Here is a 55,131-nt window from a genome sequence, read left to right as displayed (position 1 = left end):
GGGGCTATGATAGCGAGAAGATACGAGAGCAGATCCGAGAGAAAAAGGGCGTCCCTAACATACCGCGCAAGCGTAATTCGAAGATTGGGAATGGCGATATTGACTGGTGTCTGTACAAATATCGCCATCTGGTTGAGAACGTGTTTGCCAGGCTAAAACATTACCGCTCAGTAGCAACAAGGTATGATAAATTAGCCCGGAATTATGCAAGTACACTGGCCTTGGCTTGCTGCCTTATATGGCTGCCAATGTGGGTTGGCTGAATTATGAACAGCAAAGATCAACAGGCCCTAGTTTTAATATTAAATAATATTAATTTCCTGCTTGAGCGTACTGGCGTTCCAGTGATACTGCCTGTGCCTGCAAGCCGCGCAACGTTGCGCGCTCTGTGCTAATCCGCTCGGCGTAACGTTGTTCGGTCCGTTCAATTTTCTGCGCAATCGCAGCAACTTCCTCTGCCCGGGGAAAACTGCGCCGAAGTTTATATTGCTCGGCTTTCAACTCTTCAAGTAGCAGCGTTTTTTCCTGCTCAAGTTTGGCTATCTGAAATTCAACAAAACGACTTTTCCGTTTTACTGCATCGACTTGCTGCCGAAACTCACCAGGGGTTCCTGATAAAGCAGTTCCTACCGGCCGCATATCTACTGCTTCGGCATCCTTGGCACATGGAAACTGGCTGAATTCAACAGCGCCATTCGTTTCGCACTTATACACCGTCGCCTGCGCTGAAAACGCCCCAAAAAACAATAACGACAAGTATCTCATATTACTTCACCCTTGTTATGAGCAATTAATGTACAAAAGGCTTGCCAATTAAGCAAGCATTGTTTGCTATTAATTTTTCACCTTCAGCTGGCATTAAGACACTTTATCTACATCAAACCTTTATTCAGTTAGCTTGCAGCGCTTTTTTCATAAAGTTTGGCAGAGCACTGGCCGCTTTATGGATTTCAACATTGTAGTATTCAGTGGCGAAAGATGCCTGCTGAGCATCGGCTTCACGAAAGCCATTAAAGGCTGCGCCTTTGCGGGCCAGAGTGCAGGTCCACCAGCCTGATGGATAGACCATTTGCGGGAAATTAAGCGTTTGCAGCGCGGCAAAACCAGCATCACTCATAGCCTGGCGCATCGCTGATAGCAGCGGCATGTGAATTAACGGCGATTCGCTTTGCTGCACTAAAATACCACCAGAGCGCAGTGCCTGCAGACAGCTGGCATAAAACGCCCGGTTAAATAAGCCTTCACCCGGGCCAATAGGGTCGGTTGAGTCAACAATAATCACATCGACAGACTCAGCCTGCGCTTCGCGCATAAACTTGATGCCATCGGCAAACTGCAAGGTTGCCCGCGGGTCATTATTCGACGCACATAGCTCTGGGAAGTACTTTTCGGCCATCCGGGTAACCTGCTCATCGATATCAATCTGGGTTACTGTCTCTACCCCGGGATGTTTTAAGACTTCGCGCAAAGTACCGCAGTCACCGCCACCAATAATCACCACATTTTTCGGGTTAGGATGAGTGAATAACACCGGATGGCTCAGCATTTCATGATACAAAAAGTTATCGCGGCTACTGAGCATAATCACGTCGTCAATCACCATTAAATTACCGAAGTGGCTGGTTTCATACATCGCAATTTTCTGGAACGGCGACTGCACTTCATCCAGTTTTTTGGTAATGGCTAGCCCAAACACACTGCCGCTGTCGGCAAAAACTTCAGTTAGCCACTTTTTGTCATCAAATACTGACATCTTTATTCCCCTTATACGTATAGGTCGCATATTTTGCCTGTATGGGCGGCAACAAACAAATTTTTATCGTTTTTTGCTGCAGCTTACCGGCATAGGCTTTACACTATCTGGCAGAGAAATTTTTAAGGAATCGTAATGGCTGATTGGGGTATTGAAAAAGCACGTTCTATTTATAACGTTGCCGTATGGAGTGAGGGCTATTTTGATGTGAACCAGGATGGCAATTTAATTGCTTATCCGGACCAGGATCACAGTAAGGCGGGCATCAGCTTTCCTGAACTGACCAACCGTTTTAAAGAAGAAGGCCTGACCTTACCGGTCCTGGTGCGCTTTACCGATATATTACAGCACCGGGTTGATACCCTGATTAAGTCATTCAGAAATGCCAAAGCAGAAAAAGACTATCAAGGCCAGTATACCGCCGTTTACCCAATTAAGGTTAACCAGCAGTTCTCGGTAGTTAAACGGTTAATCAGCCACGAAAGCGGTAAAGTGGGCCTGGAAGCAGGCAGTAAGCCCGAGCTGATGGCCATTTTAGGCGTGACTGAAAAGCCACTGCAAATTGTCTGCAACGGTTATAAAGACAGCGAGTTTTTGCGCTTAGCGACTATTGGCCAGATGATGGGCCATACTGTGTATGTGGTGGTAGAAAAATTATCTGAGCTGAAAACCCTGTTGCGGGAAATTGATAATTTAGGCGCCGCGCCACGTATCGGCATTCGCATTCGCTTAAACTCAGTCGGTAAAGGTAAGTGGCAGAATACCGGTGGCGAAAAAGGTAAATTTGGCTTAACTGCCACCCAGGTATTGCAGGCAATTGATGTACTGCGTGCCGCAGGCAAGCTCGATTTACTGCAGTTAGTCCATTTTCATATCGGTTCGCAAATTGCCAATATCCGCGATATTCATAATGCTATTCGCGAATGTGCCCGCCACTATGCCGAGCTGCGTACCTTAGGTGTGCCTATTACCACAGTTGATGTTGGCGGTGGTTTAGGAGTCGACTATGAAGGCTCGAAATCGCGTTCAGCCTGCTCGATGAACTACACCATGATGGAATATGCCCGTAATGTGGTTAATGGGTTAAAAGAAGTCTGCGACGAATACGACTTACCGCACCCGGATATTATTACCGAATCGGGCCGGGCCATGACTGCGCACCATGCCGTGCTGGTGACTGATGCCATTGATATTGAACGGGCGCCGGGCTTAGTAAATCTGCCTGAGCCAAGCGAAGATGCGCCTACTGTGATCCTGGGTCTTTGGGAAGCCTATCAGAACGTAACCCCACGCTCGGCAGTTGAGGCCTACCATGATGCCATCCACTATTTTACCGATGCTCATGCCCAGTATGTGCATGGCCTGCTGACGCTGCAGGACTGGTCACTGCTGGAGCAAATTTACTTTGCCACCATTAATAAAGTGCGGGCTAACTTAGATTTGTCCGCCCGCTCACACCGGGCTATTCATGATGAACTGAATGAAAAACTGGCCGATAAGCTATTCGTTAATTTCTCATTGTTTCAATCGATGCCCGATGCCTGGGGTATCGACCAGCTGTTTCCGGTAATGCCACTGGAACGGATGCTGGAACCACTGGATCACCGGGCAATTATTCAGGACATAACCTGCGACTCGGACGGCCAGCTGAAAAGCTATGCCGACGGTAACGGTATTGAATCCAGCCTGCCACTGCCGGTTTATAAAGAAGACGAGCAATACTTACTGGGCATGTTTATGGTCGGCGCCTATCAGGAAATTTTAGGTGACTTACATAACCTGTTTGGCGATACCGACTCAGTGCACGTTGAACTGACCGATGATGGCGGTTACAAGCTGACGAATATCATTAAAGGGGATACGGTAGCCGATGTGCTGCGCTATGTGCAGTTTGATGCTACTAAACTACTGATGTCATACAGTAAACAGCTGGCAAAGCTGGACATGAACGCCGAACAGAAAGATGCCTTACTGGATGAGCTTAAATCCGGCGTTTATGGTTATACCTATTTCGAAGATTAAGCTAGAATAGCCACTGATCGGACTAGTACAGAGCAGCCATTGGCTGCTCTGTTTGTCTTAAACTTATTTCCTGTTGCCAGCCAGGCAGCACTAAATAATCAGGTGCGCTATGTTATCGTTTCTTCCAAAGCCCGTAGTTGGCGTATTGTCAGTGTTATTGTACTTTTTTAACACGCTGTTCTGGTTTGTTCCGGTAGTCATTCTGGCAATATTAAAACTGCCACCTGTTAGCCGCTGGCAAAGCTGGATGACATACCTGCTGGATGCCTGTGCCGTGGCCTGGATCAGCGTCAATAACTTCACTACCGCACTGTTTACCCGTATCCGCTGGAATGTACAGGGGCTGGAGCAGCTGTCACGCAAAGACTGGTACCTGATTCTGGCCAACCATCAGTCATGGGCTGATATTCTGGTGTTGCAGAATATTTTTAACCACAAAATTCCATTTATAAAATTTTTTCTGAAAAAAGAACTGATTTATGTGCCATTACTGGGTATTTGCTGGTGGGCGCTCGATTTCCCGTTTATGAAACGCTATAGCAAGAGTTTTTTGCAGAAGAATCCTCATTTACAGGGTAAGGATATTGAAACTACCCGCAAAGCCTGTCGCAAGTTTCAGTTTAAACCGACCACTATTATGAATTTTGTCGAGGGCACCCGCTTCACTAAGGAGAAGCATGACCGTCAGCAATCGCCTTTTCGCCATCTATTAAAACCTAAAGCCGGTGGTGTCGCATTTGTATTGGGTGCAATGGGCACGCAGCTGCATAAAATGCTGGATGTAACCATTCATTACCCGCAGGGGATCCCCAGTTTCTGGGATTATATTTCCGGTAAAGTTCGTGATATAACAGTAAACATTAACGTATTACCAATCACCAACGATTTGATCGGCGACTATAACGACCCGGTTTACCGCGAACGGTTTCAGCAGTGGGTTAACCAGTTATGGCAGCAAAAAGATCAGGATTTGGCCGGATTGGTGCAGAAAGGAGCAGGCTGATGTTAAGCTTTTTACCGGGCTGGCTGCTGTTACCTGTCAGCTTTAGTTGTTTTGCCCTGAATCTGGCGTTCTGGGGTATCGTGGTTACTCCTATTGGCATTATTAAGCTGTTATTGCCTTTTAAAGGCGTGCACCGGATGCTGGCAATGGCAGGCCGTGGCTGTTTCCGCGGCTGGACCATCGTTAACACCGGCCTGATAAATTTGTTTAACAATGTCGACTGGCAGATTAGCGGCGAGCAAACTCTGGACCGGGAAAGCTGGTACTTATTGATAGCTAATCATAAAAGCTGGCTGGATATTCCGGTTGTCAGTGGCTTCGCCCATAAGCTGATTCCTGAGCCAAAGTTTTTTTTAAAAGATCAGCTAAAGTGGGTGCCTTTTTTAGGAACGGGCTGCTGGGCGCTCGATATGCCTTATATGAAACGCTATAGCGCGGCAACCCTGGCCAAATATCCGCATTTAAAAGGTAAAGATATTGCCACCACGCGTAAATCTTGCGCCAAATTTTTAACAGTACCCACTACCATTATTAATTTTGTTGAGGGCAGCCGCTGTACCGAGCAAAAACGCCTGGCGAAAAAAAGCCCGTTTCAGTATTTATTACCACCGAAAGCCGGTGGTATCGCCTTTACCCTGGCCAGCATGGGCGAGCAATTTAATGCCATTCTGGATTTGACCTTAATTTACCCCGATAACCAACAGCATGTCGCGTTAGATATGCTGATGGGACGCTTAAAACGGATTGTAATTAAAGCCGATGTGCTGGCAGTAGATGAGCAGGTAATTGGCGATTACTTTAATGATCCGGTCTTTCGCGAGCGGTTTCAGCAATGGTTAAACCAGCGCTGGCAGGCTAAAGATCTGCAAATTCAAGCATTTTATCAGCAAGAGCAACTGGCCGGCACCGAACAGCAACTAGCTTGCTAAGCTTGGCTGTGTTGTCGCTTTAAGGGAGGCCTGGATCAGCAGATTGCGCGGTGTAACCTGATAATCACAAAACGCAGCTAACCGCACCTGATAGCCATGTTGTTCCAGGTACAAGGCGCGATCCAGCACCAGCCAGAGCTCCAGTGGCCGCCGGAACAGATGCCTGACCAGTTCAATCCGGCGCACCAGCGCAGCATGCTCTGCTCCTTTGTTCAGATAGAACTGCCAATCCGGCGCTGCCGGCAGGCTTAGCTGATGCTGCGCGGCCGCCCAACGGCAAAAATCGGCAAAGTCACCGCTAAACCAATGCTTGGCAACCGAGGACAGCGGCCGGTAGTGACTGTCACCGCTGAGCTCTGCCCGCAGCGCCTGATAGGCCAGACGCCACTGCACTTCGGTATAGCGCAGCTTTTCAACGCGGGCACCAGCGGTAACCTGGCCCTGCACGGCCAGTTTTAAGTCATGCTGGCTTAGCGCTACATCATGTTGCCGGGCAAGTTTCGATAACGGCAGATAGTGCTCGTCAGGAATTAAATGATAACAACAGGGCACAAGGTGCAATTCTTCAGAGCCAATGGCTACCGCTTGCTGCAGCAACTGAATATGCAACTGACCACAGGCATGCAGCGCCAGCACCTGCTGCTGCGGCGCCAATATGGCGCTGCCCGCTGCGGTCAGCACATCAGCATGGACAAAGTGTTGCGGAATATCAAACTGAGCGGCTAATGCGCTGCCATCAACACAAAGCTGTTGTTGCCATTCAATACTGGTTACCGGCCGCTGAAACTGCCAGGCCAGTAACCGGCCCAGGTGGCCTTTACCAGCGCACCATTCCAACATCGGTCGGGCGCTTGGCGGCAATTGCCTGGCGAACGCGTCAATTTGCTCAAGTTTACGCCCGCCAATACCATTGGCCAGCCAGAACGGCACTTTTTTAAGTCCGCGAGCAGATAGCCCGGAATTCGCTTCGGCCACATAGTCATTTAAGGCAAATAAGCCTGCAAATAACTCACCAAAATGCTGTTGCTGCAACACCAGACTCTGGTCAATAGCACTCAGGTCCTGCTCCGACAGACTTAATATCTTTTGCTCAAGCACCGGGTTTTGCCATGGCAATTGCTGGCAGGCAAAAGGCACCAGCTGCCAGTACTGCCGGTATTGGGTAAGCAGTGTGCTACATGCTACAAAAGCTTGCTGCAGTGCCGACGTTTCAGTCACCAGCGGCCACTAATACAACAGGCTATACAGTTTACGCCGGTACTGGCTGGCCACGGCATCCCCTTTAGGCAGGGCCGCCAGGATATCCAGAAACAATTTTTTACTGTCGCCGTAGTTGAGATCCAGTTGCAAAATACCCAGTAACAAGGCCAGTGCTTCTTCACTACGCTGCGCTGCCTGATACTGCACTGCTAATTGCTCTTTAATGCTGTTGTCATCGGGGTTGGCCCCCAGTTGCTGTTCCAACGCCCTGATTTCCGGGGTATCGGCGGCTTCCTGTGCCAGCTCCAATTTGGCAACCACGGCCTTATATACACTGTCCTGATCGGCCAGTTTTACTTCGGCTAACAGTGCCTGTGCCTGCGACAACTGGCCGAGGCTAACTGCAGTATCGGCCAGCCAGACTTTCAGCTCAGCGCGTTCTGGCGCGATATCTACAGCTTGCTTAAATAACGGGTAAGCTTCAGCCGGGTTTTGCTCGGCCAGAAACTGCTGCGCCCGGGCAATCAGTTCATCTTCAGGCTTAGGTAAATAAGACTGTAAGCGGGCCATAATGGCTTGCTCGGTTTCTACCCCGGCAAAGCCATCTACCGGCCGGCCACCTTTAATCAACATCACAGTAGGCAGCGACTGCACGCCAAACTGCATGGCTAAATCCTGTTGCTGGTCGCAATCTACCCGGGCCAGCAGCAGTTGCTGTGGGTAACGCTGCACTATCGCCGTTAAAATGGGCGTCAGCTGCTGGCAACCTTCACTGCGAGCCGAATGAAACTGAAACAGTACCAGCTGCTTATTCGATTGCTCCAGCACCTCACGGGCATTTTGGATATTGACTTCAACAATGGGGCTTTGCATAACTAACAGGTCCTGTATTTCGCCGTAATGGCTTTACTATGTGGCCGGAGGCAGTATTTTACAAGCGCAGAGCAGCTTGCCGCAAATCTGAAAAAACCATCGACATTGCGTCCGACATCCCGTAAATTATCAGAGCGTTCAGATAATACGACTTCATAAGAAGCAACAACAAGAACGCCATAGTTACCAACCCGTCCACGTAGCAAACAGGCAGCGTCATTTCGCGCGCTGCAGATTATTGAGCTAATGCTGAATACCCAGCGTTGGCCGTACGCTTTTGCTATAAAAAACTATGAGACAACACCATGACAAGCCAAACTAAACAAACCGAGATGTTATCGGGTGCCGCTATGGTTATCCGGGCGCTGGCCGATGAGGGGGTAGAGTACCTTTATGGCTATCCTGGTGGCGCAGTGCTGCATATTTACGATGCACTATTTCAGCAATCCAAAGTGAAACACGTACTGGTGCGCCATGAGCAGGCGGCCACTCACATGGCCGACGCCTATGCCAGGGCTACCGGTAAAGCCGGCGTTGTGCTGGTCACCTCGGGTCCCGGCGCAACCAATGCGGTTACCGGCATTGCTACCGCTTATATGGATTCAATTCCGATGGTGGTGCTTACCGGCCAGGTAATGAGCCATTTAATTGGTGACGATGCCTTTCAGGAAACCGATATGTTGGGCATTTCGCGGCCGATTTGTAAGCACAATATGTCGGTGCGCCGGCCGGAAGATATTCCGGCGATTATTAAAAAGGCCTTTTATATCGCACAAAGCGGCCGGCCCGGCCCGGTGGTGATCGATATCCCGAAAGATATGACCATTCCGAGCCAGACGTTTCCATACCACTACCCCAGTGAAGTGAAGCTACGCTCGTATCAGCCAAAATTAAAAGGTCACAGTGGCCAGATCAAAAAGGCTATTACTGCGTTATTGGCCGCAAAAAAACCCATTCTGTATGCCGGTGGCGGCGTGATTATGGGCGGCGCATCTGACGAGCTGACTGAACTGGCGCAACTGCTGAATTTACCGGTTACCAACACTCTGATGGGCCTGGGCTGTTACCCGGCCAGCGACAAACAATTTATTGGCATGCTGGGCATGCATGGCAGCTATGAAGCTAACCAGACCATGCACCACGCCGATCTCATTCTGGCAGTCGGTGCCCGCTTTGACGACCGGGTAACCAATAACACCAAAAAATTCTGCCCCGATGCCACTATTATCCATATCGACATCGACCCGGCCAGTATCAGTAAAACCATCAATGCCCATATTCCGATCGTGGGCCTGGTAAAACCGGTACTTTCTGAAATGCTGGAATTGTTACAGCAGAAGAAGAAGAAACTGGACAGTGCCGCCTTAAAAAAATGGTGGCAGCAAATTGATGAGTGGCGCGCCGTACACGGTGGCCGCTATGACAGCGACTCGCCCTTACTAAAACCGCAATATGTGATTGAACAGGTTAGCAAAATTACCAAAGGCAATGCTTTCATCTGTAGCGATGTTGGCCAGCACCAGATGTATGCCGCCCAGTACTACGGCTTTAATAAACCAAACCGCTGGATCAACTCTGGCGGCCTCGGCACTATGGGCTTTGGCCTGCCGGCAGCAATGGGGGTAAAACTGAATTTCCCTGACGATGATGTGGTATGTGTTACCGGCGAGGGCTCTATCCAGATGAATATTCAGGAGTTATCAACCTGCAAACAATATGGCCTCGGGGTAAAAATCATCAACCTGAATAACGGCTATCTGGGCATGGTTAAGCAATGGCAGGATATGAACTATGAGTCACGCTATGCCAGCTCCTATATGGATTCACTACCCGACTTTGTCAAACTGGCCGAAGCCTATGGCCATGTTGGCATTCGGGTAACCGAACCGGAGCAGCTTATGCCGGCGCTGGAACGGGCGTTTGCCCTGAAAGATCAGCTGGTATTCCTCGACATTCATATTGACCCGAAAGAACACGTTTACCCGATGCAAATTCCGGGTGGGGCGATGAATGAGATGTTTTTAAGCAAAACAGAGAGGACTTAACATGCGACATATAATTTCTGTGCTGCTGGAAAACGAATCAGGCGCCCTGGCGCGGCTGGTAGGCTTGTTTGCCCAGCGTGGTTACAACATTGACTCGCTAACCGTGGCCCCCACGGAAGACGCCACCTTGTCGCGACTAACCCTGGTAACCCATGGTAATGATCAGGTGATTGAGCAAATAACCAAGCAGCTGCACAAACTGATTGAAGTGGTAAAACTAACCGACTTAAACGACGCGCCGCATCTGGAACGCGAGCTGATGCTGGTTAAAGTAAAAGCCAGCGGCGCCCAGCGCGATGAAGTTAAACGCTGCGCCGATATTTTCCGCGGCCAGATTATCGACGTTACCGCCAGCACCTACACCGTGCAGCTAGTGGGTACCAGCGATAAACTGGATGCCTTTATTCAGGCATTAACCGGCACGCCGATCCTGGAAGTGGTGCGCAGTGGCGTCTCGGGCATTGCCCGCGGTGAGAAAACTCTGGCACTTTAAGTAGGTTATAGAAAACCACCAAACCAGGCCAGAAACAATAAAGCAAAGCCGGTCAGATACACCAGGCCGGCCCAGCTTAGTAATTTGAGCGGCCAGTTCAGGCCGTCAGCCCCTTTGCCCGCCCCAGCCATCAGGCTGTAATTTAGCCAGGCGAATACCGGCGTAGTTAAAAACGCCAGAGTCATGGCAAAAGTAAGTAACGGGCCCAGGGCTGAACTAAAGAATAAAATTAACGCCATGCCACTGGCTGCCTGAACCAACAGCCAAATTTTCAGGCTATGTCGGTTGCCTGGCTGTTGCCAACCAAGCAGGGTAAAAGATTCATTTAAGGTACGGGCGTAGCCATCCAGCACGGTAATAGTGGTGCCAAACATACATAAAAAGGCAATTAATGCCACCAGCGGCCGGGCCCAGTCGCCAATAGTACTGGCGTACATGCCAATCAGCTGCTGGGCAAAGGCCGCTCCGGCCAGCGCTATCTCCTGCTCCGAGCCATACTGCACCAGGGCACCCAGACTAACAAACACCAGCGCCAACGCCGCTGTTAACCAGTAGCCAAGATTAAAGTCAAATAAGCCTTGTTGCCGGCTGATCGCCTGCTGGCGCAACTTGGCTTTCAGCCATAGCGAGCTGATGGCTGAAATTTCAATCGGGGCTGGCATCCAGCCCATTAACGCTACCAAAAAACCCAGGGTAACCAGTTGCCAGGGTGACGGGCCAACAAAGTCGGCCGGGGCATTAGCGCCATTACTGGCAGCGATAATAGCAGCTGCCAGGGTAGTTACCGTCAGCAGTAACATGATCAGCTTGGCAACCTTATCCAACGCCCGGTAATGGCCCAGCAGCAAAATAGCCAGACAGACCACCAGGATCAGGGCGCATAACAGTGGCACCGCCACCGGCCACGGCAGGGCATAATGCAGCAGACTGGCTGTCAGCAATAACACCCCGGCAGTGTTAACCACAGCGGCAATAATATTTAAACCAATAAAACTGTAAAAGTACGCCTTACCCTTACGCTGATAGCCCTGCAGCAAACTCTCATTGTGCTCGAGGGTATACTGTACACCAAACCGGAAGAATGGGTATTTCAGGATATTCACCAGCAGAATCAGCCAGATAAGCTGCCAGCCAAATAACGCACCAGCCTGGGTAGAGGCCACCAGATGCGATCCACCAATAGCGGCTGTCGCCATTAAAATACCCGGGCCTAACGCCTGCAAACGGCCTCGCCACCCTTGTTGCTGAGCTTGCATAGTCTACACTGCATATTGTTATTTGTTGGTGGCTAGCTTAGCCTAAGCAAATTAATGATGCAGCAACAGTTTTACTGCGCTGACCAACAACAAAAGGTAGCACCATGCAGGATGAGCAGCTCGACCAGGCCATGTTGTTTGAAGTGGTTGAAAACCAACTGGCGGATAACTACCCCACCGAAGTAAAGGCTACCCTGATGCGGCTGCGGATGACAGGCAACAGCTATGAGGACGCTATCGCTCTGATCGCCTGTGCGCTGGCGCCGGAAATGGTAGATGTGATAGAGCATCAGCAAAGTTTTAATTTAACGCGCTACGTCAGCCATTTAAACCTGCTGCCGCAAACCCCCTGGCTTGAGGAATAAGCAACATGACGGCTGACGAAATTATTCATCAGGCCTGGCAGCAGCGGTTTGTGCTGGCCGGAGACGGCGAGCAGGCGCAGCTGGACTATCAGCTTGCCGGCAACACCATTAATTTTACCAATACCTTTGTGCCACCGGAGCTGCGCGGTAAAGGCCTGGCTGAAAAACTGGTATGCCATGGTCTGGCCTGGGCCAGAAGCCAGAACTTAACGATTTATGCCAGCTGCTGGTATGTAAAAAAGTTTTTAGACTCATAAAAAGGAAAACTTATGTTATCTCGCCTCACTCTTACTATAGCGGCACTGTTAAGCAGTGTGCTGCTAACGGCTTGCGACAATACGGCGAAACCCGTTGCTGCGCCTGATAAAAACAGCACAGCCCTCAGCAGCCCGGTTAAGATACCGCAATACAGCGCAGAACAGTTTTTTGCAACCAAAACCTATTTTGGTAATGATATTAACCAGGATGCCAGCGCCATGCTGGTTGCCTCTGATGAAAGCGGGGTGTTTAACCTGTATCGGGTCAGCATCGACGGCAGCAACTGGCAACCGTTAACCCAGTCAACCACAGATCCGGCCTTTCCGGTCAGCTGGTTCCCAAATGACGACCGGCTATTGTATACCGCTGATCAGGGAGGGAATGAACTAAACCATGTTTACCTGCGGGAAGTCGATGGTACGGTGCGCGACCTGACCCCCGGTGACAAACTTAAAGCTTACTTTGCCGGCTGGCATAACGATGGCAGCTTTTATATTGCCAGCAACGAGCGTGACCCGCGCTTTTTTGACCTGTACCATTACCACAGTGAGGACTACAAGCGCCAACTTGTTTTCAGCAACAATGATGGTTATGGGATCAGCGCAGTCAGTAAAGATGGCCGCTATCTGGCACTGACCAAAGAGCGGAATAACGCCGACAATAATTTATTTCTGGTTGACCTGGCCAGTGACACGCCCAGCCCGCTTTTAATTACGGAGCATCAGGGCAATATTTCGCACCAGATTTACGGTTTTACCCCCGACAGTCAGTCGCTGTTATTCGGCGCGAATGGTGACAGCGAATTTGTTGCGGCCTACAGCTATAACCTGCAAAGCGGGGCAACTTCGCCCTACAGCAAAGCAGATTGGGATATCAGTTTTATTTACTTCAGTGAAGATAAACAGTACCGGGTGCAGGGCGTTAACGCTGATGCGTCAACCGTGATAACTATTACCGACCTGCAAAGCGGCAAAGCCCTGCAATTACCCGAGTTGCCAGCGGGTGATTTGCGCGGTGTCACTTTTTCAGATGACAGTAAATACCTGAGCTTTTACTTAAATGCCGACAATAGCCCGTCAAACCTGTATGTCTGGCAACTGGGCAGCCCACAAGTGAAACGCCTTACCCAGGCGTTGGATAGCAGCATTGAGGAGCAACACCTGGTGCAAAGTGAGGTTGTTCGCTTTAACAGCTTTGACGATTTGACCATTCCGGCATTACTGTACAAGCCTCATCAGGCTAACCCCAACGCCAAAGTACCGGCATTAATCTGGATCCACGGTGGCCCGGGCGGTCAATCACGAACCGGTTACAGCCCGATGATCCAACATCTGGTCAATCATGGTTATGCAGTGTTATCGGTGAACAACCGTGGCTCCTCGGGGTATGGCAAAACCTTTTATCATCTGGATGATTTGCGCCACGGCGAAGATGATTTACAGGACATTGTTTACGGCAAAAAATATCTGCAAACCCTCGACTGGGTGGCAAGCGAGCGGATTGGTGTGATTGGCGGCAGTTACGGCGGCTATCTGACCATGGCCGCAATGGCCTTTACTGATGAGTTTGAAGCAGGCATTAATATTTTCGGGGTTACCAACTGGGTTCGTACTCTGGAAAGTATTCCACCATGGTGGGAAGCCTTCCGTGAGTCACTGTATGCAGAGCTGGGTGACCCGGCAGTGGATGGCGAACGCCTACGCCGGATCTCACCGGTATTTCATGGCGATAAAGTGAAAAAACCGGTATTGGTGGTGCAGGGTGCGAACGATCCACGGGTACTGCAGGTAGAAAGCGATGAAATGGTTGCAGCCATTCGCGCCAACAATGTACCGGTTGAATATGTATTGTTTGATGATGAAGGCCATGGTTTTCTGAAAAAGGCTAACCGGATAACAGCGCAACAAGCCTATCTTGCGTTTTTAGAGAAATATTTATAATAACGGTAATAAGGTGACTAAATAAGGCCAGCGCTTGCTGGCCTTATTTTCTGAATGATACACATGTTAGATCTCACATTACGCTGATATTTTTCGCTGGCATCAGACCCGCCGGCCCCGTATCAATCTCACGGCAAAAACCAGCATCGTCCGTGCGTTACCGCGGACAGGGTGCATAACGCGCGGTTTCACTTTATAGTGTCGTGTTGCTAACCACGGATAACCCTTTATGTCTGAAGTGAAAATGGCTGAGCCTGCCGGCACGTTGCCCCGCCATCTGGGTTTGTTCGGCCTGTGGCTGCTGGTAGTGAACGGCTTAATTGGCGCCGGTATTTTTGGCCTGCCGGGTGGCGCGACAAAATTAGCCGGCGAATACAGCCCGCTGATCTACTTATTTTGTGCGCTGCTGATCTTACCTATTCTGCTGTGTATGGCCGAACTGGCCAGCTATTTCAGAGGCAGCGGTGGGCCGGTACGCTACGGCACGGCCGCTTTTGGGCCCTTTATTGGCTTCCAGGCCGGTTGGCTGTATTACATTGCCCGCTTAGTCTCTTTTGCCGCCAATACCGTGTTGCTGGTCGACAGTATCGGCTATTTCTGGCCGGCAGCAACCGCCGGTATCAATCGCAGCATGCTGCTGACCGCCATTATTGTCAGCCTTACCTTCATTAATGTTGTTGGCTCGGTGCGCGCCATGCGCTCGTTGGCTCTGTTAACCTTTATCAAATTTGCCGTGTTATTGCTGCTGGTGATATGCGGAATGGCTTATTTGGGTGGTCAGGTACTGCCAGCCTTTAATCCGGCAAATGTGTTTAGCAGCCCATACGATATTGGCGCCGCCACCTTATTGCTGATTTATGCCTTTGTTGGCTTTGAGTCGGTCATCGTGCCGGCCGGTGAAGCTAAAAACCCGGCACGGGATATGCCGCGGGCGCTGATCCTGGGGCTGTTGCTGGTTACCCTACTGTATATTGGTATTCAGCTGGTCAGTGTAGCCGCGGTGCCTGATATTGCTAATTCCAGCAGCCCGCTATTAGATGTCGCCGCCAGTTTATTTGGCCCGGTGGGCGCCATAATACTGATGCTCGGCGTGGTGGCATCGGTGGCGGCTAACTTACTCGGCGCGATATTCTCTACCCCCCGCGCCAGCTTCGCGCTGGCCGATGATGGCAGCCTGCCCGCCTGGTTTGGCAAGGTACACCGCCGCTTTTTAACGCCGGCTAATTCCATTGTGTTTTTTGGTGCATTAGCACTGCTGCTAACCTTATATGGCTCATTTTTATGGCTGGCGGCCGCAACCGTAGTATCGCGCATTCTGCTGTACGCTCTTACCTGCGCTGCGGTACCGGTGCTGCGCCCAAAACTGGCCAGTAATGACAGCTTTGTGCTACCACTTGGCTACAGCATACCATTGCTGGGCCTGGCCGCCTGTGGCTGGCTGGCACTGCAGGTAAGTTTATCGTCTGTACTGGCCACTGCCTTATTTGTGTTGCTGGGGACTGCATTGTATTTTCTGGCCCGCTGGCAGGCGGAAAAATAAAGGCGCCATAAAAAAATCTACAAACTGGTAACCTTAAGATATAGTAACCGGCAGTATTACCAGAGCAACAGGAGTGCGGTGTTGCAAACCAGTCAGCTATTAATTCAGCTTATGTTGTATGTGTTTTTACCATTGTGGGGAATCGCTGGCTTTGTTGACTGGTGCTGCCACCGCGCTACCCGGATTGAGTACACTTCAGGTTTGCGTGAATCACTTATTCACTCGTTAATGGGTATTCAGATGGCAGTGCCGATTTTGCTCTGCCTGCTGTTTCAGGTGAATGTACTGATTATGCTGATTTGCATTGTTGCCTGGCTGGCGCATGAGGCTGTGGCTCACTATGACGTGCACTATGCTGCACCGAAACGCCATATCAGCGTGTGGGAAATGCATGCCCATAATTATCTGGCCACCTTACCTTTGTATATGCTGCTGTTGATTATCGTGATTAACTACCCGGTATTTATTAAGCTGATTAGCTTGAACTGGCAGGGCGAGTTCTATCTGCAGCGCATGCCGTATGCTCATGGCGGCGATACCTATTTACCGTATTACCTGAGCTTTATGGCGGTGGTTTGCGTGCTGCCTTACCTGGAAGAAAACCTGCGCTGTTTATTTACCGCCTTAAAACACCCGCAGGTAAAATTATGAGCGTGTTTATTACCAGCAGTGGCCACTTTTTACCGGGGCCACCGATCAGCAATGCTGAAATGGAGCCATTGTTAGGCTTAGTACACGGCAAACCCAGCCGTTTAAAACGGCGCATTTTACAGTCGAATGGTATTCATACCCGCCATTACGCTATCGATGCTAACCACAACACCACTATTTCCAATGCTGGCATGGCAGCGGGGGCCGCCGAACACTGTTTAAAAGACAGCTTTCTGGGTAAGCGGCAGATTAAAATGCTAAGCGCCGCCACCAGCCAGGGCGATATTGTGCTTCCAGGCTTTGGTTCCATGCTGCAGGCTGAGCTTGGCCTGAGCGATATTGAACTGCACAGCAGCCACGGTATTTGCTCCAGCAGCATGATGGCGTTAAAAGCCGCCTTTACTAATCTGTTAGCCGGCGAGCAACCCAATGCGTTGGTGGTGGCCAGCGAGCTAACCTCGCGCCTGTTTAAAGCCAGTCGCTATGAGGCTGCCGGCAGTGCGCTTGATTTTAATGCGGAATTTTTGCGCTGGATGTTATCTGACGGCGCCGGTGCACTGCTGCTGGAAGCCCAGCCGCGCGGCCGCTGTTTCCGGATTGACTGGCTGCGCAGCTTTTCTCATACCGACGCCTACCCGGTGTGCATGAGCGTCGGCTACCCGGGCGACAACCCGCAAAACCGCAGCTGGCAGGATTATGCCACCTATGCCGAAGCTGAAGCCGCCGGTGCCCTGCTTATTCGCCAGGATGTGCGGCTACTGGAAAACATCGTTAAACTGGGGGTTGATGGCTATTTGCGGTTAATCAGCGAAGGCCGGGTGCAGCCTGCCAAAGTCGACCATGTACTCTGTCATTATTCGTCGCATTATTTTCGCGGCAAAATTTTCGACATGATGCAGCGCGCCGGCGTGGGGATCGCCGAACACAAGTGGTACAGCAATCTGTATAGCCGCGGCAATACCGGCTGTGCCTCAATTTTTATTATGCTGGACGAATTCCGGCGCAGCCAACACTATCAAAACGGTGACACCATTTTATGCATGGTGCCAGAAAGTGGCCGCTTTAATAATGCCTATATGCAACTGACTGTAGTGGAGGCCTGAATGACAGAACAAGTATTAAGCCCGCAGGGCCAGCAGTGTTTACAGGCGCTGATGCGAGTTTGGTTTGAATTTGAGCGCCAGCTTGGCCGGGTGCCTTTGCTGCAGCGGTTAGAGCGGGGCCAGTTCAGTAAGGCGGATTATTCAGTTACTGCTGAACTGGCGCCAGCAGGTGATAGAAGGCTCACGCTGGATCAGCCGCTGCGCCTCGAGTTTCGACCGTGACTACAGCGACGTGCGCTCGGTCATTATCGGCCACGCCCGGGAAGAGCACCGCGACTACGAAATGCTGGAACAAGACTATGTTGCCGCCGGTGGCAGCCTGGCCGATATTCAACATGCAGCACGTAATATTGGTACTGAAGCACTGCACGGCTTTTTAATGTACCGGGCCAGCCAGAGCAACCCGGTGGATTTAGTTGGCGCGATGTGGATTATTGAGGGGTTAGGCCAGAAAATGGCCAGTGACTGGGCGGCGCAAATAGACAAAACCACCGGTGGTGATGGCAGCTACAGCCGTTTTATGCGCTACCACGGTGCCAATGATGATGACCATCTGCAAAAGCTGTATCAGTTACTGGACCGGCTGTGCCAGAGCCCAAGCCAACTTGATGCTATAGTGCGCACCGCCCGGGTAACCGCCAGGCTGTATTGCCTGCAACTGGAAGAGGTGGATAATGAGTACTAGCAAAAAAACGCAGCCCAGCGCCTACCTTAAAGCCATTGCCAACGATAACTCGCTGCCGATCGAACAAGCGGCGCTTAATTTATGGTTAAAAGACCTGCAGAACCCGCTGCGCTGGGGCGTACGGCCACTGCTACAGTTTATTTTCGCCATTTTGCTGCACCTGATCTGGTTTTTTAAACGGCTACCGTTACCGCAGTTCAGCGCCCATAACGCTTTACAGAAACTGATCTGCTGGTTTTGCCGCCATTTTGTCAGCCGTGAGGCCAACTTACTGATCCTGCGTCATTATGCTACCGAATCTAATATTTTAAATTTTCTGGCCGCCAATAGCCCCAACAGTGATTACCAACCGGTGCAACTGTATCCCAAATGCATTGCTGATATGCAGCAGGCCAGCTTTGTTGAGCATGATCAGGAGCTGTTCCGGTTATTTGGCGAACTGGGCAGCTGGCACCATCCGGCGCAGCCACTAAAAGCAAGTGAACTGAACTGGCAGCACTGGCAAAGTATTAAAATGGACGAGTTTCAGCTACCTGAAAAACGCTCCCAGTGGCTGGATTTTGAAAGCGCCCATGCCCTGTTTATGTGTTTATTCTGTTTGCTGCTGACCCGCGAACAATACCGTGATGCCATTAACGGTTTTAATCTCGATCAATCGATTGCTATCCGGATTGGTGATTTAGTCGGTGACAGCAGTCTGCGTGAAATGGCCTATAACAAGTACCCGCATTATTTAGTAGGGCAGTGGAATTTAGGCCAGCGTTTTTTAATGCACGGCTTTTTTACCGAGCAGCTATATGCTTACCTGGAAAAACGCAGATTAAGCAACCCGCAACCGGCGGCAAGCTCTGATAGCAGCTAAACATCATACTTCCATCCAGCTCCCGCGGCACATCAAAACCGCTCCGGGTTTAAAAACGGGATCAGCGCCAGAGTCAGCGCTTGCTGATACACGCTGGCCCGGCTTAACTGGTTATGGGTTAATAAACCAATAGCACCACCCGCTTGCTTGATATTGGTGGTGCCGAACAGCTGGTCCATGGCATCGCCCAGCTGCTGGCCTTCAGCCAGTAGCTGCAACGCCGCTGGCGGCAACATCAGGCTGGCCGAACGGGCTTTGCCCAGCTTGCCGCTATGCTCAATCAGCATCCAGGCAAAGGTCATATCGTTATCCAGGCCCGCTTCTATCGCTACATAATAATCAGCTTGGGTTTGCTGTTTCAGTGCCTGTAAGCGGTTCTGCGCCCCGAGCAGGGTTTCAGCACTGCTTAGCGGTTGCTCTGCCACCCCGGAGGGCACCGCAATGCCAATGACAGTTAAAGTTTGCTCAGGAAAGTTAGTATGAAAACACTGACTAACAGCATTAATTTTGGCCGGGTTAGCTGAAGCAACAGCAATGGTCCACATGATAAAAACACATATTGGTTAAGGTAGCCGTTATGTAGCATGGCAGGGCGGCTAACTCAACTTATAGTCAACACGCTTAGTTAGCAAGCGCTTAAGCAGGTCTTGCAATTTATCACTATTGGCATTAATACTTGATTGAGCACGGAAACACGTAACAAACTAAACTATAGATGAGCTAATGTTTGAAGGGACCTGCAATGCTTGAAAGGACGTATACAGAGCATCAAAGTTTTCGCTTTACCTGGAGTTATTGGCTTTGTCTGGCTCTAACCCTGCTTTTTTTCTATGTCTGCTTCCAACAAATTATATTGCAACAGCCTTTTGGTCATAACCCGGCACCAAACAGTATATTGGTTTTATGCTGCCTGCTAATGTTGAGCTTATGCGCTTTACTACACTGCTCAAGTTTACAATTACAGTTAGATAAGCAGGGCTTAGCTGTTCGATTTGTGCCATTTATTAACAACTGGCGCAAGCATGCATGGCAAGAAATCAAAGATATCCGGGTTGTCAGCTACAACCCGATAGGCGATTACGGAGGTTGGGGTATTCGCGGCGCAAAAAATCGTCGGTGCTATAACATTTCAGGCAAGCAGGGTCTTGAAGTACTATTACAAGATGGCAAACATATACTGATCGGCACTCAGCAAAAGGAGCAGCTCAGCCTTTGGCTTGCAGCGACTAAAACACTAAGGGCGTAATCTTTTGAATTACGCCCTTTTCGGTTGTAGGAATCTTTACCTTTATGCCTTGATCAAGCTCGGCTAAAGCGTTAGCAGACCAGAGTACTTTCATTTAGCGCGTTTACTCAGCCAAACCATATTTTTGGCGAATTTCCTGCACAGTTTGTAGCTTACCCTGTTCGCTGTCGCGTAAACCATTCTCTATCGCCTGACGCACGTATATCTGCTCCATCAGGTCGTCCCAGGTAGCATTAGCAGGGAGTTGATCTATCAGTTTATGCGCGTCATCTTTTTTAAGCGGGCTTGGCATAGGAATATCTCCGTTAACTCAGTAATTGTTAGCCGGATACAGGTGAAAAGCAATAAGGGCGTGATTTGTTCATTAAACGATTTCGTTCATTACGAATGAACAATATAAAATATTGAACACATTACTTGCCAACTTGTTCACTTTAATCTAGTGTTCATTATTAATGTACATAGAGAAAAAATGAACGCATGGACAATTTACTTCTTCAGGCAGCTGAGGTTTTAGCCAAAAATACCCAACTGAACGTTATAACACGGCAGGGAAAAGCTGAGGTTGATGGCTGGCTAACTATTGTCTGTGCTGAGCAGAGATATGAATGGGTAGTAGAGACAAAAAGCCGGTTAACCCGCCCGATACTCGCTAAGCTCATGTTTCAGGACCAAGTATTGGGGAATGGTAAAAGCTTAATAGTGGCACCTTACATCAACGATAACCTTGCCGGGTTTTGCAGAGAAAAGCAGGTCAACTTTATCGACCTTGCGGGAAATGCCTACCTATGTCGCCCGCCATTGTTTATTGACATACGCGGTCAGAAACCTCTGCCAGAACATCAAAGCCAACTTACCCGCCAATTAACGGGTAAAGCATTTCAGCCAAAAGGGATGAAACTGGTGATGATGTTGCTGCTAAAGCCTGAGCTGGTTACTCAACCGATGCGGGTTATGGCAGAAGAAGCAGAGATTGCGCTGGGCACCGTTAAACAGGTGCTGGATGATCTTAAACAACACAGCTTTATCTTAAATAAAGGCAGAACAACCTTAGCAGAACCAGATTTACTGCTAACACGCTGGCTTGACGCCTACCCTCATAATTTGGCAGCGAAACTCAAGCAAACTTTGTATGTTGCAGATGATTTAACCGCCATCAGGAAAGCTGATTTAACACAATACGGCGCACTATGGGGTGGCGAAGTAGCAGCCGATGCTTATACCCATTACCTGCAGCCTAAAACACTCTTTATCTACGCCGAGCAACATACTCAGAAAACCTTGTTAAAAACCTTCAGGTTGCGCCGACTACGTGCAGGTGAGAGCGAGGAGCATGCGATCAACATGGTAGAGCCACCCGTTGCCATATCAAAAATTAAGGGAACAAAGCCCGGAATGACCGCTCCACTATTAGTTTATGCTGAATTATTGATTAGCAACGATCCGCGTAATTTGGAAACAGCAAAAAGGTTATATCGTGACTACCTCACTTAATGTGACAAACAAACTGCCTGCCGGAATTGTTGAAGTCTATAACCGATTACACTGCATCGCAGTAAAGCTGGATATACCTGTGCTAATTGTTGGGGCTACTGCAAGGGACATCATTCTTGTGCACGGATATGGCGCTGCTATTGAGCGCGGTACCCGGGATGTAGACTTCGGCCTAGAAGTAGAAAGTTGGGCGCATTATCAGGCGCTGCGGGAAGCTCTTATACAGACTGGTTTTACTGTGCACCCGCACAAAACTCATCAGCTTAACACTCAAGACGGTGACGGCATGCCTTGGGAAATTGATCTTATCCCTTTTGGCAGTGTTAGTGACAGCACCGGTCAGATCACATGGCCGCCTGAACATGATTTTGCCATGACTGTACTGGGATTTGCGGAGGTCTATACTAATGCGTGGAACGTCACCCTGTCGGATAATCCCCAACTTTGCGTAAAGGTCGCTTCACCCGCCGGTATTTTATTACTCAAACTCATTGCGTGGACTGAACGGGGACGGGAGCTCCAGGGTAAAGATGCTACTGATATCTATTATGTGATCCGGCACTATGCCAGGATCCCTCATGTTGTCCACTCACTGCATGACGATGGTTATATGGAAGCGCAGGGCTATGACGACATAAAAGCCTGTACGATGAAGTTAGCTGATGAGGTGCTAGCTATGGCTCATCCTTTAACACTTAAGCACTTACATGCGCAATTGTTAGATGATGGATCGACACTCGACAGGCTTGCGGCTGATATAGCAAAATACTCACGCGCAGGATATGAAGAGGCTGAGGCATTAGTGGATATCATTAGGAAGAGACTATATCAAGATAAAAATTAGTGTTGCACAACAGAAACACTAAGGGCGTAATCTTTTGAATTACGCCCTTTGCGGTTGTAGGACCCTTTGCCTTTTTTCGCCTTTACCACCCTGGTTTGAAACACCTTGCTGGTGACTAAGGCCTTAATCGCATTATCGCGGATTTCGCCGCGGCCATGCTCGGTTGCCGCTGGTTTACTCATCTGTCTTCTCCTGTTTAAAAAACGCGCAAAGTTTAACTTCATGCCGCAAAAAATACCAGCGGTTGTTGTTGCTGCGCTTCCACTCTACAATAAGCCCAGCACCATCATCAGGATACTGCATGAATACCGATATTCGCTGGCAACAACGGCTGGCAAACTTCACTAAAGCACTGGCTGAACTGAGTGAGGCTATCACGCTGACACAGCAGCGGCCGCTTACTAAGCTGGAGCAACAGGGTTTAATTCAGGCTTTTGAGTACAATTACGAATTGGCGTGGAACTGCATTAAAGATTTTTATCAGTTTCAGGGTGAAACCGATATTCAGGGTTCGCGCGATGCTATCAGGTTGGCCTTTAGCCGTGGTTTAATCAGCGATGGTGAGCTGTGGATGAATATGATTAAAAGCCGGGCATTAACCTCCCATACTTATAATCAGGATACGGCAAATGCGGTGGCCGATGATGTATTGAAGCGATACTATCCTGCCTTTATCGAACTACATCAGGTGTTAAATGAACAGCACAATGCCGGCTGACGTTTACGGGCTCAGTCAGAAGGCATTGCAACAAATTAAGCAGTGTCTGGCATCGTTTTCAACCATTGAACAAGCCTTATTGTATGGATCACGGGCTCTTGGTACTTTTCGCCCCGGTTCCGATATTGATATGGTTATTGTTGGCCAGCAGTTTAGCCACCAAAATCTGTTGCAGCTACTGACAGCGCTGGATGATTTGTTACTGCCTTACAGCTTCGATATCAGCCGGATGCAAGACATCGAAAACAAAGATTTACTGGCGCATATAGCACGGGTTGGTAAAGTCATTTATCAACCCGCCGTTAAAAACGTCTGATAACTGCGATTATTGCTGACTTGTTGATACTGATAACCCAGTTTATCTAAATGGCCGGCGATATCACTGTGCTGCGCCACTTCAAAGCCGGCCAGTACATCGCCGGTGGCGGCACCGTGGTTGCGGTAGTGAAACAAGGTAATATTCCAGTGTTCGCCGAGGGTATTGAGAAAATTCATTAACGCACCCGGGTATTCCGGAAAATTAAACTGATACACCTGCTCGGTTAACTGGCGTGGTGGCATGCCGCCGACCATATGCCGCACATGCAGCTTGGCCAGTTCGTCATCGGACAAATCCTGATAGTCATAACCAGCCTCGCTTAGTAGCTTGGTTACCGTGTCCAGCTCCTGCTGGCCGTGACGCAGTTTAATACCAACAAAAATATGAGCTTTGTTATCGCTGGCATAACGATAATTAAATTCAGTAATGGCGCGGCCTCCCAGGGTTTGGCAAAAGCGGCGGAAACTGCCCTTTTCTTCCGGGATAGTTACCGCAAATACCGCTTCTTTTTTCTCGCCCAACTCACAACGCTCTGATACATAGCGCAGCGTATCAAAGTTTAAATTGGCACCGCTTAATACTGCCGCAAACTGCTGTGGTTTGCTTAAGGTGCTGTTTTGCAGCTGCTGGCTGTATTTTTTTAAACCAGCCAGCGCCAGCGCACCGGCAGGTTCGGCTACTGCCCGCAAGTCGTCAAAAATATCTTTTATGGCGGCGCAAATTTCATCGCTGGTTACCGTTACTACTTCATCGCAAAAGCGTTTCGCCAGGTTAAAATTCTCAGTGCCAATCCGTTTCACTGCCACGCCATCAGCAAACAACCCCACCCGTTCTAAAGTCACCGGCGTTCCTGCGTTCATGGCCGCTTTTAAGCAGGCGGCATCTTCCGGCTCTACCCCTATTACCCGCACATTGGGCTGAATGGCTTTGATATACACCGCCATCCCAGCCAGAATGCCGCCGCCACCGACCGGAATAAACACCGCATTTAACTGGTTATGCTGGCTTAGCAGTTCTTTGCCGATTGTGCCCTGGCCGGCGATCACATCGCTATCATCAAACGGCGGGATATAAATCGCGCCTTCGGTATTTGCCAGTTTAATGGCATAGCTGTTGGCTTCATCAAAGGCAGTGCCGTGCAATAACACATTGCCACCCAGAGCCCTTACGGCGGCAATTTTTATTTCCGGGGTGGTGATGGGCATAACGATGGTAGCTTTTAGTTGCAGCTTACTGGCCGATAGCGCCACGCCCTGGGCGTGGTTGCCGGCCGAAGCACAGACCACGCTGGCATCAGGGCTTTGCAGTTTTACTTTGTGCAGCTTATGAAATGCACCACGTAGTTTAAATGAGTAAACCGGCTGTTTGTCTTCTCGCTTTAGCAACACATTGTGGCCCAGCCGTTGGCTTAATTTTGGCATCGCATCCAAAGGCGTTTCTACCGCGGCCTGATAAACCGGCGACAGCAGAATTTCACGCAGATACTGCTGCATTACATCGCTATCTGTCTGCTCTGGTTGGACTGTTGCCAGGTTGTTCATTGTTGCTCCACTGCTATATTTTTTTGCCTGTGCCAGCCGACACTGTTAAGTTTCAAGCGAAGACAGGTAACAGCTAAGCGGGGCGTCTCCAGCAAGGATGCTGGAGAGGAGTTTACATGGACGTATTTACAACGTCCCCGCTTGTTGTTACCTGTCGTAGCCTGCAGCTCAGGTTTTAATCTTCCAGTTTACTTAAATCTCTTACCGCACCTTTATCTGCGCTACTGGCAAGTAAGGCATAGGCTTTTAATGCAGTACTGACCACCCGTTGCCGGTTCTCCGGCTTCCAGCCCAGCTTACCTTTGGTATCCATTTCGGCATGGCGTTTTGCCAGCTCTTCATCACTGATGGCTATGCCAATTTTACGCTGCGGAATATCAATTTCTATTTTGTCGCCTTCCTGCACCAGCGCAATAGCACCGCCACTGGCCGCTTCCGGTGATACATGGCCTATCGATAAGCCCGAAGTACCGCCTGAAAAGCGGCCGTCGGTGATCAAGGCGCAGGCTTTACCTAAGCCCATCGATTTCAAGTAACTGGTCGGGTACAGCATTTCCTGCATACCCGGGCCGCCTTTCGGGCCCTCATAGCGAATAATCACCGCATCGCCAGCCACTACCTTGCCTTTTAATATCGCATCTACTGCATCATCCTGGCTTTCAAATACCCGGGCGCGGCCGGTAAATACCAGATTTTCCGGCTCTACCCCGGCGGTTTTCACAATACAGCCCTGCGGTGCCAGGTTACCAAACAGCACTGCTAAGCCGCCGTCTTGCGAATAGGCATGCTCTTTACTGCGAATACAGCCTTCTACCCGGTCATCGTCGACGCCAGGGTAACGGCAGCTTTGCGAAAACGCCTGGGTGGTGCGAATACCAGCCGGGCCGGCTGCATAAAATTGTTGCACCTCAGCGGAGGGGTTAGCTTTCAAATCCCATTTTTCCAACACCGCGCCCAGTGAACTACCGGCAACATGCGGCGTATCAGGATTTAACAAACCCGCGCGATTCAGCTCGGCTAAAATACCGATAACGCCGCCGGCGCGATGCACATCTTCCATATGGTATTTCTGAGTTGACGGCGCCACTTTGCATAAATGCGGCACAATCCGCGATAAGCGGTCAATGTCGGCCATAGTAAAATCGACTTCAGCTTCAATAGCAGCGGCCAGTAAATGCAGCACCGTATTGGTGGAACCGCCCATCGCAATATCCAGCATCATAGCGTTTTCAAAGGCGGTTTTATTGCCGATACTTCGCGGTAAGGCACTGGCATCGTCTTCCTTGTACCAACGATTACACAGCTCCATAATCCTGAAACCAGCCTGCACAAACAACTCTTTGCGATCAGCATGGGTGGCCAGCAAAGAGCCGTTGCCAGGCTGGCCTAACCCTAAAGCTTCCACTAAACAGTTCATCGAATTGGCGGTAAACATCCCCGAGCAACTGCCACAAGTCGGGCAGGCACTGCGTTCTATTTGCTCACTGTCGCTGTCAGAAACATTAGGATCGGCTGCCGACACCATGGCATCGACTAAATCCAGCTTGATAATTTGATCCGACAGTTTGGTTTTACCTGCTTCCATTGGCCCACCGGAAATAAAAATCGCCGGCACATTTAAGCGCATCGCTGCCATTAACATGCCCGGGGTAATTTTGTCGCAGTTGGAAATACAGACCATCGCATCAGCGCAGTGCGCGTTGATCATATATTCTACCGAGTCGGCAATCAGCTCGCGTGACGGCAGGCTGTACAGCATGCCACCATGACCCATGGCGATCCCATCATCTACCGCTATGGTATTGAATTCTTTGGCGATACCGCCGGCTTCTTCAATACTTTTTGCCACCAGCTTGCCCAAATCACGCAGATGAACGTGGCCTGGCACAAACTCACAAAACGAGTTCACGACCGCAATAATGGGTTTTCCAAAATCGGTATCTTTAACTCCTGTGGCTCGCCACAGCGCGCGGGCGCCGGCCATATTACGACCTTCGGTAACAGTGGCGGATCTTAACTTTGGCATTGTGGTACTCCGTTATTCAAAAATAGGTTTTCAATCAAAATAGTTAATCAGCATAGCTAACCAGCGCCGCTAACTGTAAATGCTTATGCGCGCAGCGCGGCAATATCAGCACTAGCCAGCTGTAAATCACGTACGTCATACAATTTATGCAACTGACTGGTCAGTAAATGGATAGGTTTGTCACTGCTGACCGTTAAGGTGATCGACAGTCCTGCTTTCTCTGCCATTGGGGTAAGCTCCAGCCCGGCCAGCTGATAGCCACGATAGCGGGTTACCTGCAATAAACGTTCAACTACGCTGGCTTCATTATTGGCAGTGATATTCAGGGTATGGTTCATCAGTTAGTCTCCATGATCATATCTTCATTAGCGGCACCCGGCGGTACTAATGGCCAGACGTTATCTTTTTCATCAATTCTTACATGCAGTAAATAAGGGCCGGGCCAGGTAAACATGGCCTCCAGTGCACTTTCTACTTCGTCTTTGCGGGTAACACTGTGGCCAGGGATGGCAAAGGCGGCTGCCAACGCCACAAAATCCGGGTTGTCGGATAAATCAGTTTCACTGTAGCGCTCGTTAAAAAACAGCTGCTGCCACTGCTTCACCATGCCCAGCCGTTGATTATCGATAATGACGATTTTTACCGGCAGTCGGAAACGCTTTATAGTGCCCAGCTCCTGCACGTTCATCATAAAAGAGCCATCGCCTGACACCGCGATGACCGTGTCCTGCGGCCGGGCCAGTTTGGCGCCTATCGCCGCCGGCAAGCCAAAGCCCATGGTGCCCAGCCCGCCGCTGGATAAATGGTTGCGCGGATGGCTGAAGCGCATATGCTGCGCTACCCACATCTGGTGCTGGCCGACGTCGCAGCACACCACACTGTTATCGGGCATCCGCTCGCTTAACTGCTTTAACATCAGTGGCGCATAAATCCGCTCGCCCGGATGGTCATAACGCCAGCCGTGTTGCTGTTTTAAGCTGCTGCAATGGGCTAGCCAGTCGCTGCAGTCAGTAGTGCTGGCGATGGCTGGCAAAATTTGCCGCATATCACCTAAAAACGAGACCTCGGCAAAGCGCACTTTATTAATTTCAGCCGGGTCGATATCGACATGAATCACCTTAGCGTTAGGCGCAAACTTTTTCAGATTGCCGGTTACCCGGTCATCAAAGCGGGCGCCTAAACAAATTAATAAATCGCACTGCTGCACCGCAAGATTGGCAGCCTGGGTACCGTGCATACCCAGCATGCCTAAGTAATTAGGGTTATCTTTGGCCACCGAACCCATACCCTTTAAGGTGGTAACAGAGGGCATCTGGCACTGGGCTAAAAAATCCTGCAGCTGTGGCATAGCGCCGGCCATATGCACCCCACCGCCAATATAGGCCATCGGTTTTTTGGCATTAGCAATTAACTGACGGGCCTGGGCGCTTTGCGCCAGTGAAGTATTCAGAGCGCGGCTTTGTGGCTCTGCTGCAACGTCCAGCTTGCCCGCCACGGCCAATTGCACATCTTTCGGGATATCAACCAGCACCGGGCCAGGCCGGCCAGAGCGGGCAATTGCAAAAGCTTGGTTTAAGGTCGCGGCCAGTTCATCGGCGCTGCGCACCATAAAGCTGTGTTTGGTAACACTTAAACTTAAACCCAGCACATCGATTTCCTGAAAGGCATCGGTGCCCATCACCGCCTGCGACACCTGGCCGGTAATGGCTACCAGCGGCACAGAATCCAGCATAGCATCGGCCAGCGAGGTAATTAAATTAGTGGCTCCCGGGCCGGATGTTGCCAGGCACACCCCCACCTTGCCGGAGCTGCGGGCATAACCAATCGCCGAAAACGCGCCGCCCTGTTCATGCCGGCACAGGTAATGCTTGACCGGGCTTTGGTAGATCGCATCGTAAATGGGCATAATAGCGCCGCCGGGATAACCAAAAATGGTATCCACCCCCTGCTGCTGCAACACCTTTAATACCAACTCTGCGCCATTCATCCTAAACCTCTTGCTGCTAATTAATTTTCACATGCCCTGAAACGACAAAACCCCCGGTCCTTGCGGAGCGGGGGTTTTGTTGGATTTCGCCTTAAGCTACTTTATTTTTCCAAAACACCGCCCCCGCGGAGATTAATAATCACCACGACCACGAGGACAATAATGTTCAGAACAGCAGCTAAACGCATAATTTGATTCTTACTTATTTACTTGGTTGAATTCGTTTTTATATTTTAGCTCTGTTTTACAGAGCAATTGCCTACTACAAATAGCCGTCTATCAGTCTGAAGTCAACCAATTTTTGTGATCTATTAAAAAATAATCAGTTGCGGCTGTGTAGGCTTTAAACCAGTTTGCCCACGACAACACGCCGTGAATACATCCCTGTAGGCTCGTTTCCGCCCGTCCAGGGCTTCAACGGTTGTCTTAGGGCAAACTGGTTTACGCTTGATTATTAATATGCAGTCCCAGTTATTTGCACCGAGAGCCTGCCACAACGTACACTTAGCTTATTCATCAGCCTGCGCGGTAGCCTTGTGGATCAGCTAGAGCTATTCGACATACCTAACCCCTGCATAGGGGTCTGTGAGAGTAACAACCGGGGCTATTGCCTGGGCTGTCTGCGCTCGCGCGACGAACGCTTTAACTGGCACCAGAAACCCGCGGCAGAGCGCAGCCATATTCTTAAACTGCTGGTGCAACGCCGGGCCAGGCTGAATGCCAAAGTGAAAAAAGAACAGGACTTGCCAGAGCAAGGGGAATCTTTGGATTTATTCTGAATTAACTTCTTTTAATTAAACCAACCAGATAAATCAGCACTACCGCACCCACCGTCGCCATAACCAGTGAGCCAATAAAACCACCTGCCGACAACCCAAGCAACGTGAATAAAAAACCGCCTAAAAAGGCACCGACAATGCCAACAACAATATTGCCTAACAAGCCAAAGCCTTTACCTTTCATAATATTGCCGGCTATCCAGCCAGCGAGTGCGCCGATGATTAAAAAAGCGATAAAGTTCATAGTAATCCCTTCACAATAATATGCTGATTGAGCACCTGCTGAGCATAGTGCAAAACGTTAACGTAAAAAAGCTTAAATATGTTGGTGCTCACTGATTTGACTCCATTTAACCGTCAAAATACTCGTCTGTTTACACAAAAAATATTTTTTTAAAAGGCTGGATTTACGAATTCGGAAACTGTATAAACTACGCGCCTCGATTAGGCGAGGTGTTTAATTTATATAATAATAAACCAAAGGAATTGAAATGAAATATAGCGCTATCGCAGCACTTACTATGTCTCTGGCTTTATGTGCATCTGCTTACGCGGATAAAGCTCCAGGTTCAGGCCCTAATCCATTTTCGGATTGTGGTATTGGTGCAGCTTTATTTCCAGAACATAAAGTTTTGGCAGTAACTTCAAATATTATCTGGGATATCGGCACCACTGCGGTAACTTCTGCTACTGCCAGCCCTGAAACCTGCTCAGGAAAAAATGTTGACGCTGCAGCGTTTATCTTAAATTCATACGACAGCCTGATCGAAGAAACGGCCCGTGGAGAAGGTGAACATTTATCAGCATTAATGAATATCCTTGAAGTAACTCCTGAGCAACATGCCAAAGTCATTGGCAGCCTGCGCACTGAAATGAGTCTGCATATTGCTGATGATTCATACCTTGCTGCTGACAAGCTCGAAAAATCCCAGCATTATTACACCACTGTGATCAGTGCTGTAACTTCTGTTTAATGTTGCATCAGAATAGGAAGCTCGCTTCCTATTCTGGCTTGAGTCTCCCAATGAATCTATCGCTTATTCTTTGCAGCTTTTTGCTGCTTATTCCTTTTGCTCAGGCGAGCAACAGAGCCGTGTCGCCTGAACTACAAAGCATTGCGTTATCATCTACCTGGCAAAAATTGCTGGTTTATGGCGATAACGGTAAAAGTTACATTCAATCAGACAATTTCTTTTTCTCAGAACATGGCGCTACGGATCCTCTGGCAGAATTACTAGCGACACTTTCCGCCTTCGCTGCACCCGTTGATCCTAGTAATCCAGACACACATGCCCAGTGTAAATTTCCTGCTCGATATCAATGGTTAAGACAACAGATCGCTATTAATAACTTTGGCATTGAAGAGCTAAAATGCCCGGAATTCAACCAGTTCAATCAGCAGCAAAATGTCAGTTCAATTAGTGTGATTTTTGCCACAGGGTTTTTAGCAAATCCGGCATCATACTATGGTCACCTGCTGCTTAAACTTAATACCGAACATGTTCAAAAAAAGCACAGTGATCTACAAGATACCGCCATTAACTTTGGTGCAGATGTCCCGTCAGATGAGAATATGGCACTTTATGTTATTAAAGGCATAATCGGTCAATATGATGCATCATTTACCCAACAAAAGTATTTTTACCATGCGGGCAATTACAGAGAATCTGAACTGCGTGATTTATGGGAATACGAACTGACTTTAGAGCAACAAGATATCAACCTTGTAATTGGACATATCTGGGAGCTGCTTGATGCTGATTACAGATATTACTTCTTTAACCGAAACTGTGCCTTCCACATGGCTGAGTTACTGCAATTAGTATTGACGGCCAAACTTGCTGAAAGTAAGCGGTTATGGATGACGCCGCAATCGATAATGCAAAATCTATCAGCTGTTGAATACAACGGACAGCCGCTGGTCAAAACTATTACGTATCACCCTTCCAGACAAAGCAGGTTGTATCAACGATTCTCATTTCTGAATAAACAACAAAAAGAGGCCCTGCATAGCATAGTGAGTAAACCCGGGGAGCTTGCAGAGGTTGATTTGGCAGCGTTTGAAATTACAGAACAACATGAAATAGTCGATACCCTGATTGATTATTTTCAGTTCTTACGTAAAGAAAGTGCTAGTGTCAGTGACGTAAACAACACCTACTACAAACAGGCAGTTTTATTACGTTATCAACTGCCTCCAGGCCCAGCTGTAGTCAATTTTGATTCAGCTTCTCAACCCCACCTGGGCAGAAAGCCCAGTTATACCTCAGTGCAAATTGTCCATAACTCTGGTCTCGAGTCTTATGGTCAAATTCAACTTCGTCCTGCCTACTATGATGCACTTGATGCTACAGAAGGACATGTCAGATTTTCCGCTCTCAGCATGGGCGAGGTGATGCTTGGTTTTTCCGATAGTAGGTTATTTCTAAAAGATTTATCACTGTTAAAGATAGAAAGCATCAGATCAAACCTGACAGGTCTTCCTGGCGATCGTAATTACTCATGGTACCTTGACGTTGGTGCAGCTCAACGCCAAACAGGCTGTGTTACCTGCGAGGCAATTAAAGTTAATGCAGGATTTGGTTATGGCTTTGAAGCAGCATCAGAGCTTAATGTTACTGGTTTTATCGGAGCAGGTTATTTGGGCGAAACGCTTGACAGCATGCATAGCTATTTAGCCACCAAGCTAATTGCAACCTGGTACGTAACGCAGCACCTGTCTTCGAGGCTAGAGTTTGAGCAGCGGTTTTATCATGATGGCCGCACAGACTTATTAGCAAAAGTTAATAGTCGTTATGCCCTTGCTAAAGATTTGGATTTTCGTATCGCAGTAGCCAAGGATAACACTGCAACAGAATTTAGCTTAGGCCTTGGCTGGTATTGGTGAATAGTGATAAATCTAATTACCAATACTACTAATCAGCTACTAGCTACTGGATTATTTACATTTTAATGATTTCTGGCGGCTTCTCGCTACCAGCCAGCAAGCAACTCCCCGCTGGCTGATGCAAAGTAAAGGTGCAACTGGCTCAGAGCTGATAGTCCGGCAACACTTGCCGCAACTGGGTAAAAGTGCTCAATAATGATTTTAACGCGACTTTATCACCAATAAAGCGCGGTAGTTTGCCAGCTGGGTCGGCCTGGCCCTGATATTGCAAATGCGTTTTACCGTCTGCCAACGGAGTTAACGTCCACACACCTGTTACCTGTTGCATCCGGACATAGCCCTTAACAGGTGGGATAGTCTCGCCCATATCAGTGATCTGCAGGGTCAATACGCCGTCGCCATCCTGCGACCAGACAGATTGGGTTACCATATCACGCTTCGATACCGGCCAGATGGCGCTGAAATAAGTATGAACTATATGAGTATTGGCGTCAGGCTGAGCCAGCAGTTCAGCTTTCTCAGTATTCGCCGCCCATGCTGCGATATTGGCCGTGTCTTCCAGCAAGCGCAAAAAAGCCGCAGCAGTTGCCCTGACTTCAGTTTGTGCCCTGATCTCAAGTAGTTGAGCCTCGTTATGGCGATACTCTACTTTGGTTGCGCCATTGGTTTTGTGCACACGCCAGTTATCTGGCTGCGCTGCAACAACAGCGCTGAATAATAAAACGCAAAAAAGCAGTAGCGCCCGCATGCCACTATCCTATAAGTAACGCCAGTTCGGCAGTGGTCAGCGGACGATACCCGCCTTCGGCTAAATCGGCAGGCAGTTGCAGGCCGCCGATTTTTTCCCGGTGCAGTTGCTCTACTTTGTTGCCAATTGCCGCAAACATCCGCTTTACCTGATGATAACGGCCTTCATGAATGGTCAGCAGGGCTTCGCACTCGCCAACAATTTCCAGCTCGGCCGGTAACGTTGGGTCTTTTTCGCCGCGTAGCATTACGCCCTCAGCAAACTGGCTGGCGGCATCGTCGCTGATAGGGTCGGCAGTCCATACCCGGTAGGTTTTAGCAATATGATGTTTGGGTGAACTGATCCGGTGCGACCACTGACCATCATCGGTTAGCAACAATAAACCGGTGGTGTCTAAATCAAGCCGGCCAACCGTGTGCAGGCGTTCAACTAAGGGCTCATCCAATAAACTGAATACTATCGGGTGATCCGGGTCATCATTGGCGCATAAATAACCCGCCGGTTTATGCAGCATAAGGTAGCGCAGGCCAATTATCGCCAGCGGCTTGCCATCAAAAACAACGTTATCGTCGCTGCTTACCTGACGCGCAGCCTGTTTAACAATTTCGCCGTTAATCGTTACCAGTTTCTGGCGGATAACTTTGCCAGCCTGGCTTCGGGTAAGGCCGGTACAATCACAAATAAATTTATCTAAACGCATAACACTAGCCACCTGTAAAATAAGGTGACTAGTGTAGCTAAAATCCAGAGTAGAGTCGCGGTTTTAGTCGCGCAGTGCCGATACCATAAAATTCGGGTTCAGCAGCTGCTCGCGCTGATAAACCTTACTGCTGATACCGTCGAAGCTGACGGTGGCGCCGGCTTCAGTCGCCACAATATGGCCGGCGCCGGTGTCCCAGGCCATGGTCGGGCCAAAGCGCGGGTATACATCTGCCGTGCCATCAGCCACTAAACAAAACTTTAATGAACTGCCAACCGCTACCATTTCATGCTCGCTAAACTGGGCCAGATAACCGGCTAAATCCGGGCTGGGGTGGCTGCGACTGCCCACTACTTTTACCAATTGCCGGTGGCTGGCCTGATTTGCCTGGATCGACCTGACAGCACCGTCTTGCTTTAAAAAAGCACCGTTACCCTTAGCCGCGTAATAGGTTTTGGCCAGCACCGGTGCATGTACCACCCCCAGAACTGGCTCGCCCTGATCAATCAACGCGATATTAACGGTGAATTCGCCGTTGCGTTTAATAAACTCTTTGGTGCCATCTAACGGGTCAACTAACCAGTAACGTTGCCAGTTTTGGCGGATATCCCAGCTGATATCGGCCGCTTCTTCAGACAAAATCGGTAAATCCGGCGTTAGTTTTGCCAGTTCAGCGACAATAAGCCGGTGTGCTGCCATATCAGCTGCGGTCAGCGGTGAGTCGTCGCTCTTGGCACTGATCTTAAAATCAGCCTGGTCACGGCCGTAAATGGCTAAAATGGCCTCACCGGCCTGTTCGGCAATCTTAATAATCGCCGGCAGTAAAGTTACTGTCATATCATCGTCCTTGCAGGATACTGTTGAAATAAGGTTTGCAGGCAAGCTTACCAGAATTAGCCTAACCGGGTTAGTGGCTGGGCAAAGACCGCGCTGTTTGGCCTGGCGCCAAACCAATGCAGCTGACGTTGCAAACTGACGACTTCACCAATAATCAGCAGCGCCGGCGATTGCACCTGCTCACTACTGACCCGTTCAGCCAGCTCACTTAGCTCTGTGGTAATAATCCGCTGCTGCAGTCGGGTACCGTTTTCAATAATGGCGACCGGCGTCTTTGCTGCCCGGCCCGCTGCCAGCAGTTGCTGCTGAATATGGGCCGCTTTCATCAGCCCCATATAAATCACCACCGTCTGGTTAGGGGTGCTCATGCTGCGCCAGTCGGGTTCGCTGCCATCTGCGCGACAATGGCCGGTAACAAACTGCACACTTTGCGCGTGATCGCGATGAGTTAGCGGAATACCAGCATAAGCAGCACAGCCGGCAGCAGCAGTCACACCCGGCACCACCTGAAAGGCGATGTCATGGGTCAGCAGTGCCTGAATTTCTTCTGCACCACGGCCAAAAATAAACGGGTCGCCGCCTTTTAAACGGCAGATTTTTTTGCCGGCCAGCGCTAAGTCGATCAATATCTGGTTGGTGTCCTGCTGGGCAACCGAGTGCGCGCCGGCTTTTTTGCCGACACAAATCAACTCAGCATCGCGCCGGACCAGCTGCATAATCTCGGGCGATACCAGATAGTCGTATACCACCACATCTGCTTGTTGCATTAATTGTAACGCTTTTAAAGTTAGCAGTTCCGGGTCGCCCGGCCCGGCGCCTACCACATACACTTCGCCAGCCAGTTGTTGCGGCTCAGCCAGCAGCGCTGCCAGCCTTTGCTCGGCTTGCGGCAATTGGTTGGCCTGGACATCACGCACTACATCAGAATTGAACACCTTTTCCCAGAACTGGCGGCGGGCGGCAAAACCTTTAATTTTAGCTTTTACCTGATCCCGGAAACGGCCCACCAGCTGCGCCAATGGCCCTAAGTGCTGGGGTAGTATGGTTTCCAGTTTTTCGCGCAAGCGCCGGGCCAGTACCGGGGCGGTACCAAAGCTGGATATAGCAATAATAATCGGGTTGCGGTCGATAATGGACGGAAAAATAAAGCCACATTTTGGCTGATCATCTACCGTATTAACCAGCATATTGCGTGCAGTTGCCGCGTCATACACCGCGCCGTTGACGCTGTCGTTATCAGTGGCTGCAATTACCAGCAACTTGCCGTCTAATAATTCAGGGCTGAAATAGCCGTGAATGAGCTCGGCTTTACCTTGCTGTTGCCAGTTAGTAAATTCCGGTGCAAATTCAGGCGATACCACATATAACTTAGCGCCCGCACTTAAAAGGGTGCCGGCTTTACGCAGCGCCACTGAGCCGCCGCCGACAATCAGCACCGGTTTACCAGTTAGTTTTACGAATAAAGGAAGATATTGCACAGCGGCTCCGCAAGCTGAAACAGTCAGCTTAATTTAACACCTAGCATAGCGCCGGCCGGGTCTTTCGCAAAATAGCTTATCGCGCTCATATATAACTAAACGGAATTAACATGCTGCCATCTATACCCTTTGCCCAGTTCCGATAGTTATGACAGCGGGTTAATTCAATTACATACTGCAGCTATGGTATCCGCCAGGCATCAGATAACTTTGTGTGACGCAGCCGCCCGAACAAGCTTTACATTAAACCTCGTCACCTAGAAAATGCCGCTGCTCATGTCACACTTTGTAATGTCAAAGCGTCTTATAGTAAAACAACACAAGGATACCCGGTGTCAGCACACGGATTTGGCAGACCTATAGCGCCTGAGATTATCAAAGCAGCCCAGCGCGGCCAGCCAGAAGCCTTAAAGCGCTTTTACAGTCACTTCGCTGATGCGGTACTCCGTTTATGTAGTGGCATGCTGGGTTCTGCCGAAGATGGCCGTGACCTGACTCAGGATATTTTCATTAAGGCATTTGCTTGCCTGTCAGATATTAAGCAGCCGTTAGCAGTAGGCGGCTGGTTAAAGCAACTTAGCGTCAGGTTAGCGCTGGATACGCTGCGGCAAAGTAACCGGCAACAGCTGCTTAGTGATGACGAGAGCGAGAACATTAGTGATCAAAGCTGGAATAGCGCCATAGATTCGCTAACCCGACTGGATGATATTGAACGCATTATGGCGGTACTGTCTGAACAGCAGCGGGTAATGGTTTGGTTGTATGCGGTAGAGGGCTACAGCCACCAGCAACTGGCCGAATTACTGCAACTATCTGAGCAAAATATCCGCCAGCAATACCGGCGGGCATTAATTAAACTAGCAACTCAACTTGAGCAGGGCAAACCATGAGTAAGCAACAACAATTCAGTGAGCTGCTGGGTCAGCGCTTAACTGCCGCTCATCAGGAAACTGCCGACGACTTAATCTGGCAGCAGCTACAGCAACGTCTCAATCAAAAAAGACGCAAAGTTGCACTCTGGTTAAGCAGTGCTGCCAGCCTGGCATTTATTGGTATCTTAAGTGGCATCCTTTATACCGGCCACACTGAACCAACCCAAATAGCACTTAACAACCCGGAGGCGAGCACAATCAACAGTTATCAACTGGAACAACTGGACGCGGCAATTCAGCACTCAATTATTCGCAACGATCACGAGCAAGTGCAACGTTTGATAGCGCAGCGCCAGCAATTGAATAAACCTCAGCCACGGACATATACCTTATGAAAGCAACAAAACTGGCCCGGCTTGGCACCATCATGACGGCACTCTGGCTTACTGGCGCCAATGCGCAACAGCCCGCCCCCTCGCAGGACATTATTGAAGCAGTTCAGGCAGCGATAATGGCGTCGGGCAATTCAGCAGAAGACGGGCCACTGGTAATTGAAGAGCCTACCCGCAATTACTACCATTTTGGCGCGGTAATGGACCGGAAACATAAGATATTGGCGGTAACACCGGGTTCAGACGCAGAAAGAGCCGGGGTAAAAGAGGGTGACAAAGTGTTACAAATTAATAATGCCGCGCTTGACTCAACCACCCTTGAGGATGTACTGGCATTGTTAAATGATTTTGAAGAGGGTAAACCGTTTAACGTTTGGGTTAACCGCGCAGGTAAGGCAATCAATTTACAAAGCACAGTAACCCGCCGTACTATTCCGGCCTGGCGTTTAGTGATTAACCCTGTACAAAGTGCAGATGGCCCACAATCAGCGCAAACTGGCGGTTGTGGCTTTATTTCAGTATTTTATAATCCGCCCAGGAGCAAAGAGTTGTTCCCCACCGCTATTCGCGCAGCCGGAGACGTTGATTTTAGGATTGAGCGCTCCCGTCGCACCGATGTGGTAAAGGTCGACACCGGATCACAGGATATTGAACTCGCCGAGCAAATCTATTTGCCCAGGGTCAGATGGAGTCGGTCAGACCTTTGGGAGCGTAAAAAACAACTTACTCAGGTGTTAACGTTAAATGTTGAACCGAATAAGGTATATCATCTTGCCAGCCGTTATATTGAAAACCCTGATGAAAGAACCGATCCGGCGCAATATTGGCAGCCTGTAGTCTGGAAGGTGACCGACCGCCAGTGCGAATAAAAAAAGCGGTAACCGAAGTTACCGCCAAAGAGGGATGAGAGAGGTATCCCGTTAAATCGTTAACTTAGTGCCGGATCAGATAATCAAATGCTCCCAGCGAAGCATTCGCACCGGCACCCATGGCAATGATTATTTGCTTATAGGGCACAGTGGTGGCATCACCGGCGGCAAATACGCCCGGTACTGAGGTCTGGCCGCGCTCGTCGACAATAATTTCACCGCGTGGCGATAACTCCAGTGCGCCGCGCAACCATTCAGTGTTTGGCACCAAACCAATCTGAACAAAAATACCCGCAAGTTCAATATGGTGCGCCTCACCGGTTTTGCGGTCGGTATAATTAATGCCATTGACCCGGTTACCATCACCGGTAACCTCGGTACTTTGCGCTTCGGTAATAATGGTAATGTTGCCCATTGAATTGGCTTTTTTCACCAGGACCGCATCGGCCCGCAGCGTGGCAGCAAATTCCAGCACTGTAACATGCTCAACAATACCGGCTAAGTCGATAGCAGCCTCAATACCCGAGTTACCACCACCAATCACCGCCACTTTTTTACCTTTAAATAACGGGCCATCACAATGTGGGCAGTACGCCACACCTTTGCCACGGTATTCCTGCTCACCCGGCACGTTCATTTCTCTCCAGCGCGCACCTGGCGCCAGAACAAGGGTTTTACTCTTTAACACCGCGCCATTAGCCAGTTCCAGCTCCACCTTGTCAGCACGACTTAACTTCACCGCCCGCTGGTTGTTCATAATATCGACATCATATTCCCGGACATGGGCTTCTAAGGCGTTAACCAGCTTCGGGCCTTCGGTGTATTTAACCGAAATAAAGTTTTCGATACCGACGGTATCAGCCACCTGGCCACCAAAACGCTCGGCTAAAATACCGGTATTCAGGCCTTTACGGGCGGCATACACGGCAGCAGAAGCACCGGCCGGGCCGCCGCCTACTACTAACACATCAAATTCGGCTTTGCTTTTCAGCGCCTCCGCCTGGCGTTTCTCGGCGTTAACATCGATTTTCTGGATAATTTTCTCCAGGGTAATCGCCCCTTGCGAGAACAGCTCACCATTTAAAAATACTGACGGCACCGCCATGACATTACGTTTACTGACTTCGTCCTGGAACATGGCGCCATCGATCATCACGTTGGTAATGTTCGGGTTAGTCGCTGCCATAATATTCAGCGCCTGCACCACTTCCGGGCAGGTTTGGCAGCTTAATGAAATATAGGTTTCAAAAGCGAATTTGCCTGGTAACTGGCGAATTTGTTCTATGGTATCGGCTTCGACTTTGATTGGGTGACCACCGGAGTGCAGCAGCGCCAGCACTAATGAGGTGAACTCGTGGCCAAGTGGCACCCCGGCAAAAGTAATATGGGTGTCTTTAGCTACCGACCGCACCAGCATCGCCGGTTTACGGTCCATAGCGGCATCGTCGCGACGCAACGACACGAAATCTGATAAACCGGCAATATCATTAGCCAGTTGTTCTACTTCAGCAGCTTTGGCGCTATCGTCTAAAGATACCACCAGCTCAACCTCGGTTTTCAGGTTCTGCAAATAAGTTTTAAGTGTTTGCTTCAGGTTAGTATCTAACATAAAAACTCCAAAAAATTCAGACGATAAAAAAATCAGCGTAACAAAGCCTCAGCCCAAATTTACGGGCTGTAAGCATAGTATCCGGGATAGTCCGGGCAGGCGTTGCCTGCCCGGGTACCAAACCGTAGTCTGGCAGAGGGAAGCTGAGCTACAGCTTCTTCAGAAGGGCTGTAGTCAGGTCCCGCTGCAGTAAACTGCAGGTTGCTGCACTGCTTAGATTTTACCAACCAGGTCCAGTGAAGGCGCTAATGTCGCTTCACCCGGAGTCCATTTCGCCGGACATACTTCACCGTCGTGGTTAGCAACATACTGGGCAGCTTGTACTTTACGGAACAGCTCAGCAGCAGAGCGGCCGATACCTAAGTCGTGAATTTCAGCAACTTTGATTTCGCCTTCCGGGTTGATAACAAAAGTACCGCGCAGCGCCAGGCCATCTTCTTCAATCATTACGCCAAAGTTACGGGTAATGGCACCGGTCGGGTCGCCGATCATTGGGTAAGTGATTTTTTTGATGGTTTCAGACGCATCGTGCCACGCTTTGTGAGTGAAGTGAGTGTCAGTAGATACTGAGTATACTTCAACACCGATTTCCTGGAACTTAGCATAAAAATCAGCCAGGTCGCCTAATTCTGTCGGGCAAACGAAAGTGAAGTCAGCCGGGTAAAAACACACTACAGCCCATTTGCCCAGGATGTCCTGCTCAGTTACCGGAACAAATTTGCCCTGATGAAATGCAGTGGCTTTGAATGGCTTAATTTTAGTATTGATAATTGAAGACATAGTCTTGCTCCTTTCGGTTAGTAAATAGGTTAGTAAATTTCCGCGTTCTCAATGTCAGCTATCATAGCCAGCCATCTTAAGTTTTTAAAACGAATTAAATTAATCACTCTAATCGTTTTTATAAATTAAAAGTCAACCAGGTTGCTAATCATAATCTTTAGCGTATTAACTACGTGACAACACAGCTGTTTAGATGAGGACAAGGCGCTGATTTCTCAAGCGCCTTGTGGTTTTAATCGGCTAATTTAAGCGGGCTTTTCATCAACTGCTCTGGTTAGCTGAATGGCCCGGATATCGATACCACTGGGGTGCTGATATACCCGCAAACCAAATTCCGGCAAAATGGCCAGTAAATGGTCAAAAATATCTGACTGGATACCTTCATACGCCAGCCAGGCGGTGGTATTGGTAAAGCAGTAGATTTCCAGCGGCAAGCCATCAGCACCGGGGGCTAACTGGCGTGCCATCAGCGTCATCTGCTGATGCACGCCGGGGTGGCTGGATAAATAGCGCTGCACATAAGCACGGAAAGTACCAATATTGGTAATGCGCCGGGTATTGACGGGCTCCTGTCCCCGCTCGGCCAGCTCACTGTTCCAGCTATCAATTTCCTGCTGTTTTTCAGCCAGATAATCCTGCAACAAACTAAAACGGTTTAACCGTTTACGCTCGTCGGCATCCAGAAAATGAATACTTTGCTGATCCAGCATCAGGCTGCGCTTAATCCGCCGCCCGCCCGACTGCTGCATACCACGCCAGTTTTTAAAGGCATCGGTCATAAAACGCCGGGTTGGGATAGTGGTGATGGTTTTGTCCCAGTTCTGCACTTTTACTGTGTGCAGCGCAATATCAATTACATCACCGTCAGCATGCAGTTGTGGCATTTCTACCCAGTCGCCAACCCGGATCACGTCGTTCGAGGAAATCTGCACGCTGGCGACCAGGGATAAAATAGTATCCTGGAAAATCAACATTAATACTGCCGCCATAGCGCCCAGGCCCGACAACAAGATTAATGGTGAGCGATCAACTAACGCGGCAATCATTAAAATGGCTGCGACGGTAAATACCAGAATTTTTAACACCTGAACATAACCTTTTATCGGCTTGGTTCTGGCATCGGGTCGTTGCTCGTATACGGTGTTAACCAGGCTGAGAATATTGGCAATCGCCAGGGCGACGGTCAGCACCACAAAAGCATTGCAGACATTAACGACAATAGTGGTAACGGTTTCCGGCACACCGTTAATCAGCGTGATGCCTCTGGAGATAACCAATGCCGGCACAATATTGGCCAACCGGGCCACGAAAGCAGAGTGTTTAATCACCTGATGCTGACCAATAGCGCTGGCCCGCAGAGCGCGGAAAATACCGCGGATCAGCACTTTTTTAACAATATAATTGCTGAGCCAGGCTACCAGCAACAGCAAGCCCAGACTGAGCCACAAATTAGTTTCGGGGTGTTGCTCCAGCCAGCTCTGGATGGCACTGAAATCGTAATCAAACATAAATTAACGTATTCCCTGTTAGCAAAGGCGATATAACGGTGACAGCTACGTTAGCAGCGGCAGTGCATGCTGGCGCTATTATGCCCCGTTAAAGCGCTTTTGCAACCGCCAGTACTAAATGCCGTCGCCATCCATATGCAGGCCACATTCACGGCCAAAGCCATTAAAACGGGTGTCTTCCTCACTCATTCCCGGCTCAAATTTAACGGTAGAATGGGTATCACCCACCGATAAATAGCCTTGTTCCCACAATGGGTGATACGGCAGGTTATGCTGCTTCAAATAATAAAATACGTCTTTATTACTCCAGTCGATTATCGGCTGAATTTTTATCACACCACGGCTAATTTCAACAATGTCTTTTTCGGCGCGGCTGCTGCTCTGGCTGCGGCGTAAGCCGGTAAACCAGCTACCGACCTTCAGTTCGCGCAGTGCCCGCTGCATGGGCTCCACTTTATTCAGCTGGTTATACTGCTTAGTACCCTCAGCCGTTAACCATTGCTCGCCATAACGCGCCAGTTGCCAGTTGGCCGATAATGCCGCCCGGTACACCTGTAAATTCAGACCCAGTTGCCCGGTTAACTGGTCAATAAACTGGTAGGTTTCAGGAAATAAATAGCCAGTGTCGGTTAATACCACCGGAATATCCGGCCGCTGCACTGTCACCAGGTGCAGCATTACCGCGGCCTGAATCCCAAAGCTGGAGCTTAGCATCGGTTGCACCGGCAAGTTCGCCAGCGCCCAACGCACCCGCTCAGTGGCACTCATCGGACTCAGCAGCTGGTTTATTTCTGCCAGCCAGACATGCTGGGTGGCACTATCCTGTAACAGTATTTGTCGATAATCAGTTGTTACACTGTCGATCATGCTGTTTCCTGCCATTGATATTCCTGCAATAGTTAACTCTGTTTGCTGTTGGGCTGTCGAATCAGGCATGAAAGTCGGTCTTCGATACTTTCACTTCAGCCACTACTCCTGTGCGAATCACAAAATCGCCAAAGCATTCGCCACTGTTGCGATTAACAGCCCAGCGGCCAATTAAGTTATCCAGTTCGCTCAGGATTTGCGTTTCGCCGACATTATCTAAATAAAGTTTAGGGATGCGGGTGCCTACTTTATTGCCGCCCAGATACACATTATATTTTCCCGGTGCCCGGCCAACTAAGCCCACTTCAGCCAGCATGGCCCGGCCACAACCGTTAGGGCAGCCAGTTACCCGCAGTACAATGTGATCGTCAGCCAGCTGATGTTTAGTCAGCAATGCTTCTACTTTACCCACCAGCTCTGGCAAGTAACGCTCAGCTTCGGCCATTGCCAGCGGACAGGTCGGGAACGACACACAGGCCATTGAGTTTTTGCGCTGCTCGCTGTGCGCATCATCAATTAAGCCGTGCTCGCGGGCCAGCTGTTCTATTAACGCTTTTTGCTCCGCTGGTACGCCGGCGATAATCAGGTTCTGGTTAGCAGTCATCCGAAAATCACCCTGGTGCACTTTAGCAATAGCTGCCAGGCCCGTTTTCAGTGGTTTACCGGGAAAATCCAGCACCCGGCCATTTTCAATAAATAAGGTTAAATGGTGTTTGCCATCAATGCCCTCTACCCAGCCAAAGCGATCGCCGCGGGTGGTAAACTCAAATGGTTTAGCCGGTGTAAAAGCCACGCCTACCCGCTGCTCCACTTCGGCCTTAAAGGTATCAAGGCCAATCCGGTCGATGGTGTATTTGGTTTTGGCATTTTTACGGTTTACCCGGTCGCCATAATCGCGCTGCACGCTGACCACATGCTCGGCCACTTTTAAGGTGTGCTCCAGACTAATAAAGCCCAGCACTTCTGCCTTCCGCGGATAGGTCGAGGTATCGCCAAAGGTCATCGCCAGGCCACCGCCCACCAGCACGTTAAAGCCAATCAGCTTGCCGTGCTCGGCAATGGCGACAAAGTTCAGATCATTAGCATGGACATCAATATCGTTATGCGGCGGGATCACCACCGTGGTTTTAAACTTACGTGGTAAGTAGTTTTCACCCAGCACCGGCTCGGTTTCCGTGGTTTCGATTTTGTCTTCATCCAGCCACAGCTCAGCATAAGCGCGGGTTTTTGGCAGTAAGTGCTCGCTGATCTGCACCGCCCACTGGTAGGCCTGCTGATGCAGCTCAGATTCCACCGGATTAGAAGTACATAGCACGTTGCGGTTAACGTCGCCGGCGGTAGCAATAGAGTCGATACCAATGCTGTTTAAAAACTGGTGCATCGGCTTAATATTCGGTTTTAACACGCCATGAAACTGAAAAGTCTGGCGGGTAGTTAAGCGAATACTGCCATACAGGGTTTTATCCGCAGCAAACTGATCAATTGCCAGCCATTGCTGCGGGGTGATAATACCGCCAGGCATCCGCGCCCTCAGCATCACGTTGTGCAATGGCTCCAGCTTTTGCGCGGCGCGTTCGGCCCGGATATCGCGATCATCCTGCTGGTACATGCCGTGAAAACGGATCAGCATAAAGTTATCGCCGTTAAAGCCACCGGTGACTTCATCGCTTAAATCCTGCTCGATAGTGCCGCGCAGGTGTTTACTTTCTGCCTTTAACCGCTCGTTGTCAGACAGTTTACCGCTGACCTGCAGCTCAGGTTTAATCGGATATTGGCTCATTAGTACACATCCTTCTGGTAACGCTTGGCTACTCGTAATTCATCTAAATATTGCTGGGCCTGTTCGGCGTTTTTGCTGCCATGTTGCTGCACGATATCCAGCAGCACCTGATGGACATCTTTGGCCATCCGGTTAGCATCACCACAAATATAGACATGGGCACCCTGTTGCAGCCACTGATACACCTCGGCTGCATGTCTACGCAACTTATCCTGTACATACACTTTCTGAGCGCTGTCCCGGCTGAAGGCGACATCCAGCTTGCTAAGCAGGCCTTGTTTTAAATAGCCCTGTAACTCCACCTGATATAAAAAATCCTGGGTAAAGTGCGGGTTACCGAAAAACAGCCAGTTTTTACCACTGGCGCCGCGGGCATCCCGCTCCTGTAAAAACGCCCGGAACGGCGCAATGCCGGTACCTGGGCCAATCATAATTACCGGGGTGTCGTCATTGGCCGGTAAGCGGAAATTGTTATTCTGCTCAACAAATACCCGCACTTTATCGCCCTCGGCTAAACGCTCAGCTAAATAGCCGGAGGCACCGCCTAAATGTGGCTGACCAAAGGCATCGTAGCGCACCACCGCCACCGTTAAATGCACTTCCTCTGCTACTTCCGCCTGCGATGAGGCGATGGAGTACAAACGCGGTTGTTGCTTACGCAGCGCATCGACCAATTGCTGAGCGGTGATTGGATTGTCAGTCACCGGATAATCGCGGACAATATCGATAATTTGCCGCTCGGCCAGATAAGCACGTAGCGCGGCTTTATCCGCCGCCAATTGCAGTAAGGCGTCGTTAGCAGTGGCTGCAGCATATTTTTCAACAAAGGCCGGGTACGACTGAGTAAGTTCCAGCTGCTCGGTCAGGGCGTCGAACAAGCTTAAGCTCTGATTGCTAAGGCTGACCTCAGCGGTGCTTTGCAGAGCGGTAAGGCTTAGCAGTTCAGCCACCAGTGCCGGGTCGTTATTAAAATACAGGCCCAGTGCATCACCTGGCTGATAAGTTAAATCAGAACCCTGCAGTGAAATTTCAATATGCCGTACGTCTTTCGTTGAATCACGGCCAGTAATTTTCTGGTTTGTGTATAACTCAGCCGCAAACGGCTGCTGTTTAGTGTACTGGCTGGCCGCTGCCGCTGCTGCCTGACCCGGCCAGTTAATCACCTGAGCCGACGGTGCGCTGGCAAATTCCGGCTCTACCACACTAATCAGGGCATTATTCCAGCTCGTGGCAGCAGCATCATAGTCGACGTCCAGATCAGCGCGGGCCTGCAAGCGCTGACCGCCTAATTCGGCCAGGCGCTCGTCAAAGTCGGCGGCGGTTTTACAGAAAAATTCATAACTGGTATCGCCCAGCCCCAGTACCGCAAATTTAAGTTGCGGCACTTTCGGTGCTTTTTTGCTGAACAAAAAGTTATAAAAACTGACCGCATTTTCCGGCGGTTCGCCCTCACCATAGGTAGAGGTAACAATAATCAGATACTGCTCATTTTTCAGCTGGCTGCTTTTATAATCAGCTAAATCGACGACCTTAGCAGCGATGTTCTTTGCTTTGGCTAAACCTGCCAGCGCTTCAGCTAGATGGCGGGCATTACCGGTTTGCGAGCCATACACTATAGTCAGGCTGGCGCTGCTTGCTGCCGCGGCTGTCGGTGCTGTGGCCTGGCCACCCGCTAACTGGGCACTGGCTGCCAGATAGCCGCTGACCCAGGCTTGCTGAATGGGGTTCAGCTGGCTCACCAGACCCTGCAGTTGCTGCACCTGTTGCTCAGACAACGGGCTGGCTTGCGCTACTAACGATGATAAAAGCATAAAAACACCTATATAAACTTTATATTGGCATTTTAGCCATCCAAACGTATGCCCGTAAAAGAATGGATCTCTCTGCGTTATTCCAAATAGTAATTAAAAGCTGGTGCACTCAACATAAATTTCCATGATTAATGGCCTGCCGTGCTGGCGTCAACCGTGCTTTCCTGTCTGATAAATTCGCTACTTAATAGTGAAAACCGCTAACCACTGAATTTAGAGAACAGCCATCAAGAAATATACCTCAATAAAAACAATAAGATAAATATTGGCACTGACTTTGCGTTAGCAACCTGTCAATAAAACATAGCAAGGACCAATATTATGAAAACCACTCTGATAGCCAGTGCCATTATGTTCAGCTGTTTTAGTATGCAGGCCGTCGCCGGCCATCACAATGAGCATCATGCTAAGCATAACCAGCAGCAAAGCTGTAATTTTTCGATGGAACAGGATTTACTGATCAGCCGTGACAGCGTGCAACTGCAGGATAATGGCGCCATTTTGTGGCAAATAAACAACGATGGCCGCTTGAGCCTGAATGGCAAAACTGTGCAAGTAGATAACGATACCCGGGCATTACTGCGTGATTACCAGGCCGGCATTCGCAGCCAGACCACTGAAACCATTGCCCTGGTAGAAGATGCACTGCTAATGGCCAGCGAGGCACTGACCACAGTGCTGGCTGAGCTAACCGGTAAATCACTGGACGAATACCCGGCCATGCAACAAGCGTTAACCAAAATAAGCGACGCGGCCAGCCAGATAGTAGTACAGGATGGTGACAACACTTACCTGTACGGCAGCCGGCTGGACAGTATCGATCAGGCTTTTGGTCCGGAATTTGAGCAGGCGATAGAAGAGGCTGTCAGTCAGTCGATGGGCAGCATTATGATGCTGGTAGGCAAAGCCATGACCAGCGGCGAGGGCAGCTTCGAACAACGGATGGAAGCATTTGGCCAGAAAATGGAAAAGTTCGGTGAAAACCTGGAAGCGAAAATGGACATGAAAGCTGCCGCGCTGGAGCAACGTGGTGACGCCATCTGCAGCCAGGTAAGCCAGCTGGATGCCCTGGAAACCCGAATTCAACAGCAAATTCCAGCAATGCAACAATATGACTTATTTACAAATGGCGACAGCTCACTAAGCCTGCGGCGTTAACCCCTTTACTCCCAACCACGACCTTTAGCGCAGGGTTTTGCCTGCGCTTTTTTTTATGCTAAAAGGCGCTTATAAATTAGAGCTTGCCCGTTTTAACCGGTCATGTACCGCCTGCCAGGGTTCCTGCTCTGGTGGTAACTCACACCAGATAGCAGCCACCGCTGCCTGATCTGCCATAAACAACGTGTGGTAAAGCCGCTGGCCATATGCGGTCGCCTCAGCTGGCATCGGATACTGCTTTACCAGCGGCTGAGCTTCAAACTCTGTTAAACCAAGCAGCGCTACAGCCTGGTCAGATTCTGCAAGGCGTAACAGTAGTTCTGACCGGGTAAAACAATATAAAGGCTTATCAGGCTGATAATGGGCGCTGATATTTCCCGGCACTGCAACACTATGTTGCAATGGCTGCGCAACCGGTTCACCGAGTATCGCCGAAATTTCTGCGGCAGTTATTGGTCCGGCACGCACGATAACTGGTTTGCTGCCCGTCAGGTCGACAATTGTTGACTCCAGACCAAACTGACAGGCGCCACCATCCAGCACCGCTGGTATTTTACCTTGCATTCCCGCCAATACCTGACAAGCCGAGGTCGGGCTAAGTTTTTTATATGGATTGGCAGACGGTGCAGCAACGGTCAGCTGATACTGCTGAAGTAACGCCAGCAACACAGGATGTGACGGCATCCTTAAGCCAATGGTATCTAAACCGCCGGTAACAACTGAACTGACATGCTCCGCTTTATGCAACAGTAACGTCAGCGGACCCGGCCAAAAAGCATCTGCCAGGACAAATGCGGTGTTACTGACATTTTTTGCCCATCGGCCGATAGCCGCTTTATCCGGCACATGCACAATCAGCGGATGATTGGCCGGTCGTCCTTTAGCGGTAAAAATAGCCCTGACAGCATCGGGGTTAGATGCATCGGCCGCTAAACCATACACAGTCTCTGTAGGCACTGCCACCAACTGACCGTTTTGCAGATAATCGGCGCATAATTTAATATCAGAAGCGGATTCTGAGCTTAGTAATAACGTATTCAAGGGTTACATTCCTGGCAATATTGTTGGCTGGCATGACTGGCAGCAACCGGCTCTGTTTCAGTATATCCGCAGCGCTGACAAACTGCCTGGCGCTGCCTGGTCAGGCTGGTAGCAACGCCACAAGCTTCGCATGGCAAACCCGGCAGTGCTTTATCCGGCCAGAAGCCTGGGGTCGCACATTGCGGACACAAACGTTGTAAACGCCGGGCTAAATCGTCAGCAGCCTGCTGAATATGAAAACGCCGCTCCGGGCTCAGATGGGCTCGTAAATCATAGCTGAGAGTCACTTCCCCGTATGAAAACCTCAATAATGCCAGATTATGTGCCTGAGCAGCTGTCAGGGCTTTTTTCAGATAATTACCTTGTTGCAACACTAAATACTGGTCTGGTTCTATATCAGTCAGAGCCTGCTGTAGTGACTCAGCATCTTTCAGCAGCCATTGCTGCGCCAGCGAAGGTCCATAAAACCTGCCTGTCACCGCCCAGCCTGCCGACACGTTAATACAACAGATAAGTTCGAGATTATAAGTACCAATGCCGAAAGGGCCGACAGTAAAGCTGCCTTCGCTGCCTATTCCGATGTCCAGCCCGGATAATTCAGCAGCCAGAGCGGCCTTTCGAAAGGCACATTCCTGTGCTGTCATAAAGCGGGACTGACCGCCGGCAAAACTACCAAGGGTATCGGTGTCAAAACTATCGATCTCGGTAAGCTGCCAGCCAAACTGGTTGAGGGCCGGAGCGATCAGCCGGGCTTTATCATGGCGGGTCAATACAGCAACAGTATTTTTCATACTGTCACCTGTTGCCAGCGAACCTGTTGCCATTGGTTTAGCGTACCATCCTGATCAAGCTGATATAGCCATAACCAGTGATTGTTCACCAGTGCCGCAACGTCGTCCGAGCGCTTAATAATATCGGCGATAGCCTGCTGTGGCGCCGCAATAATGACACTAAGACGGACAGGTTGATGGCGAAGCCGGGTGCCGTCATGCACCGATTGCCAGCTTAAACCATTGCGTAGATCACCGCCATTACCCTCAAAAACGCCGATATGGCCAGCCACAACATTGTGCAGCAACTTATTGCCACTGCCGTATTTATCGGGTGCAACTACCGAGGCGTAATATTGCAGGTTGATCCAGTTGGTAACCACCATTGGCGCGGTCATAATGGTGTGTAGCAGGCTGTAATCAGCATCCTGGTCCGCATTATAATCATGCAAAAAGCAACGCCCCTGCAAATTCAGCCCTTTGGTCAGGGTTCGTGGCGCCACGATAAAAGCGGCATTGTTGGCCAGCCCCCACTCTGGTCGAAGCTGCGCCCAGTCGCGGCTGCGCAGTTTAAAAAACCGGCTTAAGCCGGAAGTGTCTGGCGCTGCCTCAGCAAACTGGCTGGCTCTTTGCTTTCTGGCCTTTGTACCGGCCTCTGCCAGCCAGCCCAGCCAGTCAGCAGCGGCAGGCGGCTGGAATACTTGCAGATCATCAGTTGTCGTATGATGCATGGCCGCATAAAACCGGCTGTCTGTCGGGATCTGTAAATCATGCCGGCGCGCAAGCTCAGCACGTACCTCGCAGTTGTTCAGAATTTGTGCCAGTACCTTGACATTCACTTCGCCGGTCTGGCCGCCGCAGGCACCACAATCCAGCGCCGCAGCCTGCGGGTTATTGCAAGTCTCACTGCCATGTCCCACCAGCAATACTGTCGGTGCCAGTGTGCCGTTCAGCCCCATAGCAGACAGAATTGCAGCAGCCAGTTGTGCTTGCTCAGCAATACTCAGTGGCTGCTGATCCCGGCTCAGAGACCATTGACCGTCGTCCAGATAGCGGTTCATGGCGTGAGGTGCTTTAGTGCGGAAAAATGCCCGTTTCAGCAGACTAAGCAGCTTGGTGGCGCCAGCGGCTTCCACCATGCCGAGGCTGGATGACGCCAGGTCAAAGCTTTGCTTCCAGCCCAGTGCAGGCTGGCGTGGTAACGTTGTTTTTTCCGGCCAGATTTGACTGACTTCCAGCACAGGGGCAAGCAGCCCGGGCAACTGGGGTCGGCTTAGCTTGCTGTCGGCAGCTTTATAGGCAATAGGCAGGCCGAAAAAGCCGGCAAATCCCAGAGTTTGGATGCCTGCATCCTCTTGCTCCAGTACCCGGCGTATCGGCTCTGAACGTACATCAATACAAAAGGCTGCTTGTAGCGCAGGTCTGGCAGGCGTTGCAACAGGTTGTCTGGCAGCCTGCTGCAGTTGCCGGAATAATGGCAGCTGCACACTTAACTCCAGCGCACGTTGCCAGACCAGACGCATGCTCTGCAGCGCCTGGGTGTTCAGCAGCATAACGCTATACTGCCTGCTCTGTTGCTGTAAAGCAGTAATAATATGATCATGCGCGGCATTGTGAAGCTTGCTGTGCTGCCACAATACCCAGTCCCAACCCAGCAGCATATAGAGTAACTGACATACGGCATTGTGACTCTGATGATTGTTCAGCTGCTGTTGCCAGTCGAGCCATGCCTGCCAGCCTGCCCAGCCGGAGAGGCTTTGCAGCAGATTTTCAAAATAGGCCAGCTTTGCCTGCTCGTCTGGACACCAGCTATCTAACCAGGACTCCAGCTGCTGCAAAAGGACAGACGGCTCAGTTGGCAATGTGGCAAACAGCGTAGTTAAATTAATACCACTAAGTACCTGTAACCCTTTATCCTGACACACCACAGTAAGCCAGCTTTGATAACTGTGTTGATCACTGCCTGCCTCAACACTGAATCGCTCCGGATACTGATAATATAATCCCATAAACTGGCTTAGTTGCTGCTGGATCAGCTGTGACCAGGGCAAGGCAGACTGTCTGGGCGCTTGCTCTGACAACAGTTGCGCCAGTGATTGCCAACGACTTAAATCATGCGGTTGTGACAAGATAGCAGCGGCTTCGTCAGTATCCATGGACAGGTCCGCTTCCTGCAGTGCCTGCTGCAAATGTGCAGGCTGTATTTGCTGCTGCCACTGTGACAAGTACCAGTCAGCAGTCATCAGACAACTGGTACCCGCCAGCAGCTGTTGCTCAGCACAAACTGCGGCAAAATTATGTTGCCGTTTCGGCCACCAGGGGTTAACCGCTATCATCTGATCAAGCGGCCAGGCAGGGGCTATCTGGCCGGCAGCTTGCTCAATCAGTGGTTGTAGTTTACTGCCGGTTAGCTGGGTTGGAATACTGACTGCACTCATTTAATGCTCTCCACATTTGACAGGATGCTGGCCTTAACAGTTTTTTTGTTATGGTAAGGCCAGATTTTCAAAGTGATCCTGGTGGCCCATTCATCGAGATAACCGCCAGCGTTTAACCAGATAAACACCCGGTTCACGGTGCGGTGCCGGCTGTGATAGCGCAGCAGCACCGCCATCACGAACAGACCAGCGAAAACCAGGCTGGTGAACACATCAGCCAACGTCGAAAACAGCTGTGTTGCGGGTGCAATGTTCTGCAACATATACTTACCGCCGCTATACAGCGTCAGCAACCCTACGCCATAACCTGCTGCCAGCATTACCCTCAGTGGCCTGCGCCTGTCAGCCCTCGCCAGTGAAGGCATCAACAGCACCGTAACAGCAAGCACCAGCAATACTGCACTGCTCAGGCTGGAAAGGGGCAGGATCTGATGCGCCAGCATTACCAGCGCCGATGCAATCAACAACGCCAGCAGCCAGTGTCTGGCTCGCGGTTCGGTTTGCTCGGCCAGCTGTGCTGCCAGATAATGATTGACTGCATTGCCGCTGTGCAGGAAGGCATAAGCTTTATAACAGGAGTGCGCGAGCAGGTGCAGTAGTGCCAGCGTATAAAGGCCAAGGGCAATTTCGACCAGCATCAGACCCATCTGAGCGATCGTCGACCATGCCAATCGCACTTTTATACTAATTCGGGTTGTCATAATCAGCGCCGCCAATATAGTACTGATCAACGCAGTAGCCAGCAGTAACATGACGGCAGGGATGCTCAGTTCCAGTAATGGCGAGAATAGCAGCAGTAAAATACCGCCCAGGTTAATGATACCTGCATGTAACAGAGCTGACACCGGCGTAGGCGCTTCCACTACCTGAATCAGCCAGCCATGTAACGGTAACTGCGCACATTTGATTAACGCCACGACCACCAGCAACATAGTGGCAACATGTCCATACACGCTAAGGCTCTGCTGCAAACTGGCCTGAGTGACAAGGTTGCTTATATCAGCCGTACCGAACTCGAAATACAGCAGGATAAATGCCGCTGCCAGCAATATTTCACCTGCGCGGGCAGTTAATGCTTTTTTATGCGCAGCCAGCTGGGCACGGGGGCGTTCAGGATAAAACAATAATAGCTGCTGTAAACTCAGACTAATCCAGCACCAGCCTAACCAGAACAACAGCAGGTGGTTACTTAGCAGTGTAAAGACCGTCGCTGTTAACGTCAGGGCCAGTGCCCGCATAAAACGTAGTTTGTCATGCTCACCTGCCAATGCTGTTGCGCTGTAACGCCAGATCACAACAGCCAGCAGCGCTATCAAAGCCAGTAAAACCAGCTTTAAGGACGAGATAGTCAGTAACGAGTTCATCGTTCACCTTTCGCTTTAATTAACTGGCGCTATTGTCTACAGTGGATTAGCATTAGTAAAATACATAATAAATCACAAATCGTTCACTAAAAGAGAACCATGGGCCGGTTAAACTATCATCATCTGTATTATTTCTGGCAGGTAGCCAGAGGCACTAACCTGACTGAAACAGCGCAGCGTCTGCATATTTCGCAATCTGCTCTTTCTTCACAAATCAAGCAGTTAGAACAAAGCATGCAGGTGCAGCTATTCCGGCGTGAAAACCGCAGGCTGGTGCTGACAGACAGCGGCTACCAGACCCTGAAGTACGCCGAAGATATTTTCAGTCGCGGCGCCGAGCTCGAGCAATTGCTGTTGCAGGGAATGCAACCTCAGCACAGTCCAATCCGGATTGGTACCTTGTCGACCATGTCACGGAACTTTATTGAAAGCTTTATTACGCCATTGCTGAGCAAAAGCAACGCACGCTACAGTTTACTGTCGATGAACCAAACCATGCTATTAAATGCCCTGGCCCAACATCAGCTTGATTTAGCATTAAGCAATATTGCGGTACAGGGCAACGACAGTCAGTTATGGCAATGCCGGTTACTGGCCAGGCAACCTGTCGCCGTAATTGGCCCACCAGGCAAGCATACCGGTCACAGTTTGAGTGATTACAAAAAACAGCGCTGGGTGCTGCCGCCGGTGCAAAGCCCGGTGCGCACCGCTTTTGATGCGCTGGCAGCGCAGTATCAGCTGCAACCTGACGTTATTGCTGAAGCAGACGATATGGCGATGCTGCGCTTACTGGCTAGGGACAGTGGCGCCCTGGCTGTTATTCCTGAAGTTGTGGTAAAAGACGAATTACAAAGCGGCCGGCTATATAAATATCTGACCCTGCCGCAGATTTACGAGAACTTTTACATTATTACCACCCAGCGTGAGCTGCTGCACCCGCAACTGCACCTGCTGCTGCAGGCTTTCCCGGCCTGAGCAGTAGCCGGTTTAACCGGCTAGCAAATTAAAATGGGTCAGAGTCTGAGGGATCCCCACGAATTTAGCTCCAACACAATCCATACTCTGCGGTTTTCCGTTTGAAGTAAAGAACGCCGGATAACCAATGTTTTAAAGTTATCCTAAGTTCGCTTTGATGGATTAGTCTTGCCGCGATGTAACAGTAGCTGAGTACCCGTCGATGTTTGATAGTGTTTGCCTGGAAGCGTTTAGCCAACCCCGCTTGCTCTGCGGCTACACCAATAAAATTCATAGCAAACAACGCTAAAGTACCAATTAATACCAGCACTGCTA

Annotated in this window: 55 protein-coding genes and 1 pseudogene; 28 read left to right on the top strand and 28 right to left on the bottom strand. The window is 49.9% G+C overall.

Translation table 11 applies throughout. The annotated features are described in order from the left end of the window. Nucleotides 1–263 (top strand): IS5/IS1182 family transposase (locus tag H141_RS21220; protein ID WP_019677288.1); only part of this gene is annotated, 263 nt, incomplete at its 5' end. 49 nt (nucleotides 264–312) lie between these two features. On the opposite strand, the gene H141_RS0115945 is transcribed toward H141_RS21220, so the two are convergent. Next, entirely contained in the window at nucleotides 313–765 is a 453-nt protein-coding gene (locus tag H141_RS0115945; RefSeq protein ID WP_019677287.1) for a DUF4124 domain-containing protein, read from the bottom strand. A 124-nt stretch (nucleotides 766–889) separates the two neighbouring features. Continuing rightward, nucleotides 890–1,753, bottom strand: a complete 864-nt coding sequence (gene speE / locus H141_RS0115940; RefSeq protein WP_019677286.1) for a polyamine aminopropyltransferase — start codon at nucleotides 1,751–1,753, stop codon at nucleotides 890–892. A gap of 135 nt (nucleotides 1,754–1,888) precedes the next feature. Between speE and speA the strand changes: the two genes are divergently transcribed. The 3 genes from speA to H141_RS0115925 all read left to right on the top strand — a co-directional run bounded on the left by speA (nucleotide 1,889) and on the right by H141_RS0115925 (nucleotide 5,707). Continuing rightward, nucleotides 1,889–3,775 carry a biosynthetic arginine decarboxylase gene (gene speA / locus H141_RS0115935; RefSeq protein ID WP_019677285.1) on the top strand — a complete coding sequence of 629 codons (1,887 nt, stop codon included), beginning with the start codon at nucleotides 1,889–1,891 and terminating at the stop codon, nucleotides 3,773–3,775. A gap of 109 nt (nucleotides 3,776–3,884) precedes the next feature. Beyond that, nucleotides 3,885–4,778: an acyltransferase gene (locus tag H141_RS0115930; RefSeq protein ID WP_019677284.1), complete on the top strand. Its 894-nt coding sequence runs from the start codon at nucleotides 3,885–3,887 to the stop codon at nucleotides 4,776–4,778. Further along, the gene (locus H141_RS0115925) at nucleotides 4,778–5,707 is read left to right on the top strand and encodes an acyltransferase (protein ID WP_019677283.1); all 930 of its coding nucleotides are present in this window, start codon (nucleotides 4,778–4,780) and stop codon (nucleotides 5,705–5,707) included. The genes H141_RS0115930 and H141_RS0115925 overlap by 1 nt, the downstream gene beginning before the upstream one ends. Here H141_RS0115925 and H141_RS0115920 read toward each other — a convergent pair. Together H141_RS0115920 and H141_RS0115915 are read right to left on the bottom strand one after the other, a co-directional pair. Then, the gene (locus H141_RS0115920; protein ID WP_019677282.1) at nucleotides 5,696–6,925 is read right to left on the bottom strand and encodes a methyltransferase; all 1,230 of its coding nucleotides are present in this window, start codon (nucleotides 6,923–6,925) and stop codon (nucleotides 5,696–5,698) included. The genes H141_RS0115925 and H141_RS0115920 overlap by 12 nt on opposite strands. A gap of 9 nt (nucleotides 6,926–6,934) precedes the next feature. Further along, nucleotides 6,935–7,780, bottom strand: a complete 846-nt coding sequence (locus H141_RS0115915) for a co-chaperone YbbN (protein WP_019677281.1) — start codon at nucleotides 7,778–7,780, stop codon at nucleotides 6,935–6,937. A gap of 305 nt (nucleotides 7,781–8,085) precedes the next feature. Here H141_RS0115915 and H141_RS0115905 point away from each other — a divergent pair, with 305 nt between their 5' ends. After that, on the top strand, nucleotides 8,086–9,825 hold the full coding sequence (locus H141_RS0115905) for an acetolactate synthase 3 large subunit (protein WP_019677279.1): 1,740 nt from the start codon (nucleotides 8,086–8,088) through the stop codon (nucleotides 9,823–9,825). A gap of 1 nt (nucleotide 9,826) precedes the next feature. Beyond that, nucleotides 9,827–10,318, top strand: coding sequence for an acetolactate synthase small subunit (gene ilvN, locus H141_RS0115900; RefSeq protein ID WP_019677278.1), 492 nt, complete (start codon nucleotides 9,827–9,829; stop codon nucleotides 10,316–10,318). 5 nt (nucleotides 10,319–10,323) lie between these two features. Here ilvN and H141_RS0115895 read toward each other — a convergent pair whose 3' ends face one another. Further along, nucleotides 10,324–11,574 carry an NRAMP family divalent metal transporter gene (locus tag H141_RS0115895; protein ID WP_019677277.1) on the bottom strand — a complete coding sequence of 417 codons (1,251 nt, stop codon included), beginning with the start codon at nucleotides 11,572–11,574 and terminating at the stop codon, nucleotides 10,324–10,326. Between the two features lie 104 nt (nucleotides 11,575–11,678). On the opposite strand from H141_RS0115895, the gene H141_RS0115890 reads away from it, so the two are divergent. The 9 genes from H141_RS0115890 to H141_RS0115855 all read left to right on the top strand — a co-directional run bounded on the left by H141_RS0115890 (nucleotide 11,679) and on the right by H141_RS0115855 (nucleotide 18,978). Next, on the top strand, nucleotides 11,679–11,939 hold the full coding sequence (locus H141_RS0115890; RefSeq protein ID WP_019677276.1) for a hypothetical protein: 261 nt from the start codon (nucleotides 11,679–11,681) through the stop codon (nucleotides 11,937–11,939). Between the two features lie 5 nt (nucleotides 11,940–11,944). Next, nucleotides 11,945–12,196: a GNAT family N-acetyltransferase gene (locus H141_RS0115885; RefSeq protein WP_019677275.1), complete on the top strand. Its 252-nt coding sequence runs from the start codon at nucleotides 11,945–11,947 to the stop codon at nucleotides 12,194–12,196. Nucleotides 12,197–12,208: 12 nt separating this feature from the next. Next, nucleotides 12,209–14,137, top strand: coding sequence for a S9 family peptidase (locus tag H141_RS0115880; RefSeq protein ID WP_019677274.1), 1,929 nt, complete (start codon nucleotides 12,209–12,211; stop codon nucleotides 14,135–14,137). Between the two features lie 229 nt (nucleotides 14,138–14,366). Then, on the top strand, nucleotides 14,367–15,677 hold the full coding sequence (locus H141_RS0115875) for an APC family permease (protein ID WP_019677273.1): 1,311 nt from the start codon (nucleotides 14,367–14,369) through the stop codon (nucleotides 15,675–15,677). A 78-nt stretch (nucleotides 15,678–15,755) separates the two neighbouring features. Next, nucleotides 15,756–16,328, top strand: a complete 573-nt coding sequence (locus H141_RS0115870) for a hypothetical protein (protein ID WP_019677272.1) — start codon at nucleotides 15,756–15,758, stop codon at nucleotides 16,326–16,328. Next, nucleotides 16,325–17,431, top strand: coding sequence for a beta-ketoacyl-ACP synthase III (locus H141_RS0115865; RefSeq protein WP_019677271.1), 1,107 nt, complete (start codon nucleotides 16,325–16,327; stop codon nucleotides 17,429–17,431). Before H141_RS0115870 ends, H141_RS0115865 begins: the two co-directional genes overlap by 4 nt. Then, a complete protein-coding gene (locus H141_RS21795; protein WP_205620411.1) occupies nucleotides 17,432–17,653 on the top strand; it encodes a hypothetical protein in 222 nt (73 codons plus the stop codon). Continuing rightward, nucleotides 17,601–18,116, top strand: coding sequence for an iron-containing redox enzyme family protein (locus tag H141_RS20805; protein ID WP_205620410.1), 516 nt, complete (start codon nucleotides 17,601–17,603; stop codon nucleotides 18,114–18,116). Before H141_RS21795 ends, H141_RS20805 begins: the two co-directional genes overlap by 53 nt. Next, a complete protein-coding gene (locus H141_RS0115855) occupies nucleotides 18,106–18,978 on the top strand; it encodes a DUF6999 family protein (RefSeq protein ID WP_019677270.1) in 873 nt (290 codons plus the stop codon). The genes H141_RS20805 and H141_RS0115855 overlap by 11 nt, the downstream gene beginning before the upstream one ends. Nucleotides 18,979–19,010: 32 nt before the next feature. On the opposite strand, the gene yjjX is transcribed toward H141_RS0115855, so the two are convergent. After that, a complete protein-coding gene (gene yjjX, locus H141_RS0115850; protein ID WP_019677269.1) occupies nucleotides 19,011–19,523 on the bottom strand; it encodes an inosine/xanthosine triphosphatase in 513 nt (170 codons plus the stop codon). A gap of 182 nt (nucleotides 19,524–19,705) precedes the next feature. Between yjjX and H141_RS0115845 the strand changes: the two genes are divergently transcribed. Beyond that, nucleotides 19,706–20,224: a hypothetical protein gene (locus H141_RS0115845; RefSeq protein ID WP_205620409.1), complete on the top strand. Its 519-nt coding sequence runs from the start codon at nucleotides 19,706–19,708 to the stop codon at nucleotides 20,222–20,224. A 103-nt stretch (nucleotides 20,225–20,327) separates the two neighbouring features. Here H141_RS0115845 and H141_RS0115840 read toward each other — a convergent pair whose 3' ends face one another. Continuing rightward, a complete protein-coding gene (locus H141_RS0115840; protein WP_019677267.1) occupies nucleotides 20,328–20,516 on the bottom strand; it encodes a hypothetical protein in 189 nt (62 codons plus the stop codon). A 188-nt stretch (nucleotides 20,517–20,704) separates the two neighbouring features. Between H141_RS0115840 and H141_RS0115835 the strand changes: the two genes are divergently transcribed. Beyond that, nucleotides 20,705–21,718, top strand: a complete 1,014-nt coding sequence (locus tag H141_RS0115835) for a type IV toxin-antitoxin system AbiEi family antitoxin (RefSeq protein ID WP_019677266.1) — start codon at nucleotides 20,705–20,707, stop codon at nucleotides 21,716–21,718. Further along, nucleotides 21,702–22,562 (top strand): nucleotidyl transferase AbiEii/AbiGii toxin family protein, encoded by an 861-nt coding sequence (locus H141_RS21005; protein ID WP_169337184.1) that lies wholly within the window; start codon nucleotides 21,702–21,704, stop codon nucleotides 22,560–22,562. The genes H141_RS0115835 and H141_RS21005 overlap by 17 nt, the downstream gene beginning before the upstream one ends. Here the strand turns inward: H141_RS21005 and H141_RS0115825 are convergent. Beyond that, nucleotides 22,559–22,744 carry an alternative ribosome-rescue factor A gene (locus H141_RS0115825; protein WP_019677264.1) on the bottom strand — a complete coding sequence of 62 codons (186 nt, stop codon included), beginning with the start codon at nucleotides 22,742–22,744 and terminating at the stop codon, nucleotides 22,559–22,561. The genes H141_RS21005 and H141_RS0115825 overlap by 4 nt on opposite strands. Nucleotides 22,745–22,863: 119 nt before the next feature. Between H141_RS0115825 and H141_RS0115815 the strand changes: the two genes are divergently transcribed. Then, the gene (locus H141_RS0115815; RefSeq protein ID WP_019677262.1) at nucleotides 22,864–23,280 is read left to right on the top strand and encodes a nucleotidyltransferase substrate binding protein; all 417 of its coding nucleotides are present in this window, start codon (nucleotides 22,864–22,866) and stop codon (nucleotides 23,278–23,280) included. Then, nucleotides 23,258–23,596, top strand: a complete 339-nt coding sequence (locus H141_RS0115810; protein ID WP_019677261.1) for a nucleotidyltransferase domain-containing protein — start codon at nucleotides 23,258–23,260, stop codon at nucleotides 23,594–23,596. Before H141_RS0115815 ends, H141_RS0115810 begins: the two co-directional genes overlap by 23 nt. On the opposite strand, the gene ilvA is transcribed toward H141_RS0115810, so the two are convergent. The 4 genes from ilvA to ilvG form a co-directional block, all read right to left on the bottom strand. Then, a complete protein-coding gene (gene ilvA / locus H141_RS0115805) occupies nucleotides 23,572–25,140 on the bottom strand; it encodes a threonine ammonia-lyase, biosynthetic (RefSeq protein WP_019677260.1) in 1,569 nt (522 codons plus the stop codon). The genes H141_RS0115810 and ilvA overlap by 25 nt on opposite strands. A 175-nt stretch (nucleotides 25,141–25,315) precedes the next feature. After that, the gene (ilvD, locus tag H141_RS0115800; RefSeq protein ID WP_019677259.1) at nucleotides 25,316–27,166 is read right to left on the bottom strand and encodes a dihydroxy-acid dehydratase; all 1,851 of its coding nucleotides are present in this window, start codon (nucleotides 27,164–27,166) and stop codon (nucleotides 25,316–25,318) included. Nucleotides 27,167–27,249: 83 nt separating this feature from the next. Beyond that, complete coding sequence (ilvM, locus tag H141_RS0115795; protein WP_019677258.1) at nucleotides 27,250–27,504, bottom strand: acetolactate synthase 2 small subunit; 255 nt, start codon at nucleotides 27,502–27,504, stop codon at nucleotides 27,250–27,252. Continuing rightward, entirely contained in the window at nucleotides 27,504–29,153 is a 1,650-nt protein-coding gene (ilvG, locus tag H141_RS0115790; protein WP_019677257.1) for an acetolactate synthase 2 catalytic subunit, read from the bottom strand. Before ilvG ends, ilvM begins: the two co-directional genes overlap by 1 nt. Before the next feature lie 536 nt (nucleotides 29,154–29,689). On the opposite strand from ilvG, the gene H141_RS0115785 reads away from it, so the two are divergent. Further along, nucleotides 29,690–29,932, top strand: coding sequence for a DUF1289 domain-containing protein (locus tag H141_RS0115785; RefSeq protein WP_019677256.1), 243 nt, complete (start codon nucleotides 29,690–29,692; stop codon nucleotides 29,930–29,932). A 1-nt stretch (nucleotide 29,933) separates the two neighbouring features. Here the strand turns inward: H141_RS0115785 and H141_RS0115780 are convergent, their stop codons facing one another. Continuing rightward, nucleotides 29,934–30,176, bottom strand: a complete 243-nt coding sequence (locus H141_RS0115780) for a GlsB/YeaQ/YmgE family stress response membrane protein (protein WP_019677255.1) — start codon at nucleotides 30,174–30,176, stop codon at nucleotides 29,934–29,936. 247 nt (nucleotides 30,177–30,423) lie between these two features. Between H141_RS0115780 and H141_RS0115775 the strand changes: the two genes are divergently transcribed. Both H141_RS0115775 and H141_RS0115770 read left to right on the top strand, forming a co-directional pair. Then, the gene (locus H141_RS0115775) at nucleotides 30,424–30,906 is read left to right on the top strand and encodes a DUF3015 family protein (RefSeq protein ID WP_019677254.1); all 483 of its coding nucleotides are present in this window, start codon (nucleotides 30,424–30,426) and stop codon (nucleotides 30,904–30,906) included. Between the two features lie 50 nt (nucleotides 30,907–30,956). Then, nucleotides 30,957–32,819: an Lnb N-terminal periplasmic domain-containing protein gene (locus H141_RS0115770; protein WP_019677253.1), complete on the top strand. Its 1,863-nt coding sequence runs from the start codon at nucleotides 30,957–30,959 to the stop codon at nucleotides 32,817–32,819. Between the two features lie 142 nt (nucleotides 32,820–32,961). On the opposite strand, the gene H141_RS0115765 is transcribed toward H141_RS0115770, so the two are convergent. From H141_RS0115765 to cysG, 4 genes are all read right to left on the bottom strand, one after another. Continuing rightward, nucleotides 32,962–33,567 carry an START domain-containing protein gene (locus H141_RS0115765; protein ID WP_019677252.1) on the bottom strand — a complete coding sequence of 202 codons (606 nt, stop codon included), beginning with the start codon at nucleotides 33,565–33,567 and terminating at the stop codon, nucleotides 32,962–32,964. A gap of 4 nt (nucleotides 33,568–33,571) precedes the next feature. Beyond that, nucleotides 33,572–34,267 (bottom strand): 16S rRNA pseudouridine(516) synthase RsuA, encoded by a 696-nt coding sequence (gene rsuA / locus H141_RS0115760; protein ID WP_019677251.1) that lies wholly within the window; start codon nucleotides 34,265–34,267, stop codon nucleotides 33,572–33,574. Nucleotides 34,268–34,330: 63 nt separating this feature from the next. Then, nucleotides 34,331–35,104: a 3'(2'),5'-bisphosphate nucleotidase CysQ gene (gene cysQ / locus H141_RS0115755; protein WP_019677250.1), complete on the bottom strand. Its 774-nt coding sequence runs from the start codon at nucleotides 35,102–35,104 to the stop codon at nucleotides 34,331–34,333. Between the two features lie 56 nt (nucleotides 35,105–35,160). After that, nucleotides 35,161–36,582, bottom strand: coding sequence for a siroheme synthase CysG (gene cysG, locus H141_RS0115750; protein ID WP_019677249.1), 1,422 nt, complete (start codon nucleotides 36,580–36,582; stop codon nucleotides 35,161–35,163). A gap of 332 nt (nucleotides 36,583–36,914) precedes the next feature. Between cysG and H141_RS0115745 the strand changes: the two genes are divergently transcribed. From H141_RS0115745 to H141_RS0115735, 3 genes are read left to right on the top strand one after another with little or no spacing between them, the layout of a single operon-like run. Next, nucleotides 36,915–37,472 (top strand): RNA polymerase sigma factor, encoded by a 558-nt coding sequence (locus H141_RS0115745; RefSeq protein WP_019677248.1) that lies wholly within the window; start codon nucleotides 36,915–36,917, stop codon nucleotides 37,470–37,472. Next, nucleotides 37,469–37,849: a hypothetical protein gene (locus H141_RS0115740; RefSeq protein ID WP_019677247.1), complete on the top strand. Its 381-nt coding sequence runs from the start codon at nucleotides 37,469–37,471 to the stop codon at nucleotides 37,847–37,849. The genes H141_RS0115745 and H141_RS0115740 overlap by 4 nt, the downstream gene beginning before the upstream one ends. Continuing rightward, complete coding sequence (locus tag H141_RS0115735) at nucleotides 37,846–38,715, top strand: PDZ domain-containing protein (protein WP_019677246.1); 870 nt, start codon at nucleotides 37,846–37,848, stop codon at nucleotides 38,713–38,715. Before H141_RS0115740 ends, H141_RS0115735 begins: the two co-directional genes overlap by 4 nt. A 64-nt stretch (nucleotides 38,716–38,779) precedes the next feature. Here the strand turns inward: H141_RS0115735 and ahpF are convergent, their stop codons facing one another. The 6 genes from ahpF to H141_RS0115705 form a co-directional block, all read right to left on the bottom strand. Further along, nucleotides 38,780–40,324 carry an alkyl hydroperoxide reductase subunit F gene (ahpF, locus tag H141_RS0115730; RefSeq protein WP_019677245.1) on the bottom strand — a complete coding sequence of 515 codons (1,545 nt, stop codon included), beginning with the start codon at nucleotides 40,322–40,324 and terminating at the stop codon, nucleotides 38,780–38,782. Between the two features lie 213 nt (nucleotides 40,325–40,537). Further along, nucleotides 40,538–41,104, bottom strand: a complete 567-nt coding sequence (ahpC, locus tag H141_RS0115725; RefSeq protein ID WP_019677244.1) for an alkyl hydroperoxide reductase subunit C — start codon at nucleotides 41,102–41,104, stop codon at nucleotides 40,538–40,540. Nucleotides 41,105–41,349: 245 nt separating this feature from the next. Continuing rightward, nucleotides 41,350–42,612 carry a mechanosensitive ion channel family protein gene (locus tag H141_RS0115720; RefSeq protein WP_019677243.1) on the bottom strand — a complete coding sequence of 421 codons (1,263 nt, stop codon included), beginning with the start codon at nucleotides 42,610–42,612 and terminating at the stop codon, nucleotides 41,350–41,352. Nucleotides 42,613–42,726: 114 nt separating this feature from the next. Continuing rightward, nucleotides 42,727–43,494, bottom strand: a complete 768-nt coding sequence (locus H141_RS0115715) for a phosphoadenylyl-sulfate reductase (RefSeq protein WP_019677242.1) — start codon at nucleotides 43,492–43,494, stop codon at nucleotides 42,727–42,729. Nucleotides 43,495–43,540: 46 nt separating this feature from the next. After that, complete coding sequence (gene cysI / locus H141_RS0115710) at nucleotides 43,541–45,259, bottom strand: assimilatory sulfite reductase (NADPH) hemoprotein subunit (RefSeq protein ID WP_019677241.1); 1,719 nt, start codon at nucleotides 45,257–45,259, stop codon at nucleotides 43,541–43,543. Further along, a complete protein-coding gene (locus tag H141_RS0115705; protein WP_019677240.1) occupies nucleotides 45,259–47,070 on the bottom strand; it encodes an assimilatory sulfite reductase (NADPH) flavoprotein subunit in 1,812 nt (603 codons plus the stop codon). Before H141_RS0115705 ends, cysI begins: the two co-directional genes overlap by 1 nt. A 321-nt stretch (nucleotides 47,071–47,391) precedes the next feature. On the opposite strand from H141_RS0115705, the gene H141_RS0115700 reads away from it, so the two are divergent. After that, nucleotides 47,392–48,228, top strand: a complete 837-nt coding sequence (locus tag H141_RS0115700) for a DUF2884 family protein (RefSeq protein WP_019677239.1) — start codon at nucleotides 47,392–47,394, stop codon at nucleotides 48,226–48,228. A 69-nt stretch (nucleotides 48,229–48,297) separates the two neighbouring features. Here H141_RS0115700 and H141_RS0115695 read toward each other — a convergent pair whose 3' ends face one another. From H141_RS0115695 to H141_RS0115680, 4 genes are read right to left on the bottom strand one after another with little or no spacing between them, the layout of a single operon-like run. Next, a complete protein-coding gene (locus tag H141_RS0115695; protein WP_019677238.1) occupies nucleotides 48,298–49,269 on the bottom strand; it encodes an L-threonylcarbamoyladenylate synthase in 972 nt (323 codons plus the stop codon). Next, on the bottom strand, nucleotides 49,266–50,060 hold the full coding sequence (locus tag H141_RS0115690) for a DUF6671 family protein (protein WP_019677237.1): 795 nt from the start codon (nucleotides 50,058–50,060) through the stop codon (nucleotides 49,266–49,268). The genes H141_RS0115695 and H141_RS0115690 overlap by 4 nt, the downstream gene beginning before the upstream one ends. After that, entirely contained in the window at nucleotides 50,057–52,477 is a 2,421-nt protein-coding gene (locus H141_RS0115685) for a DUF2309 domain-containing protein (protein WP_019677236.1), read from the bottom strand. The genes H141_RS0115690 and H141_RS0115685 overlap by 4 nt, the downstream gene beginning before the upstream one ends. After that, the gene (locus tag H141_RS0115680) at nucleotides 52,474–53,841 is read right to left on the bottom strand and encodes an NADH-quinone oxidoreductase subunit L (protein ID WP_019677235.1); all 1,368 of its coding nucleotides are present in this window, start codon (nucleotides 53,839–53,841) and stop codon (nucleotides 52,474–52,476) included. The genes H141_RS0115685 and H141_RS0115680 overlap by 4 nt, the downstream gene beginning before the upstream one ends. A 99-nt stretch (nucleotides 53,842–53,940) precedes the next feature. Between H141_RS0115680 and H141_RS0115675 the strand changes: the two genes are divergently transcribed. Beyond that, a complete protein-coding gene (locus tag H141_RS0115675) occupies nucleotides 53,941–54,816 on the top strand; it encodes a LysR family transcriptional regulator (protein ID WP_019677234.1) in 876 nt (291 codons plus the stop codon). 64 nt (nucleotides 54,817–54,880) lie between these two features. Here the strand turns inward: H141_RS0115675 and H141_RS21790 are convergent. Then, nucleotides 54,881–55,131: pseudogene (locus tag H141_RS21790) on the bottom strand (hypothetical protein); the annotation flags it as partial.

The organism is Arsukibacterium perlucidum DSM 18276 (assembly GCF_000382165.1).
GTDB classification, from domain to species: domain Bacteria; phylum Pseudomonadota; class Gammaproteobacteria; order Enterobacterales; family Alteromonadaceae; genus Alishewanella; species Alishewanella perlucidum.
This window is presented reverse-complemented; position numbering and strand designations above follow the sequence as displayed.

Bases quoted from the DNA above. Each gene is read 5' to 3' on its own strand.
- H141_RS0115945 (WP_019677287.1), bottom strand. From the start codon at position 765: ATGAGATACTTGTCGTTATTGTTTTTTGGGGCGTTTTCAGCGCAGGCG.
- speE (WP_019677286.1), bottom strand. From the start codon at position 1,753: ATGTCAGTATTTGATGACAAAAAGTGGCTAACTGAAGTTTTTGCCGAC.
- speA (WP_019677285.1), top strand. From the start codon at position 1,889: ATGGCTGATTGGGGTATTGAAAAAGCACGTTCTATTTATAACGTTGCC.
- H141_RS0115930 (WP_019677284.1), top strand. From the start codon at position 3,885: ATGTTATCGTTTCTTCCAAAGCCCGTAGTTGGCGTATTGTCAGTGTTA.
- H141_RS0115925 (WP_019677283.1), top strand. From the start codon at position 4,778: ATGTTAAGCTTTTTACCGGGCTGGCTGCTGTTACCTGTCAGCTTTAGT.
- H141_RS0115915 (WP_019677281.1), bottom strand. From the start codon at position 7,780: ATGCAAAGCCCCATTGTTGAAGTCAATATCCAAAATGCCCGTGAGGTG.
- H141_RS0115905 (WP_019677279.1), top strand. From the start codon at position 8,086: ATGACAAGCCAAACTAAACAAACCGAGATGTTATCGGGTGCCGCTATG.
- ilvN (WP_019677278.1), top strand. From the start codon at position 9,827: ATGCGACATATAATTTCTGTGCTGCTGGAAAACGAATCAGGCGCCCTG.
- H141_RS0115895 (WP_019677277.1), bottom strand. From the start codon at position 11,574: ATGCAAGCTCAGCAACAAGGGTGGCGAGGCCGTTTGCAGGCGTTAGGC.
- H141_RS0115890 (WP_019677276.1), top strand. From the start codon at position 11,679: ATGCAGGATGAGCAGCTCGACCAGGCCATGTTGTTTGAAGTGGTTGAA.
- H141_RS0115885 (WP_019677275.1), top strand. From the start codon at position 11,945: ATGACGGCTGACGAAATTATTCATCAGGCCTGGCAGCAGCGGTTTGTG.
- H141_RS0115880 (WP_019677274.1), top strand. From the start codon at position 12,209: ATGTTATCTCGCCTCACTCTTACTATAGCGGCACTGTTAAGCAGTGTG.
- H141_RS0115875 (WP_019677273.1), top strand. From the start codon at position 14,367: ATGTCTGAAGTGAAAATGGCTGAGCCTGCCGGCACGTTGCCCCGCCAT.
- H141_RS0115865 (WP_019677271.1), top strand. From the start codon at position 16,325: ATGAGCGTGTTTATTACCAGCAGTGGCCACTTTTTACCGGGGCCACCG.
- H141_RS21795 (WP_205620411.1), top strand. From the start codon at position 17,432: ATGACAGAACAAGTATTAAGCCCGCAGGGCCAGCAGTGTTTACAGGCG.
- H141_RS0115855 (WP_019677270.1), top strand. From the start codon at position 18,106: ATGAGTACTAGCAAAAAAACGCAGCCCAGCGCCTACCTTAAAGCCATT.
- yjjX (WP_019677269.1), bottom strand. From the start codon at position 19,523: ATGTGGACCATTGCTGTTGCTTCAGCTAACCCGGCCAAAATTAATGCT.
- H141_RS0115840 (WP_019677267.1), bottom strand. From the start codon at position 20,516: ATGCCAAGCCCGCTTAAAAAAGATGACGCGCATAAACTGATAGATCAA.
- H141_RS0115835 (WP_019677266.1), top strand. From the start codon at position 20,705: ATGGACAATTTACTTCTTCAGGCAGCTGAGGTTTTAGCCAAAAATACC.
- H141_RS0115825 (WP_019677264.1), bottom strand. From the start codon at position 22,744: ATGAGTAAACCAGCGGCAACCGAGCATGGCCGCGGCGAAATCCGCGAT.
- H141_RS0115815 (WP_019677262.1), top strand. From the start codon at position 22,864: ATGAATACCGATATTCGCTGGCAACAACGGCTGGCAAACTTCACTAAA.
- H141_RS0115810 (WP_019677261.1), top strand. From the start codon at position 23,258: ATGAACAGCACAATGCCGGCTGACGTTTACGGGCTCAGTCAGAAGGCA.
- ilvA (WP_019677260.1), bottom strand. From the start codon at position 25,140: ATGAACAACCTGGCAACAGTCCAACCAGAGCAGACAGATAGCGATGTA.
- ilvD (WP_019677259.1), bottom strand. From the start codon at position 27,166: ATGCCAAAGTTAAGATCCGCCACTGTTACCGAAGGTCGTAATATGGCC.
- ilvM (WP_019677258.1), bottom strand. From the start codon at position 27,504: ATGAACCATACCCTGAATATCACTGCCAATAATGAAGCCAGCGTAGTT.
- ilvG (WP_019677257.1), bottom strand. From the start codon at position 29,153: ATGAATGGCGCAGAGTTGGTATTAAAGGTGTTGCAGCAGCAGGGGGTG.
- H141_RS0115780 (WP_019677255.1), bottom strand. From the start codon at position 30,176: ATGAACTTTATCGCTTTTTTAATCATCGGCGCACTCGCTGGCTGGATA.
- H141_RS0115775 (WP_019677254.1), top strand. From the start codon at position 30,424: ATGAAATATAGCGCTATCGCAGCACTTACTATGTCTCTGGCTTTATGT.
- H141_RS0115770 (WP_019677253.1), top strand. From the start codon at position 30,957: ATGAATCTATCGCTTATTCTTTGCAGCTTTTTGCTGCTTATTCCTTTT.
- H141_RS0115765 (WP_019677252.1), bottom strand. From the start codon at position 33,567: ATGCGGGCGCTACTGCTTTTTTGCGTTTTATTATTCAGCGCTGTTGTT.
- rsuA (WP_019677251.1), bottom strand. From the start codon at position 34,267: ATGCGTTTAGATAAATTTATTTGTGATTGTACCGGCCTTACCCGAAGC.
- cysQ (WP_019677250.1), bottom strand. From the start codon at position 35,104: ATGACAGTAACTTTACTGCCGGCGATTATTAAGATTGCCGAACAGGCC.
- H141_RS0115740 (WP_019677247.1), top strand. From the start codon at position 37,469: ATGAGTAAGCAACAACAATTCAGTGAGCTGCTGGGTCAGCGCTTAACT.
- H141_RS0115735 (WP_019677246.1), top strand. From the start codon at position 37,846: ATGAAAGCAACAAAACTGGCCCGGCTTGGCACCATCATGACGGCACTC.
- ahpF (WP_019677245.1), bottom strand. From the start codon at position 40,324: ATGTTAGATACTAACCTGAAGCAAACACTTAAAACTTATTTGCAGAAC.
- ahpC (WP_019677244.1), bottom strand. From the start codon at position 41,104: ATGTCTTCAATTATCAATACTAAAATTAAGCCATTCAAAGCCACTGCA.
- H141_RS0115720 (WP_019677243.1), bottom strand. From the start codon at position 42,612: ATGTTTGATTACGATTTCAGTGCCATCCAGAGCTGGCTGGAGCAACAC.
- H141_RS0115715 (WP_019677242.1), bottom strand. From the start codon at position 43,494: ATGGCAGGAAACAGCATGATCGACAGTGTAACAACTGATTATCGACAA.
- cysI (WP_019677241.1), bottom strand. From the start codon at position 45,259: ATGAGCCAATATCCGATTAAACCTGAGCTGCAGGTCAGCGGTAAACTG.
- H141_RS0115705 (WP_019677240.1), bottom strand. From the start codon at position 47,070: ATGCTTTTATCATCGTTAGTAGCGCAAGCCAGCCCGTTGTCTGAGCAA.
- H141_RS0115700 (WP_019677239.1), top strand. From the start codon at position 47,392: ATGAAAACCACTCTGATAGCCAGTGCCATTATGTTCAGCTGTTTTAGT.
- H141_RS0115690 (WP_019677237.1), bottom strand. From the start codon at position 50,060: ATGAAAAATACTGTTGCTGTATTGACCCGCCATGATAAAGCCCGGCTG.
- H141_RS0115685 (WP_019677236.1), bottom strand. From the start codon at position 52,477: ATGAGTGCAGTCAGTATTCCAACCCAGCTAACCGGCAGTAAACTACAA.
- H141_RS0115680 (WP_019677235.1), bottom strand. From the start codon at position 53,841: ATGAACTCGTTACTGACTATCTCGTCCTTAAAGCTGGTTTTACTGGCT.
- H141_RS0115675 (WP_019677234.1), top strand. From the start codon at position 53,941: ATGGGCCGGTTAAACTATCATCATCTGTATTATTTCTGGCAGGTAGCC.